Origin of the sequence: Fictibacillus macauensis ZFHKF-1 (assembly GCF_000269865.1) — a bacterium.
Taxonomy (GTDB): domain Bacteria; phylum Bacillota; class Bacilli; order Bacillales; family Fictibacillaceae; genus Fictibacillus_C; species Fictibacillus_C macauensis.
Window position 1 is genome coordinate 57672 of the sequence record NZ_AKKV01000019.1, and the last position, 57671, is coordinate 115342.

Below are 57671 nucleotides of genomic sequence, written 5' to 3' on the forward strand. Positions count from 1 at the left end.
CTAACTCTGCATATACGAGCCCGATTAATAAAATAATGACTGCGCCTAACAGCCAAGAAATCCAAGCATAAGGACCGGCATACTTTGCACCGGTTGCTGCGGCGTATAACCATCCAGAGCCTATGATGGATCCAAGTCCGAGAAATGTTAAGTCTAACGTACTTAAACGACGTTTAAATGAACCATTGCTTTGATCAGCCACAAGGAGACCTCCTTTAGTAGTAACAGAGAAGAAAATTCCCTAAAAAAGACAGAAATAAACCTTCACAACGTACACACGCTTCTTCATAAGATAATGAATCTTTTTTGTTTGTGGAACGTATGAAGAGAAAGGCGTTCTTCTGCGTGTTCTCAGGAAATGGGATGCATGCTACACTAGTAGTAGAAAAATACGTAAAAAAAGTAAATGTTAGGATTGATCCTATGGCTATACACCTTATTTCATAGGAACAAGACATGCTGACAGAACGAAGGAGTTTTATAGAATGGCTGAAAAAACAAAACAAGGAACATCACTTGGTATTCTCGGTGTCATTGGCCTTTTTCTTTTAGGCAAAGCGAAGTGGCTGTTTGCTTTATTGAAAATTGGCAAGCTTACAACCTTGATCTCGATGTTTGTAACGGTGGGTGCGTATGCACTTGTCTATGGTTGGAAATTTGCCGTTGTGCTCGTCTACTTACTATTTATTCATGAAATGGGTCATCTCGTTGCCATGAAATATAAAAAGATTCCTGCTTCGCCGGCCATTTTTATCCCATTTTTAGGGGCAGCAATCTCCATGAAAAAACCACCAAAAAATGCCCGGGATGAAGCTTTTATTGCCTATGGGGGACCGTTGTTTGGGTTGCTTTCCTTTTTGCCGGCTGTGTATTTGTATCACGTCAATGGTGATCCATTTTGGGGCATGGTTATTTTTATCGGTGCGTTTTTAAATCTATTTAACTTGTTTCCCATTTCGCCACTTGATGGGGGAAGAATTGTAGGCCTGCTTTCACCAAAATTATGGTTGCTCGGTTTAGCGGGATTATTGGCCTATGTGGTTATCTCTCCATCACCGATTTTAATTCTTATTTTGCTATTCGGGTTTTTCAATTGGTGGGAGCGATTTCGTGAAGAATTTCATTTGCAAAAAACCGAACAGCAGCATGCCCTTTTCGCTATAGAGCAAGAAGAAGCGCAAATGTGGATGAGAGAACTGCAGGAGTATCGTGGACAAACAAACTTTATATATATACTCGATCAATATATTGATCAAGCTTCAAGGGAGCAAGAAACGCTACAGCGACAGATGGCTAATAAAGGATGGCTCCCGTTTGTAAATGATCATCATAAGCTGCAAGATGCAGAACGCAAGCAAAAAATAGATTTACTGCAAATGAGGAAGCAATACTTACTTGTACCACTGAAACTTTATGTTGAACGAGGCGAAGAAGAGGGTGACCTATTTCACCACTATGAATCAGTGTTAGAAGAGAAGAAGCAAGAACTAGCAGAAACACTATCTCATCGTAAACACTATTACGTCGCTTCCAAAAAAACAAAACTCATCGTTCTTGTGCTTTATGTAGCACTAGCAGCAGTGCTTTCTTATTTTACGCTGTACGGACACGATCTTATGGAGCAGCATAAAGATTCTATTTCTTCAATCCGATCACAATAAGCGCAAGACCAGCGATAACCCAAAGTAGGCTTCCCATATTCAGACGTGAGGAAATGCCTAATAAACCAATGGCCATCGTTGAAAAGAAAATAATTGGACCGACAATCGATAAACCGGCATTGATCATTAAGGCTTTCTCTGGACTATTGAAATGCAGCATAAGAAGGGCGGCGGTGATTTCAATAAATCCTGATGCAAGGCGAATGACCGCCATGCCTAATACGACTTTTTCAAAGATTGCAAACATACGTGTCACTCCCATTGTTTTTTGAACCTGTCCTCCTTTCACTATATGAAGCAGAAGAAAAAGTAGAAGTCACGAAGAGAAGACTTTTATTCCATATTATGTGAAAAAATAGGGAGATACTGTAAGTCTAAAAGAGGAGTCGCGTTTCTTCGACAAAACTTCTTACTATTCGCTAAATGATGCGTTTGACTTTAATTTTTCTGGTATGTAATACTATAAATGTATAGAAATTCTATACAGATTGTCATGATGAAGGGATTGTGAACGTAGATGCAAGGTAAAGTAAAATGGTTTAACGCAGAAAAAGGATTTGGATTTATCGAAAGAGAAGATGGAGACGATGTATTCGTACATTTCTCAGCAATCAATGTAGATGGCTATAAGTCTTTAGACGAAGGCCAAGAAGTAGAATTTGAGATCGTTGACGGAGCTCGCGGTCCTCAAGCAGCTAACGTTACAAAACGATAAGCAATTATCCAGTAACCTATCAGCTCATAACCTAGCATCCTACGTGATGCTAGGTTATTTCGTGTTATTAATAAAATGAACTTTTTCCGTAGCCACCTCATACAATGTGAACGAACAGCATTTGTAAAGGAGCTGCGCGTATGTTGATAGCAACATGGATCACGGTGCTTCTGTTATCCATTTCTTCAAGTATTGACAATTTTGGTGTAGGTATTTCATATGGCATTCGCAAAATAAAAGTGGGCTTTGTAGCGAATGGCATCATTTCAGCGATTGCGTTCGTTTTTAGTATGGTTGGCATTTACTCCGGTCGCTTTTTAGCCGATCTATTTCCAGGCACTACCGCTGAAATAATTGCTACTGCCTTTTTATTTGTAATTGGCATTCGTATTATTATGCTTACCTTCCCACCGAAAAAAGAGAAACAACAAACAGATGAATCGGTTACAGGTGTTATTACTGGGTATTTGCACTCGCCGGAAAAGGCAGATCTCGATCAATCTGGCGAAATTGGTTTTTATGAAGCGATTGTTCTTGGGATTGCCATCTCGATGAATGCGTTAACAAATGGACTTGGAGCAGGATTAATGAATGTTTCACCGCTCGCTTTATCGCTCATTTCGGCTCTCTTTAGCTTTGGTTCCATTTGGCTTGGGGTTGCGTTAGGCAGTAAAATTGCCAACATTACCATTGGCAAGTGGAGCATTGGCCAATTTAGTACCGCGCTAAGCGGTGTAATTCTTTTAGGCATTGCGCTTCATAATTTATTATAAGATCCTTTACGGGCGCGCCATCCATAAGCACATAGAATAAGGAATGCGAAGCCGATTGCTATGAAAAAGCCAATGCGCTGATGGCTATGAATAAGCGATCCCGCAATCGTAAAGACGATAAGGGCAATGCCTAGAAAGGAAGGTAGTGGAGTCGAATGCTCTAGCTCCCTTCCTTTTTTAATATGAGAGGAGAGAATGATCACCCAATTTAAAAGCAGCATAATGCCGGCAGCAGCTGTTAAATATTCATACACCGTATTTGGTAGGACATAGGAGGCGACAACGGTCACCGCAAGTCCGATCCCGCTTAAGAAGAGCGCGCGCCACGCCACACCATGTTGATTTGGCTTGTGAAGAGAGGCGGGGGCGTCTCCATCTAACGAAAGAGAAATCATTATACTGGTGATGGAAAAAAGGGCGCCAACCATCGTCGAAAATGCGGCTGAAATCAAGATTACATTAAAGAGACTATCAAGGTAAGGAATAGAAAAGTGGGATAGTACATACACGAACGGGCTTTGATCTGAAGAAATGGATTCAAAGGATACAAGCTTTAAAATAAAGAAAATACTAACCGCATATAAACTAGTTAATACGACGACAAGAAACGTTCCTGCCTTTGTAATATCTGTTTTTCGTTTAAGTTCGTTCGCTAAGACACCGACAACTTCAATTCCACCATATGAAAATAATACGAAAATTAATGATGACCAAAAGCCGAGAAAACCGTTCGCAAAAAAGGGTGCTGAAAAAGAGGAGAGCATTTCCTTAGGAGCAGTAGGCGTAACAACACCTGTAAGCGCTAATGTACCAAAGCCAACAAATGCTAGTAAGGTAGCAATCTTGATAACAGCAAAAAACGATTCAATGCTCCCAAAGTTTTTAACGCCAAGCATATTAATCAATAAAGCAAGTGCAGAATAAAGAATAGCAAATACCCAAAGAGGAATATGGGGAAACCATAATTGAGAAAAGATAGCTAACGCTGTGACTTCGCTCGACATAATTAAGACGCCTGCAATCCAATAAATCCATCCACTCATAAAGCCGAGAGAATGACCGAATGCTTGGCGTGCATACGTTCGAAAAGAGCCAGGCTGTGGATCGTGAACCGTCATTTTACCAAGTGCTTGAAAAACAAAGAAGGCGATTAGACCTGAGAGGATATAGCCAACTAAAACGGAAGGTCCCGCAGCGTGAATGGCGAGCCCTGATCCTAAAAAGAAACCAGCACCAATAACGGAGCCAATGCCAATCAGTGAAAGTTGCCACCAGAAAAGCTTCGGTGTTTGGCCTTTTGCTACTTTTTTGCTTTGTACATTTTTTACTTGTTCGGTGACAGACTTATGCATACAAACAACCCCTCATATCCAATTTGTAGTAGCTTACACTATCTTAACCAGATTTTTAGTAAAAATAAGTGATGAGACTCTCTTTTTAAATAGTACATTTGCTGGTGATTTATAAAGAGAAGGTATATTTTATGCGTTTTCTATTTGTTGTAGTATAAGGGATTGTTGTCTAGCCTCGTGAGATTTTTCCTAGATAAAGGTAAAAGAAGTGCGGAAAAGCGAGAAATTTGTCGACAATTTTATTTTTTTGTCACTTTTTTTTGTGTTTATGAAGGAATTGAGAAGGGTATGTAGAATATATACTCATCACGGAAGGAGGAGTTAAGATATGCAATACAACATTCGTGGAGAAAACATTGAGGTGACTCCTGCATTAAGGGAGTATGTAGAAAAGAAGGTAGCAAAACTTCAACGCTATTTTAACGAAACTCCAAACACTGACGCCCATGTCAATTTAAAGGTGTACAACAATGATCAATCAGTAGAGGTAACGATTCCGATGACAGGACTTCTGCTCCGTGCCGAAGAAAGTCACACTGACATGTATGCTGCAATTGATTTAGTCATCGAAAAGCTAGAGCGTCAAATCCGTAAACATAAAACAAAAGTGAATCGCCGTGCAAAACAAAATGGTGGCATTCATGAAATTATTGCAAACAGTGCTGATGCAACAGCAACAGCGGTTATTGAAGAAGAAGAAGATGAGGCATTCCAAATCGTTCGTGAAAAACGCTTCGATTTGAAACCAATGGACACAGAAGAAGCTATTTTACAAATGGATTTATTAGGTCATAGTTTCTTTGTTTACAATCATGCTGAAACAGGCACAACAAATGTCGTCTACAAACGAAAAGATGGAAGATATGGGCTGATTGGCCCTGAAAGAGAATAGAACAAAGAAAAACGCGGTCTGCAGAAATGCGGACCGCGTTTTTCTTTACATAGTAAACGGCCTTAGCTCCTGGATGGTGAGCTAAGGCCGTTTATTGTTTATTGAAAGAGTGCTTGACCAACGTATTCGCCTTTTTTAATTCCTCGTGGAATCGCAAACATGGCGCTACCAATATGTTGCGTATACTCATTCAATTTATCTGATTTTGCTAGAACTTTTAACATCGGAAGAAACTGTGTACTAGGATTCTTTTGATACGAAATAAACATGAGACCAGCATTTACATAGCCTGTTTTTTCATCCACGCCATCTGTATACGAATAGGCGCGACGGTAAATGGGTTTCCCGGTACTTTTTGCTAAAGCCGTATGGGAGGTTGCTGGCATATCAAATGAATTCACAGGATCATGCTCTTTTAATTTTCCATACGGTGCGCCACTATCTTTTTTTCGACCAAACGTATCTTCTTGGTCTTTTAACGATGAACGATCCCAAATTTCTAAGAACATTTTAATTTTACGAAAGGCCATGTAGGAACCGCCTTGCATCCAACTAGGTTCACCATCTAAGGCCCAAATAGAAGCATCATGTGCTTTCGAATCTTTTGGTGAAGCGTTGGCTGTACCATCTTTAAAGCCAAATAGGTTACGTGGTGTTTTCCCAGGGGCGCCGCTAATAAAGCCTGACTGCATCCACTTTAGTTCTGCTTTTCCGACAGACGTTCGGATAAAGTTACGAATAGCATGAAACGCAACCTGTTGATCTTCAGCACAAACTTGGATGACTACGTCACCACCAACAAATGGTTCTTGTAAGTGATCCTTTGGCATCGCCGGTATATCTTGTAGATGTTTCGGTGCTTTATTTTTAATACCGAATCGATCGACGCCTTTTTTACTAAAGAACGTAGGACCAAAGCCAAATGTCATCGTTAAACGAGCAGGTGGTAAATCTTCTGCTTCGCCTGTATCAACAGGAGGCAGTAAATCATTTGGTGCACGTGTTGCTGCTTTTCCTGTACTCATAGAGGCAGCAAGAGCTGTCCATTTCTTTAGAAGTTCGATCACTTCTTTTTTTGTCGATATCGTCAAATCAAATGCGCCAACATAGGCATACGTTTGCTGCGGGGTAATAATCCCAGCTTGATGAGCACCGTAAAAAGGAACGATTTCGTCTTCGCCTTCTGCTGAAGAGGTCGTTTTTGACGTGTCAGCAAATACATTTGTCATGCTAGCAACGGCACCTAGTCCACTGGCACCAATGGCAACACCAGCACCGGCTACTAATGACATTTTTAGCATATCGCGTCGTGAAACCGTACCTTGTTCTTCTTTGTTTTTGTTCTTGTTTTCAGTCACAGTTCTTCACCTGGCTTATTGAAAGATTTCAGCGGTTTGAGACATGGATTCTGAAAGAGTTTTCAGCTGATTACTCAATTCGCGTACTTCTTCTTTAGATAGTTTTTTATAGTCTTTAAACGCACCTTGCTTTTTATATTTAGCAAGTAGTTCTGTCATCTTATTAAACTCGGTATCAAGCTGTTTGGCAAGGTCTTTGTTTTTCGTTGTAAGAACAGGAAGCACAGCGTGATAGACGGCTTGTGAACCTTCAACGTTAGATGTGAGATCAACAAGGTCAATACGAGAATAGCGTTCTTCTTCACCCGTTACTTTCGTTAACGCGGCTTCATTTAAAAGTTCTTGTGAACCAGCGACAATCGTAGCAGGATCAAGCTTTACCTTTTTAATTTTCGCGTGTAAGTCTTTAACGTCTTGATCAAGTTGATTGGCAATAGGTGTCATACCTTTAAGTGTATGCTCTTTCCATAGCGCTTTTTCGATGCGATGGAATCCTGTCCATTTTCCTTCGACGTCATTTTCACGTGCATCAATCTTTGGATCTAAGTCACCAAGACTTTCGGCAATAGGTTCAATGCGCTCATAAAAGACACGTGCTTTTCCGTAGGCTTCTTTTGCTTGGTCCATGTTTGCTGAACGCACGGCATCCGTAAAAGTTTTCGTAGCACCTATAAAAGCGTTCACTTGTTCGTTTACATATTCTTTATAATTTTTTACGGCTTCTTTTAGTTCAGTAGATGTTTGATGCGCATTTTCTTTTGCATTTTTTAAATTGTCCAATGAACGGCTTAAGCTCGCACTTAAGTCTTGTACTTTACTCCAAGCAATGCTGTCTTTCGTTGTTTCACTGTAGAGAGGCAATAAGTATTTTTCCGTATCTGTATAAAGAAGTGGGTATTTTTCACGAATGTTATTTTCATAAGAAAGCCATTGTTTGTTTAATTTCTTACCATCTTCGCTCGTTAGTTTAGCATCTTTCTTTTCAAGGTTGCTTTGCAGCTGTTTTAGCGTTTTTTGTAATTCATTCACTTGCGCTTTCATTGAATTTGAACTAGAAGAACTATGTGTTACTTCTTTCTTTTCTTCTTTACCGCAAGCAGATAATAATGGAACAGAAACGATAGATAGTGATACGAGTGCATACGTAAGTGGTTTTTTAAAGTTCATAAGTTAACTTGCCTCCTGTTGACGATGTGCTTTAAGTTTTATTTTCTTTTTCTTTAGCTGTCCAATCATCACAATGGAAACAGCAATAAGTACGATGATGACTTGTGGGAAGAAACTATACCACGATGGATACACACCAAGTGCATCAATCGATGGAATGAGTTCATCCGTTACGGAAGGGACAAGGCCTGAAAGTTGAAGACTATGAATGCCGGACCCCATGAATTTCAAGCACATATAAAATACGATGGCACTTGAAATAATAAAAAATGGTTTTAGTGGTAAGCGAACGCTTAGTTTTAACATAATAAAGCCTAAAACAATAAGTAAGCCAAAGCCAATTAAAATTCCAGTAACGAGTGACGAAGTGCTCATTTGATTAGCCATCCCGATCAAGAAAATGACCGTTTCAATACCTTCACGTAAGACAGCAAGAAACGCAATCAAGCCGAGCGAAAAGAGCTTGCCACTCGTGAGGGCTTTTTTCGTTTTGTTAGCAACAAAGGCATTCCACCGAGAGACGTTAGAATTGCGGTGTAGCCAGTAGCTTACATATAATAACATGAGACTTGCGATGACGCCTGACCAACCGTTAATTAAAAAGTTATTTTGACCAAAGGCACTGGCGCTTAATGCAAAGCTTACGAGAAAGCCTGCCCCTAAACTTGCAAGGATACCGATGGTTGTTCCCGTCCATACCCAACGTCCACCAGAAGGCGCGCCATCGCGTTTCGTAAAGGTTAACAATGCACCGATAATCAACAACGCCTCCAGTCCTTCGCGAAGTGGAATTAGCGCTGCATCCCAAATACCGTATGTACTGTTGGCGAGTGGTTTTAAATCATTTTCCATATTGGTTAATAGGGTGAGTGATGCTTCTTTTTTGTCTGGCGTAGCAATAGAAGCTGTTAGCATAACAAGTCGCTTTTCAGAGTTGTTATACACCGTTTGCGACTTTCCAACAACATTTCCTTCAACACTTAACCATAAGCTATTTAATTCTTCGGCTTGTGCTTTTGCTTTTGCGAAGTCATTCTCATTTAAAGATTGTTTCGTAGCTGCTAGCTTTCCTAGGTAATCCGTAATGCTCATATGCTTTGAGGAAGAGGCTGCGGGATTGCTTTGGAGCGCGCCCTCCTCGTATTGCGTAAGTAAAATGTTTAAGTTTTGTAACGCTTCCTCTGCGCCTTTTTGATCTTTATTTAATAAGGAGAGAGAAACGGCAGCCATTTTCGATTTTATTTTACTATAGCCGGCCAAGTTCTCTTTGCGAACCTGAGCTTCAAGCGCTGTCCACGCTTGCTTAACGTTACGAAAAGCACTTTCTGCTTTAGGGAAGTTCTGTGCTTTGGTGGCAGCAATCGTTTCGGTAATCTTTTTTTCTAACGTTTTCACTTGTGCTGTATTGTCAGCGGCAAAGCTGATCGGCGCACTGGCCATTAGTAGGATTAACACAGCAACAACAACACTTAGTAGCTTTTTCATTCATCATCACCCTAGTTAATTGATAATAATTATCATTATTAATTATCTTTATATATGCACCATTTGTCAATAACCGTTTTTTGGTGATAAATGAAAGGAAATTACGAAGAGAAACAGGAATTAGTAGCAGATAACAAGAACACTAGTACTAGCACATGAAAAGTTGGAGGTTTAAATGGAAAATCAATGGAGTAAGGTAAGACAGCTACAAGACACATGCGAGGCAGCCGATTCTATTGTACTCAAGCTTAATTGGGACATGTTACGGGAACCACATCGATATAATCAGGACTTCTTTTATGAAGAAGAAGATGAACTTGTCGGTTTCGTTGGCTTATATGAATTTGGGAATAAAGTAGAGCTTTGCGGGATGGTCCATCCAGAGTGGCGGCGTAAAGGGATTTTTACGAGGTTAATGCAAAAAGCATTAGTAGAGGTAGAAAAGAAACAGTATAAAACGGTGCTGTTCAATGCCCCGGCATCTTCGTCTTCTGGTAAAGCGCTGTTAGCATCCATGCCATGTACGTACGAAATGACAGAATATCAAATGCGCTGTCTTCCTTCGAGTAATCTAAAGACGCTGCCCACAAATGAACAAATCTCATTAAGAGTCGCGAATGATCAAGATCGACCTTTTGAAATAACGCTTGATGTGACGTGCTTCGGCTACAGTGAGGAAGAGGCGCAACAGATGAATCAGCGCATTCATAAGGAGGTACACCAAAGCTTTTGGATTATTGAAAATCAGAACTGTCCTGTCGGAAAGGTGCGCCTCTCGAAAGCAGAAGGCGACCTTTGGATTTATGGCTTAGCGGTGGCGCCTGACAAACAAGGAAAAGGCATTGGACGGGCGACCCTTAGTGCATTAATTAACATGCACTCTAAAGAGCCATTGTTTCTTGATGTCGAGGCAAGCAATCGTCACGCTTTGAAATTATATGAAGCATGTGGTTTTGAAACATTTCAGGCACAAGATTACTATCGATGGAATGGAAAATGAGAAATACATACTCCTTATTCATGCAAAGGCATTGAGTTTTTAGTGCAGGATGCCTATAATCGACATGAACATAACAAAGGGGACATTTAAATGAGGAAAATTTTAAAGACATACCGATTTCCAATTCTTTTATTACTCGCCATCGTAATAGGAAGTATTATCGGTTTTTCATTTGGAAAAAAGGCGTTAGTGTTAAAGCCGTTTGGTGACGTATTTCTAAACGCGATGTTTATGATTGTCGTACCGCTCGTCTTTTTTTCAATCTCATCCGCAATTGCATCGATGGGTGGCGCAAAACGCTTCGGTAAAGTAATGGGATCGATGTTGTCGGTCTTTCTATTCACCGGAGTCATTGCTTCTGTCGTTACCATCGCAGCGGCAAAGCTTTATTCACCGTCAGAAGGGGTTAGCATTCATCTTACAAAACCGGCGGATGGTGGCGAAAAAACGTCAATTGGCGATCAAATTGTACACACGTTAACGGTTTCTGATTTTTCCGAGTTATTTTCACGTAACAACATGTTAGCTCTTATCTTATTTTCTGTGTTGCTCGGACTAGCCGTTTCAATGATCGGTGAAAAAGGAAAGCCATTTGCTGCCTTTTTGAAGTCAGGAAGTGAAGTGACCTTAAAGATGGTTACACTCGTTATGTATTATGCACCGATCGGTTTAGGTGCCTACTTTGCCGCCTTAATTGCACAATACGGACCGCAATTACTGGGCTCCTATGTACGCGCAGTGCTATTTTATTATCCGCTCGCCATTGTTTATTTCTTTGGCTTTTTTACACTTTACGCTTTTTTAGCGAGTGGAAAAATAGGCATTCGCCAATTTTGGGGTAACATGTTATCGCCGTCATTAACCGCGTTAGGAACGTGTAGTTCAGCGGCAGCGATTCCTGTCAATTTAGAAGCGTCTAAACGGATGGGTGTACCTGATGATATTCGCGAAACATCGATTCCGCTTGGCGCGACCTTGCATAAAGACGGTTCCGTTATGGGCGGCGTCTTAAAAATCACCTTTTTATTCGGGGTGTTCGGCCACTCATTTTCAGGAATCGGAACGTATTTACTCGTCATCGTCGTTTCCTTGCTTGTTGGTATGGTGATGGGTGCCATTCCCCAAGGTGGCATGATTGGAGAGATGCTGATTCTTTCGCTATTTGGTTTTCCAGTAGAAGCGCTACCTATTGCAGCCGCTATTAGTACGATTATTGATCCACCAGCCACGCTCATTAATGCAACCGGAGATAATGTGGCGAGTATGCTAACAGCTCGGCTCGTAGAAGGAAAAGACAAAATGATTGAATCGGTTACAAAGCTCCGAACACAAAAAGGCGCTTAAAGACCTAAACGTAAAAAGACATATTATTTTGTAAATTCTTTTACATTTCAAGATTACTAAGGGGTATTCGGTATACTGTGGGTAGATGGTTTGTGAAAGATCGTGATAAAAAAGACATTGACAGCATTAGCAGTTTCGGCTTTCTTGTTCTCAAATTCACAAACTGATAAAATAGGTAATAGCACTTATTTCCTGAACAGAGGAGCGTTTTATACATGAAAGGATTGCTTAAGAAAATATTTCCAAGTACAAATGAACGAAACCTGAATAGATATCAGAAGATTGCCGTTCAGGTCGAGGAGTTAGGTGGTCCTTTAAAAGGATTATCTGATGAACAACTTCAGCAAAAATCCGTAGAATTCAAAGAGCGAATTGCCAATGGTGAAACGTTAGACGCGTTATTACCAGAAGCATTTGCCGTTGTAAGAGAAGCGGCCGATCGTGTGCTCGGAATGCGTCCGTATCCTGTCCAAATTATGGGGGGAGCAGCTCTTCATGAAGGAAACATCGCAGAAATGAAAACAGGGGAAGGGAAAACCCTCGTTGCAACAATGCCTGTATACTTAAATGCGCTAGAAGGCAAAGGCGTTCATGTTGTAACGGTCAATGAATATCTTTCAGGACGTGACTCTGAAATTATGAAGCCTCTTTATAATTTCTTAGGACTAACGGTCGGATTGAATGTATCTGATTTATCTCGTGAAGAAAAGCAAGAAGCGTATGCATGTGATATTACGTACGGTACGAATAACGAATACGGCTTTGACTATCTTCGTGATAATATGGTCGTTTATAAAGAAGAAATGGTACAGCGTCCGTTAAACTTTGCCGTTGTCGATGAAGTCGATTCCATTTTAGTCGATGAAGCGCGTACACCGCTCATTATTTCCGGTGCCGCTCAAAAATCAACGGAAATGTACATGCTAGCGAATATGTTTGTACGTACGCTCAAAAAAGAAGAAGATTATACCGTTGATGTGAAAACGAAAAATGTTCAACTGACAGAAGACGGAATTACGAAAGCGGAAGCCTATTTTAACATTGAGAACTTGTACGATTATTCCAACGTTTCATTGAATCACCATGTGAATCAAGCGTTAAAAGCGAATATTATTATGGTTCGAGACGTTGATTATGTTGTTCAAGATGGAGAAGTGGTTATTGTCGATCCATTTACGGGTCGTCTAATGGCAGGTCGTCGTTACAGCGAAGGTCTTCACCAAGCGATAGAAGCGAAGGAAGGTCTTGAAATTCAACGTGAAAGTATGACGCTAGCAACGATTACGTTCCAGAACTACTTCCGTATGTACAATAAGCTATCAGGTATGACAGGGACAGCAAAGACGGAAGAAGAAGAGTTTCGTAACATTTACAACATGGATGTTGTGGCGATTCCAACGAACCGTCCAATTGCTCGTCAAGATAATTCCGACCTTGTATACAAATCCATGGCCGGTAAATTCCGGGCCATCGTTAAAGAGATTCAAGAGCGCCACGCTACAGGTCAACCAATTCTAGTCGGTACGGTAGCGGTTGAAACGTCTGAGCTTATTTCGCAAATGCTTCGTAAAAAAGGCATTCCACACAATGTCCTTAACGCGAAAAACCATGAGCGCGAAGCAGAAATTATTGAAAATGCGGGACAATCAGGCATGGTTACAATTGCAACGAACATGGCAGGTCGCGGAACGGATATTAAACTTGGCGAAGGTGTACGTGAAAGTGGTGGTTTACACATTTTAGGTACGGAGCGTCATGAATCTCGCCGTATTGATAACCAGCTTCGTGGTCGTGCAGGTCGTCAAGGAGATCCAGGGTCTTCACAATTTTATATCTCAATGGAAGACGAATTGATGCGTCGCTTCGGTTCTGACAACATGATGAATATGATGGAACGCCTTGGCATGGACGAGGATACGCCAATTGAAAGTAAACTTGTATCCAAAGCTGTAGAATCTGCTCAAAAACGTGTTGAAGGCTCGAACTTTGATGCGCGTAAACAACTTCTTCAATATGATGATGTGATGCGTCAACAACGTGAGATTATTTACAAGCAACGTCAAGAAGTGCTTGATGCAGATAAGCTAGAGTCTGTCGTAGCGCAAATGATGGATGCTGTTATTGAGCGCATTGTTAAAGCTCATACGCTTGATGAAATTGTTCAAGAAGAATGGGATCTTGCTGAAATCGTTAATTACGCTGGAGCAGTTTTCTTAGCAGAGGAAGACGAAGTAACGGTTGACGAGCTAAAAGGCCTTGATCAAGAAGAGATTATCGAGCTACTGAAAGAACGTTCACAAAAAGCGTATGCGAAAAAACAAGAAATGATTGATCCAGAGCATATGAAAGAATTTGAAAAAGCGGTTATTCTCCGTGCGGTTGATTCGAAGTGGATGGATCATATCGATCAGATGGAACAGCTTCGTGAAGGAATTCATTTACGTGCTTACGGTCAAAATGATCCGCTTCGTGAGTATCAATTTGAAGGCTTTGAAATGTTTGAAGCGATGATCGCTGCGATTGAAGAGGAAGTTACAACCTACATCATGAAGGCGCAAGTTGAAGAGAACATGCAACGCGAGCAAGTGGCGGAAGGAAAAGCCGTTGTGCCTAGTGACAAACAAGAGAGCAAGCGTAAGCCGGCGAAAAAGAAACAAGACATTGGCAGAAATGCACTTTGTCCGTGTGGTAGTGGAAAAAAATATAAACAATGTCACGGAGCCGAGCAATAAGTCGCTTCAAGTGATATACTATAATGCAAAGAGGTAAGAGAGTCTGTTTAGTGTGGGCTCTCTTTGCCTATGTTTACTGATAAAGAAAGTAAAGACTAATGAGGTGGCCTTGAATGGAACTAGTAGAAATCAAGCAAGAACTTAACATTATGGTTAAGCGATTAGCGGACTTTAGGGGGTCTCTTTGACCTCGATCACAAGAAAGAACGCATCGCGGAACTAGAAGAGCAAATGAGCAACCCAACGTTTTGGGATGACCAAAATGCAGCGCAAACGGTCATATCAGAAGCAAATGGGTTAAAAGATCAAGTGAATCAATTTGAAACATTAAGCAATCAATATGACGATCTTGAAGTGGCTCATGAAATGCTAAAAGAAGAGGCAGATCCTGATATGCAAAAGGAACTCGAACGAGATTTAAAGGCGCTTTCTGAAGCGCTCAATTCGTTTGAATTGTCCTTGCTACTTAATCAGCCCTACGATCAAAACAATGCGATTCTTGAGCTTCATCCTGGAGCAGGTGGTACAGAGTCCCAAGACTGGGCATCTATGCTGTTACGTATGTACACGCGCTATGCTGAGCGTAAAGGGTATAAAGTAGAAACGTTAGACTACTTACCGGGTGAAGAAGCGGGCGTAAAAAGTGTGACGCTAAGCATTAAAGGACACAATGCATACGGTTATTTAAAAGCAGAAAAAGGCGTGCATCGTCTCGTGCGTATTTCACCTTTTGATTCGTCGGGTCGCCGTCATACGTCATTCGTATCATGCGATGTTGTTCCAGAAATTAATGACGATACAGAGATTGACGTGCGTACAGAAGATTTAAAAGTAGATACGTACCGTGCAAGTGGAGCTGGCGGTCAGCACGTTAATACGACGGATTCAGCTGTGCGGATTACGCATATTCCGACGAACACCGTTGTATCGTGCCAAACGGAGCGCTCCCAAATCAAAAACCGTGATCGTGCGATGAAAATGTTAAAAGCAAAACTTCTACAACGTAAAATTGAAGAACAACAAGCTGAACTAGCTGAAATTCGCGGTGAGCAAAAAGAAATTGGCTGGGGTAGCCAAATTCGCTCCTACGTGTTCCATCCGTATAGCCTTGCTAAAGACCATCGTACAAACACAGAGATGGGAAATGTACAAGCGGTTATGGATGGCGATATTGAAAGCTTTATTGACGCCTACCTACGTTCTAAAATCTAACATTACTAACACCTTTACATCGTGCTTAGGCGCTTTTTGTGGAGGTGTTTTTTTGTGAGGATGTCATGATATACGGAGATAGCTTGGAATGGGCGTCTGACAAGCAAATATCCTATAACGTGGGTTAACGGTTGTTTATGTTGGAGGAGGTTGCTTGCGTCAAGCAGGAATGATGACGCATGTTTCCTTACTGTTGCAAAAGTATTACACATATAAGGAAGATAAGAAAATACAGAAAAGTGGCATTAATGCAGAGACCGACAGTTTCTATTGTAGAAGAACGAAAGGGTATTTAGGTGAAACAGCGTATGCAACCTATGCTGTTTTTTTGTGTGTATGAAAGAAAAAGAGCCAATGAAGAACGTAACCTTCTAAGCTGCCCAAGCACGTTGCAAATTTTGTCGAACCCTTTGGGAGATTTATATCGAAAATAGGGTAAAAGTCACTTGAAATTACATTTTTGTGTCGGAAGATGAAATGAAACTGTAATAAATTTTACAGCTTCCGATGTTATAATAGGAATTGCGAGAATTTGCAACGATATTTTTTGTCAGCGTGCTAGATTTGTCGAAAAAAGGCAGTTCGTAAATAGAAGAGTTTCAAAGCTAAGGAAGTGATGAGTGTTGATCGAAATGAAAGACGTGTGGAAAACCTATCCGAACGGTGTGATGGCGTTAAACGGTATTGATACCTACATAGAAAAAGGCGAGTTCGTTTATGTAGTCGGACCGAGCGGAGCAGGGAAATCTACGTTTATAAAATGTATGTATCGTGAAGAAAAGCCAACAAAAGGTTCGATTCTCATTCAAGGAACCGACCTTGCGAAATTAAGAGAGCGCAACATTCCGAAAGTGCGTCGGAAAATCGGTGTTGTGTTCCAAGACTTTAAGCTATTGCCAAAGCTAACAGTCTTTGAAAATGTTGCCTTTGCTCTTGAGGTAATTGAAGAATCACCACGAACGATTCGCAAGCGAGTGAATGAAGTACTTGATCTTGTGAAGTTAAGAGATAAAGCTAAATCTTTTCCAGATGAACTATCTGGGGGAGAGCAGCAGCGTGTATCCATCGCGCGCTCCATCGTCAATCGACCACCGGTAGTGATTGCCGATGAGCCAACAGGAAACCTTGATCCGGAAACGGCATGGGGAATCATGGATATTCTTCAAGAAATCAATGATCGTGGTGCGACAGTCGTTATGGCTACGCACAACAAAGATATTGTAAATACGAGGAAAAAACGTGTTATTGCCATTGAAGGTGGCCGCATCGTTAGAGATGAGCAGAAAGGGGAGTATGGCTATGAAGTCTAGAACCTTGAAGCGTCATTTCAGAGAATCGTTTAAAAGTCTAGGCCGTAATGGGTGGATGAGTTTTGCTTCCATTGCTGCTGTGACGGTTACCCTTCTACTTGTCGGTGTGTTTCTCGTCTTGCTTCTTAATGTGAATCATCTTGGCTCACAAATTGAAGGCGATGTTGAAATTAAAGCCTATATCGATCAAACGACAAAAACAGAGCAGTATAACCAGATTAAAGCGGACATTGAAAAGATTCCAAACGTTCAGTCTGTTACCTTCCAATCGAAGGAAGAAGGCTTAAAGGAATTAATTAAAAGCTTAGGTAAAGAAGGGGGAGCGTACCTTTCTAAGCAAAGTGAAAACCCATTGCCAGATCGCTACATTGTTAAAACGAAAACACCGCAAGATACAGGAAGCGTTGCTTCAGAAATTAAGAAAGTAACGCACATTAATAAAGTCAACTACGGTCAAGAAACCGTTGAGCGACTCTTTAAGTTTACAAGTGTTTCGCGAACAATTGGAATTGTCTTAATTATTGGCTTGCTCTTTACAGCTATGTTCCTCATCTCGAACACGATTAAACTTACAATTGTTTCACGACGTAAAGAGATTGAAATTATGAAGCTAGTAGGCGCAACAAATGGCTTTATTCGCTGGCCATTTTTCATCGAAGGAATTTTTATGGGAATCATTGGTTCCTTGATTCCTATTCTAGTTGTTATTTTCGGCTATGAATTAATACACGATCAGTTATCGAAGAAGCTTGATAGCGTGTTTATACAATTATTGCCGGTTTACCCGATGGTGCTTGAGCTGTCGTTATTGCTTGTGGTGCTAGGTGCGTTGATCGGAATTTGGGGAAGCATGACTTCTGTTCGTAAATTCTTAAAAGTGTAATATCTACTAAAAAATTGTGGGTAAAAGGGGAGACTACAGTTGAATAAAAAGGTAATTGGTCTATCACTATCATTAAGCCTTGCTCTCAGCGGGATCACAGCATACCAAACAGCCACGACAGCCAACGCAGAATCACTAAAGAGCATTAAAGAAAAGAAAGAAGCAAACAACAAAAAGAAAGCTGCTGCTAACTCCAAGGTCAAGAAAAACGAAAAGCAACAACATAAAGCACAAGCAGAAAAGAAAGCAGCCGATGATAAAATGAGTGCTGCTGAAAAGAAGCTTGATGCTAAGAAAAAGGCGATTAGTGACACTAAAACGGCCATTGATCAACTTAAACGAGACATTGAAGCTGTTCAAAAACGCATTGATAAGCGGGACAAGCTGATGAAAGAACGCTTGAAAGCTATCTATGAAAATGGCGGTAAAGTGCAATATCTTGATGTGTTACTAGGCGCAAGTAGCTTTGGTGATTTCATTGATCGCGTCGTTTCACTCGATGCGATTGCTGACTCCGATCGTCAGTTATTAGACGAGCAAAAAGCGGACAAAAAAGAGTTAGATACGAAAAAAGCCAAAGTCGAGACAAAGCTTGCAGAGCTAGAAAAAGATAAAAAAGAGCTTGAAGCCTTGCAAAAGGAACTGAAAGCAGCAGTGAAAGAAAAGAACAAGCTTCTTTCTTCTCTTAAGAAAAAGCATTCGGACTTAATGGATCAAGTTGGCAAGTACGAGCATGCAGCGGAACTTTTAAACAATCAAGAAGCGGCGATTAAAGCTGAAAAAGAACGTGCATCGCAAGCGAAAGCAGAAAGTTCATCATCGTCATCATCATCAAGTTCGTCGTCTTCTCACCATTCTGGTAATGAGAAAGCGTCTGATACAGGCTCTGGTATGATTATGAAGCCATCAGCAGGAGTTATTTCTTCTGAAAAAGGTCCGCGTGATGGACGACTACATGCTGGGGTGGATATTGCTGCAGGTGGTACAGTGCCAATTTACGCAGCGGCGGATGGAACCATTATTCGCTCAGATTATTCTTCCTCTTACGGAAACGTTATTTACATTACGCACACGATTAACGGACAAACATGGACAACTGTGTACGCGCATATGAGAGAACGTGTGGCACACGGTGGATCTGTAAAGCGTGGACAATTGATCGGTTACATGGGGAATACAGGTGATTCTAGAGGACAACATTTACACTTTGAGCTTCATAAAGGTCCTTGGAACTATGCAAAATCCAATGCCGTTGATCCGCGTCCGTACTTTTAAGTAAAAATTCGTGGACATAATTAAACAAGCTGTTCATACTATAAAGTAGAGGTTACAGGGACAGACTAGGTCCTTCTCTTACTTTTGAAAATCGGCATCGCATCCGGAAAGGTGTGGTGCCTTTTTCTGCCAAAATGAGGTGAGCTGTCATGAAGAAAAGAATTGTCGCACTACTTATGGTCGTAGCACTCGTTCTAGGCGCGGGTGGGATGTATGGTTACATGAAATGGTCAGGTACAACAGCTTCAGATGAAGTAAATGCTAGCGCAGAGTTTGCTAAAATTGAAAAAGCGTATCGACTCATTTCACAAAAGTATTATCAACAAACGGATTCCAATAAATTATTAGAAGGTGCTATAAATGGGATGGTGCAAACGTTAAAGGATCCATACACATCCTATATGGCGAAAGAAACAGCGAGTCAATTTAAGCAGTCGCTTGATTCTTCCTTTGAGGGAATTGGAACAGAAGTCAGTTTGGTAGACGGCAATATTACCGTCGTATCACCATTTAAAGACTCGCCAGCGGAAAAAGCTGGTGTGAAGCCGAACGATACGATTGTTACGGTCGATGGAAAAAGTGTAGAAGGTTTAAGTTTAAATGAAGCGGTTTTGAAAATTCGCGGTAAAAAAGGCTCGATTGTAAAGCTCGGTTTAAAGCGTAAAGGTGTTGAAGGCGTGTTAGCGATTGATGTGAAGCGCGATACGATTCCAGTAGAAACCGTTCTTTCCAAAACGAAAGAAGTTGCCGATAAAAAAGTCGGTGTCCTCACCATTACATCATTCTCCGAAAAAACGGGGCAAGATTTTAAAGATCAATTAAAGAAATTAGAGGATGAGAATATCAATGGATTGGTCATTGACGTTCGTGGGAACCCAGGCGGCTATTTAAATGCAGTGATGAGCATTATGAATGACCTTATTTCTTCCGATAAACCAGTCGTTCAAGTAGAAAGCCGTAGCGGTGAGAAAGAGCAATTTAAATCCTCTTTAAAATCGAAAAAGAACTATCCGATTGTCGGTTTAGTCGATGGCGGAAGTGCCTCTGCTTCAGAAATTTTAGCTGGTGCGCTAAAAGAAGCGGGTCATTATCCACTCGTTGGTGAAAAAACATTCGGTAAAGGAACGGTTCAAAATACGAATGATCTTGGTGATGGCAGCGATTTAAAATTAACCATTGCGAAATGGCTAACACCAGACAGCAATTGGATTCATAAAAAAGGAATTGTGCCAACGTACACCGTAAAACAGCCAGGTTATTTTTATGCGACACCACTTACAGGTAAAAAGACGTTGGAATACGATATGAATAGTCATGAAGTAGCAAGCTTACAAAAAATGCTTCGTGGTTTGAAGTTTGAACCGGGCCGTGTAGATGGCTATTTTGATGAAAAAACGCAAACAGCTGTGACCGCTTTCCAAAAAGCCAACAAATTAAAGGCGACTGGAAAAGTAGATGAAAAAACAGCTGCAGCGATTCAAACAAAAGTTATTACCGAAGTTCGCGATAGTAAAAACGACGTTCAATTGCAAACAGCACTTAAAATGGTTGCTCAATAACCTGTAGTCGAACTGCCCCTGTAGCACGTTGCTTATGGGGGTGGTTCGTTTTTTTATAAAGAAATTCGAAAAAATCACATATTGTTAACACACTATCTTCATTTCAAGGTATACTTAAGATTACTAGATTATTCACATGGTACATACTAGCCATAGGTGCCAAAAGACCTGTGGCTCTTCACATAAAACATAGAGTGCAAAAATAGTAGGAGAGGTTGGCGCGCATGATCGATATTTATGTAAAAGAACTGCTTCGAGGGACCGCAGCTCTTTTTTTACATCCCTTATCTTATTTGTTTATCGTTCTTGCTTTTGTTATTGGTGTTAAGCGAGTAAAGCGTGAGCGAAAAGAGTTTAAAGTAAAAGTCCATCCGGTGATTGATAACTTATTGCAGTCGTTTTTCCCGGGGCTACTCGTCGGTTTACTATTTTCCGTCGTCTTGTTCGCTGCCGGCGTTGTCGTCCCAATGGGCATGATTGCCCTTATTGGTGTTATGTATGCGCTCCTGGCGTTAACGATGAAAACGCGCTTCTTAAATCCAGCGTATGCCATCGGTTTAGCGACGGTCGCCGCCTTTATCGTCCCACAAGATGCTGCTACAGGCGTAACCTTGCTTGATGAGTGGATGCGTGATATTCGCAATACACCTATTGATACGTTAGCGATTTTAATGGCCTTGCTCGTATTACAAGAAGGTGTATTGATTGTTTGGAAAGGTGCTAGTCGTACATCACCACGCCTTTTTAAAGGCAAACGTGGCCAGTTTGTTGGCGCTCATGAAGCGACACGACTATGGCTCGTACCACAATTTTTACTCATACCAGGTGGGGAGTTACCTGTTGGTCATAGCTGGCCATATATTGGCTTACAAGCAGTAAGCTATTCCATTATGCTCGTACCATTTGCGATTGGCTTCCGTCAATTGAACACCCATTCATTGCCAAAAGAAGCTATCAAAGCAACAGGAAAACAAGTAATATCACTCGGTGTGCTCTTAGCGATTATCACTGCAGTAGGTTTTTTAACAAATCTACCATTGTTAGCCGTTGTCGCAATTATTGGCGGTACGGTTGGTAGAGAATTAATTACGATGATCAACAGCCAACGCGACGATAATGGTCGTCCCTTCTTTACACGAAGAAATAATGGACTCGTCGTCCTCGGTGTCGTTCCTAGTACACCTGCTAGTAAAATGGGCATTGCTGTTGGCGAAATCGTCATTAAAGCCAACGGTAAATCATTAAAAAATGAACGTGATTTTTATACAGCGCTACAAATTAATGCCGCTTACTGTAAGCTTGAAGTGCTTGATCATAAAGGTGAAGTGCGCTTTGTTCAGCGCTCTCTTTATGAAAATGAGCATCACGAACTCGGTTTACTGTTTGTGCATGAACTTGTTCAGAAAAGAAGTTCAGAAGTATCATAACAACGAGTCATCTCTAGTGCAGAGATGGCTTTTTTTGCTTTGATTGCCTTCGAATGAGCGCTTAGTCGGAAGCTAGGCCTGTTGGGGTGCGGGCTCGCGGTCGCGATCTCGAGCTCGAACAAAAATGTATGCAACCTCTATTGATGGTGAAAAGAAGCTAAAAAACATGCGAAATCTCTATTCGCGCGCAGGCCCCCTCCGTTCGCGCGCAGGAGCCCTTTGTTCGCGCGCAGGACCCTCTCGTTCGCGCGCAGAACTCCCTCGTTCGCGCGCAGGACCCCTTCGTTCGCGCGCAGAACCCCCTATTGCGTCAAAAATGATGCTTACATACATTGAAATCTCCTAAATTGAGTGTGAATCGGAACAAAAATGCAAACAAACTCTCTAATTACGCTAAAAAAAAGCTATAAAACATGCGAAATCTCTAATTTTTCCTAAAAGATACTAAATCGTACCCTCTACCAAGCTAGTACGCTCCCGTAATTTCTACCCTCCGCCTATCGTGCGCATCTCTACCAAGCTAGCGCACTCCCATAATTTCGCATCCTCCGCCAAGCGCACCCTCTACCAAGCTAGCGCACTCCCATAATTTCGCATCCTCCGCCAAGCGCGCGCATCTCCACCAAGCTAGCGCACTCCCGTAATTTCGCCCCTCCGCCAATCGCACATGCCCCCAAATTGCTCACCTTCCAATCCACTCTAATCGTCTCCTCCTTTTTGGCAGTTTTGTGACAAGAAAAGCTCTTCATGAGCATTCCCTCCCAAAAGGTGATTTTTATCACATAAGGGGATGGGCCTAGCGGTATAGCATAAGGGTGTGCTTACGTAGCCCGCTGAATCGGGCTTAATTGAAAGTAGGGGAGAGGATTGGCATGAACAAACGGAGGGTAGCGTGGTATTGGAAAATACTGCTGTTAACAACAGTTTCCTCCTTGTTTTTAAGTGGTTGTGATCGTCAATATTTAGTTTTTAACCCAGCAGGGCCTGTGGCGCAAAAAGAATATGATCTTATCGTTTTATCCGCAGTATTGTGTGCAATTGTTGTGATCCCGGTGCTTGCTTTGTTATTTTTCATTTTGTATCGATATCGCGATCGCCCAGGTAATAAGGCGAAGTATTCACCGAATTGGCATGATAGTAAGATTCTTGAAGTGGTGTGGTGGGGTATTCCCATCATTATTATTGGTATTTTAAGTATTTATACGGCGAAAACGACGTATACCTTGACGAAGCCACCGGTAAAGGATGTGAAGCCGATTACGATTCAAGTAACATCCATGGATTGGAAGTGGTTGTTTCAATATCCTGGTCAAAAAATTGCAACGGTTAATTACGCAGAAATCCCTGTCGGTGTTCCGGTTCAGTTTCATCTAACATCCAATCAGATGATGAACTCTTTTTGGGTACCAGAGTTAGGTGGGCAAGAATATACGATGCCGGGGATGGCGATGCGTCTTTGGCTCCAAGCGGATCGGCCGGGAACGTATTATGGATCTGGCGCTAACTTTACAGGCAAAGGCTTTACCCATATGAAGTTTAAAGTCATTGCTAAACCGCAAGCTGAATTTGATCAATGGGCACGTCAGATTAAACAAACAGAAAAGCCATTAACGATGACGGTGTATAAACAATTAGCGAAAAAAGGTTTGGCAGAAAAACAAGCGTTTTCTTCCTACCCTGCACAATTATTTACGAACACACTCAATGAAAATGGTGGAAAATATATGGATAAAGATATGAAGCATGGAAAAAGTGACATGCCAGCGATGAATCATAACGATCACGACATGTCTGGAATGGAACATAAGGGGGAATAACCGGTGGGTGAGAAAAGTAAAGGTTTTTTCGTAACAGGCGATCCACTCATTTATGGTGCAGATGTAGCGATTATCGTTACGCTGCTAGGCATTATCATCTTTTTAACCGTTTTTAAAAAATGGGGTTGGCTTTGGAAAGAGTGGTTTACGACCGTTGATCATAAACGCATTGGAATTATGTACTTAGTCAGTTCATTGCTGATGCTGTTTCGCGGTGGTGTCGATGCGTTACTCATGCGGTTACAGCTCGCGGCACCCAATACGCACTTTTTAACATCGCAACATTATAACGAAATATTTACAACGCACGGAACAATTATGATTTTATTTATGGCGATGCCGTTTATGTTTGCGCTCTTTAATATCGTCATTCCACTCCAAATTGGAGCGCGTGACGTCGCCTATCCGTTTCTCAATGCCCTTAGCTTCTGGCTCTTTTTCTTCGGAGCATTGTTGTTTAACTTATCTTTCGTAGTAGGGGGATCACCTGATGCAGGCTGGTTAAGTTATCCGCCATTATCCGAAATTGCTGGTAGCCCTGGACCTGGTCAGAACTTTTATATTTGGGGCATACAAATTTCGGGGATTGGTAGTTTAGCAACCGGTATTAACTTTCTAGTGACGATTTTAAAAATGCGTGCACCAGGCATGAAATTAATGAAAATGCCACTGTTTTCATGGTCCGTGCTTTCTAGCTGTATTACGATTATTTTCGCTTTTCCGGTACTAACTGTAACACTAGCACTCTTGTTCGTTGATCGTTATTTAGGCGCTCATATTTTCACGGCCGATAGTGGAAATCCGATGATGTATGTAAACTTAATTTGGATGTGGGGACATCCTGAAGTATACATTGTCGTGTTACCGGCGTTCGGTATTTATTCAGAAATTGTTAGTACGTTTAGTAAAAAGAAAATTTTCGGTTATAAATCCATGGTCTTTTCGATGATGATTATTTCCATTCTCGGTTATTTTACGTGGGTGCATCACTTCTTTACGATGGGTGCAGGAGCCGATGTAAATACGTTCTTTGCCATAACCACAATGGCGATCGGAATTCCGACCGGGGTAAAAATATTTAACTGGTTGTTTACGATGTTCCGAGGACGCATTACGATTTCACAGCCAATGCTGTGGACGATTGCTTTTATTCCGTGCTTTGTCGTCGGTGGGGCGACGGGCGTTATGCTCGCCATTGCGCCTGCCGATTATCAATACCATAACAGCTACTTCTTAATTGCTCATTTTCATCAAACATTAATTGGTGGTGTTGTGTTTGGTTATTTAGCAGGCTTGTACTATTGGTGGCCAAAAATGTTTGGCTTTAAGCTGAATGAACGACTCGGTAAATGGGCGTTTTGGACATGGAATATTGGATTCTACGTATGCTTTATGCCGCAATACGCGCTTGGTTTTATGGGTATGACACGTCGTGTGTATACGTACGGATGGGATATGGGCTGGGCCCCATTTAATATGGTATCTACTGTCGGTGCCTTCTTAATGGGAATTGGCTTCATCTTTCAGGCATGGCAAATCCTTTATAGCATTAAAAATGGGGAAAAAGATGTAACGGGCGATCCGTGGAACGGCCGTACACTAGAATGGTCCATCCCATCACCAGCACCACTTTATAATTTTGCGGTTATTCCTGAAGTTAAGCACGATGATGATTGGTGGGAAACGAAAAAAGCGATGGCAGACAGTCAGTATAAAAAAGAACCACCGCAGTATGAACCGATTCATATGCCAAAACAGTCAGGCATTCCATTTATCATGTCAGCGTGTTGGTTTGTCGTAGGCTTTGGCTTTACCTTTGGATGGAGTTATGTAGGATTAGCTGGCTTGCTTGGCGTCGGCCTTTGCTTATTAGCACGCTCTTTCCAACAAGAAACGGACTATTACATTCCGGTTGATGAAGTTCGGAAAACAGAAGCATCTTTAGGGAGGGTTGGCTAATGAATCAGGCCATTTCCAAACATACGCATGAACATGAGCATCATCACGATACGTTTAAGTTGTTAGGCTTTTGGATTTTTCTCGTCACTGACTGCATTATCTTCGCCTGTTTGTTTGCTGTCTATGCGGTGCTCCGCGGTCATACGGATGGTGATTTAACAGGAAAAGAACTGTTTGAAATAAAGGGCTTTACGGCTGAAACGTTTATTCTTTTGACGAGTAGCTTTACGAGCGGATTAGCGACGCTTGCGCTTCATAAAGGCAAAAAAGCGCAGCTCATCAATTGGCTGATCGTAACGGTAGTGCTCGGGCTAGCGTTCGTTGGTTTAGAAGTTTCAGAGTTTCGTACGATGGTGCATGAAGGAGCAAGTATTTCAACAAATGGCTTTCTTTCTGCTTTCTTTACGCTCGTTGGCACGCATGGCTTGCACGTTTCTTTCGGTCTCATTTGGATGACAGCGGTTATTCTACAAATACGTCGTCATGGCATCAATGAAAAGGTAAAAGAAAAAGTAACGATTGTCGGTTTGTACTGGCATTTTCTCGATGTTGTTTGGATCTTTATCTACACCGTCGTTTACTTAATGGGGGTGATGTAAGTGGAAGAGAATCATGGTTCTACAAAACTGTATGTAATGGGGTTTGTACTTTCGCTCATTTTAACAGTCATTCCTCTATGGCTTGTGGTGCAGCACGTTTTTGCAAAAGGAATGTTAACGATTGTCATTACAGCTATTGCCGTCGGTCAGCTGCTCATTCAATTGTTTTGCTTCATGCATATTAAAGATGGTGAGAAGCCACGGTACCATGCGATTGCCCTCGTTCTTGGCGCAGTAATTGTCTTTACGATTGTGGCTGGTTCTATCTGGATTATGACGTTTAATTCTCAAGTACACTAGCGAACAGCGTGGCGTGTATGTTAATCATTAATAGTTTAAAAAGAGGCTGAAACATAAAACAGCCTCTTTTTTATGCCGTAATTTAGTATAGCGGTGTATCTCTTTTTATAAAAAGATCAGAATTTTGTTTATTGTTGCGAAGATTAGCAGAAATATACGAAAGCCCTAGTTTATCGGAAAATCTATGAAATTAAATACAATAATTAGGGTAAGTTGGCGAGTTCTGTAATATTTTGAAATAGAGATGTAATGTTATTGCACAAAAACTCGAAAGAAGAAATGATATAATGGCAATTGTACTTACGAGAACGTGTTTATAAAGTAACTAGAGGGGGAACTGTTCGTGAAATATAAAGTGTTAACTGGTCTACTATCTGTATCCGTGGGAATGACTACGTTTACGCAGATGCCGGCAAATGCTCAATCTTTAAGTGACATACATAAGAAGCAAGCAGACAACAAAGCGAAACAACATAAGAAAAAAGCACAAATGGATCATGTAAAAGGTGAACATAATGCTGTATTACAAGAATTAAAAAGCATTGAAGCAAAGTATAAGCAAACAAAAAACGAGATTACGAGTAAGAAAACAGAAATTAGCACGACGAAACAAAAAATTGTGCAGTTGAAAAAAGAAATTATGGTTATCAATAAACGCATCCAAAAACGTGAAGCACTGCTAAAAGAACGTTTGCGTTCTATTTATGAAAATGGTGGAACGGTTAAATATTTAGAAGTGGTACTCGGTTCACAAAGTTTTGGTGATTTTTTAGATCGTGTATTTTCCATTAATACGATTGCCGATTCAGATAAGCAATTGTTAAAAGAACAAAAAGAAGATAAAGAAGCGGTTGAACAAGATAAGAAACATGTGGAAAATCAATTGGCGTCACTGACAACGAAGCTTGGCGAATTAAATGATCTGCAAGACAAGCTAAAAGGTCAGAAAGAAGCGAAAAGCCGTTTATCTGCTTCTCTTAAATCAAAAGAAGAGCATATTCATAAAGACTTATTAAGTATGAAAGAGCAAGATGAGATACTTGCTGATCAAGAAAAAGCTGCGAAAGCGGAAATTCTACGTGCGAAACGAGAAGCGGCCGAGCAACAACGAAAAGAAGCTGAACAAGCGAAACGTGAGGCAGCAGATCGTCATAAGGAAAAGGCTTCAAAGCCAGCTCTACAAGCACCGGCAGAGGAGCCATCGTCTCCAAATCCTGCACCAGCACCGAAACCAGCGCCAAGTCATGGTTCTGCTAGTTTTAGCTGGCCAGCATCTGGTTCGATTTCATCGCCATTTGGAAATCGTTCGTTCCAAGGACCAGAGTTCCATCCAGGAATTGATATAGCGAATGCGGGATCTAATGTACCAGTGTCGGCAGCGGCGTCTGGAACAGTGATTCGTTCCTACTTGTCATCATCCTACGGCAACTGTGTGTTCATTGCTTCTTACAAGAACGGTCAAATGTACACAACGGTCTATGCTCATATGAGTGCGCGTGCCGTCAGTGCTGGTCAAACCGTTTCCCAAGGCCAACGCATCGGGACAATGGGTAGCACAGGTAACTCGACTGGACAGCATTTGCATTTTGAAATTCATAAAGGTGAATGGAATTACGCGAAATCAAATGCGGTTAATCCTCTATCATACTTGCAATAGGTACAAAAAAATCCCCGTGAGCTTTACTGTCACGGGGATTTTTTTACGCCTGAGGCCAGGAACCAACATAGGCAGCGTCTGGTCGAAAAATCGTATTGTCCGCTGCTTGCTCTAGTACATGTGCGCTCCAGCCAACGACGCGACTTGCCGAAAAGGTAGGTGTAAATAAGGAAGGTGCTAAGCCAATTGCCTTCATAATGGCGGCAGCATAAAATTCGACATTCGTATAAAGCGAGCGCCCGGGCTTATAGGCTTGAAGAAGCTCGATGGCGGTTGTTTCTGTTTGTAAAGCAAGATCAAGCCACGGGTCATCCCCTGCTGTTTGGAGCAGCTGTGCTTTTAATGCTTGTGCGCGTGGATCTTTTGTTTTATACACACGATGTCCAAAGCCCATTAACCGTTCGCCTTGTTGAAGTTTTTTTGTTAAAACACGTGTACAATCGCCATCGCTTGCGGCGATTTCATCTAGTAAGGCAATTACTCCTGAAGGCGCGCCGCCATGAAGCGGTCCTTTCATCGTTCCGAGCGCTGAAGTGATACTAGAAACAAGATCAGATTCACTCGATACTGTTACGCGTGCGGCAAAGGTTGAGGCGTTCATGCCATGTTCCATTGTAAGAATCATATAGTTTTCAAGTGCTCGTACAGAAGCGTGGGAATGCGTTTCACCTGTTAGCATGTATAAATAGTTCTCAACATGATCAAGGTCACTGCGCGCCGGTAAATACGGCTGCCCCGCTTGGCGGCGATGCCACCACGCAATAATGGAGGGCATAATGCCCGTTAAGGTGATTGCTTCTTCAATCGTTGGCTTAAAAGAATAGGCTGGCAGTCCTAGTGCTGAAATGGCTGTTCGCACTACACTCATCTGATCGGTTTCTAGCGGCAACGCCTGTAATACGTTTTGAAGGTAAGGAGGAATGGAACGTGCTTGTTTTAAGGCACAAGTGAAGGTTTCTTTTTCTGTCGGAGATGGGAAATGCCCATACCATAAGAAAAAGGCCACTTCTTCAAAAGAATAGGTTCCTGTTAACGTTTCGACCGGTTGTCCCCGATACAGCAATAGACCTTGCTCTCCATCCACATGGCCAATTGTCGTTTCGACGGCAATGACCCCTTTTAATCCTTTTTGCATAATACACACTCCTTTCTTTTCTATCTTTAGTGTATCGACTATAATTGATAAAAGATATTGAATGATTTTAAAGCTTTTAATTAAGAATCATAATATAAGGAGAATCTATGGAGCTTTCTTGGCTTGTAACATTTATTGAAGCAGCACAATGTGGTAATTTCCGAAAAGCAGCGGAAAAGCTCTACATTTCGCAGCCTTCCGTTACGGTGCATATTCAACAGTTAGAAAAATCGATCGGCGTGCCGTTATTTGAGCGTCAAGGTAAACGGGTAAAATTAACCGAGGCTGGCAAGCGGTATGTAGAGCATGCCAAACAACTTTTAGCCGTTTATAAGGAAGGATTACAAGATCTGTCTTCCTTTTCACAGGGATATAGTGATAAACTAACATTGGCGATTTCGCCGTTGATTGCGGATACGGTTTTACCATTTGTTTTGAAGAAGTATACGAAAGAACATCCAGAGATGGAGATTTCTGTTGTTATAGTAGAATCACCACTGATTGAACAAAGTGTTGAAAGAGAAGAAGCTGATATCGGGCTATCCTGCTTACCAGCAAGCAATCCGCAATTAGTTACAGAATTACTATCTCAGGAAAAGGTTGTATTTGTTACTGGTCATGATGGGAAGGATAGTGAGTCAGCACCACCATTTGACGAAGAAGAACTTTTAACAACGCACTACTTGTTTACACATAATCATCCTAGCTATTGGGATGCGCTCACTCGACAATTAACAGCTCAATTTCCGGTCATCCGCATGATGAAAGTCTCTCAAGTCCATATTACGAAGAGATTTATCGCCGAAGGATTGGGTGTTTCCTTTTTACCAGCTTCCACGGTGCGTCGAGAATTGTTAGAAGGTCGATTGGTAGAAGTTCATTGTCAAAAAATCCAACTTCCGACCGTTGGTACTTATGCAATTACGAAATATAAGCATACTAAACATGAAGAATTTTTATCTTTTTTAGCACACTATCGAATGTAAGAAGGAGCGTTTTGTACATGAAAAAACGATTACTTATTGCGAGTCTAGCTCTCCTCACCCTAGGTGCATGCTCGAACGACGACCAAGCAACGAAGAACAAGCATAATAAGCAAAATACAGAGGCAGCTGATAGCTTATATAAACAAAATTGCGCACGCTGTCACGGGGTTGATTTACAAGGAAATATCGGACCATCACTACAAAAAATCGGCAGTAAATATTCAGCAAAAGAAATCAAAGGCATTATTGAAAACGGAAGAAACGGTATGCCAGGGGGAATTTTAACCGGTGGCGACGCCAAACTTCTAGGAGAATGGCTCCAAAAAAATTATAAATAAAAAAAATGAGCAAATGTGTGGTGCTAGAAGTAGCGCGTACATTTGCTCATTTTTTATTTTTTTTAAAAAAGAGGTTTCATCCTTATAAAATAGGGGAAAGCAATCTAGAGACTGATTCTCGAAAGCGGACAGAAGTTGGTCGTTGCAAATATTGTTCCCAAGTTAATTCTCGAGAAAGCTTTATATCTTCATGAAAGGCTCCATTTAATTGTTTCGCAATCTCTTTATTGTAGATGAAGGCATTAATTTCGAAATTTAGCTTTAAGCTACGAATGTCGAAATTGGCGGTTCCTACAGATGAAATCTCATCGTCTACAACCATCGTTTTTGCATGAATAAAGCCATTATCATAGATGTATACTTTCGCCCCCGCTTTAAGCAAGCCCCCAATATTGGATAAAGATGCCCAATACACAAAAAGGTGATCTGGCTTATTAGGAATCATAATTCTTACATCAACACCAGAGTGACAAGCGATGCGCAACGTATCAAGTAAGCTTGCATCAGGAATAAAATACGGTGTTTGGATCGTGATGCTTTTTTTAGCGAGTGAAATCATTTTAATGTAACCATCTTTGATTTGTGGCCACTCTGAATCTGGACCACTCGTAATAATTTGCATACCAATGTTGCCTGTTTGTTCAGGTTTAGGGAATAACAGAGGATGATAATCGATGTCATGACCATCGGATGCTTGATTCCAATCAAGGATAAAGCGCATTTGCATAGAGTGTACGGATGTACCGGTAATGCGTAAATGCGTATCACGCCAATAGCCGAACATGTCGTCTAGTCCTAGGTATTCATCACCAATATTAAAACCGCCAACATAGCCTATAACACCGTCAATAATGACAATTTTACGGTGATTTCGGTAATTTAACCGAAAGTTAATAAAGGCAAATTTAGAAGGGAAGAATACTTCTACTTCACCGCCATGCTGCCGCAATTCATGAAAAAATCGTTTGGAGATTGTTCGTGATCCTAACTCATCGTAAAGAACGCGAACTTTCACACCTTGCTTTGCTTTTTCAATGAGCAAGTCACGAACTTTTTTGCCTAGGTTATCTTTTTTAATGATGTAATATTGCAGGTGAATATGCTCAGTCGCATTGGTGATGTCTCGTAGTAAAGCATCAAATTTTTCATTGCCGTCTGTAAAAATATCGATGTAATTATCACGGGTAAAGGGTGCTTCATTGTTCAATAGTTGCATGTAAATTAAGTCTTGACTGGCGCGTTCTGGCTCATTTGTGAATTCAAATGATCCATCGCGAATATGCTCGATTTGGCTTTTGAGCGTTTTTTCAAGTCCTACTTTTTTACGATCGGCCCATACAAATAACCGATGGCGATTTAAATTGCGGCCGAAAAATAAATAAACAATAAAACCGGCGATGGGGATAAATACGAGTACAAGTAGCCAAGCCCACGTGGAACTTGCGTCTCGCCTTTCACGGAAGACGATGACAGCGGCTAACAGAATGTTTAATGTGTTACCGAGAATAAATAAGGTAGTAAAAGTGGACATAAATAACTCCTCATCACAAATACGTGTTGATATCAAAAATGGTAATACGTGTTGAATGCTATTCCTTATTCTACTTGTCTTTTCCCATTTCTGCAAAAACCAGCATACGCTGAAAATAGGCGGAGGACTTAGGAATCTAGACAAAAAAGACTTAATTGGTTATATTTACTAGAAAATCTTTTCCAATTGAGAGGATTGCTTAGTATTTTAGAGGATATGTAAGTATATAATCGCTATTTGGTGTCATTCTAAATAGGTACTAACACAGCGTACTATATACTTATATACTTCAGTTTGTGAAATAGAAAACTTTCTATACAATTGAACGGTTGTGAGATGTCCGTCTTAACGATCAAAAACAGAGGTGAGGATATGGAAGCAAGAAATGTAAAGGTAGCTGTCAAAAACGTAACAAAAGTTTTCGGTAAATCACCGAAAGCAGCGGTTCAGCTCCTGAAAAAAGGTTACTCGAAACGTGACATTTTAAAAGAAACTGGTAGCACGGTCGGAGTGAATAGTGCTTCATTCGACATCTATGAAGGTGAAATTTTTGTAGTTATGGGGTTATCAGGCAGCGGAAAGTCAACGCTTATTCGAATGCTTAATCGATTAATTGACCCATCAAGTGGTGAAATTTTAATTGATCAAGAGGACATTGTTAAAATGTCTCCAGCAAAATTGCGTGACGTTCGTCGCAAGAAAATTAGCATGGTTTTTCAAAACTTTGCGTTATTTCCGCATCGTACCGTTTTGGAAAATACTGAGTTTGGATTAGAAATTCAAGACGTAGATCCTACAAAACGTCGTGAATCAGCGATGCGCTCATTAGAATTAGTCGGCCTAAAAGGCTATGAAAATCAATTGCCCTCACAACTGAGCGGTGGAATGCAGCAACGTGTCGGTCTTGCTCGTGCGCTAGCAAGTGATACAGATATTCTATTAATGGATGAAGCATTTAGTGCGCTTGACCCACTTATTCGTAAAGATATGCAGGATGAATTGTTGGAAATTCAAGATTCCATGCATAAAACGATTATTTTTATTACGCATGATTTAGATGAAGCGCTACGAATCGGTGATCGCATCGCGCTTATGAAAGACGGAAGCGTTATTCAGCTTGGAACGCCAGAAGAGATTATGATGCATCCAGCTGATGAGTATGTAGAACGTTTCGTAGAGGATGTGGATATTTCACGCGTCATTACAGCTGGACACGTTATGAAACGCGCGGAAAAAGTATATCCAGACCGCGGACCGCGTGTTGCATTGCAAATTATGAAAGATCAAGGCTACTCATCGATTTTCGTTGTCGATCGTAAACAAAAGTTGCTTGGTGCAATTACGGCCGATGCAGCATCGCTTGCGATAAAAGAAAATAAAAGTATTGAAGACGTTATGTACAAGGAAATTGTAACGGTCCCACAAGATACATTGCTGGCTGATGTATTAGAACCGATGGCGAATACGAATTTCCCAATCGGTGTAACCGATGAAGGGAATCGTTTGAAAGGCGTCATTATTCGTGGAGCGGTCATTGGTGCGCTAGCAGGAAACCGTGATCACTTAAATGGAACGGAGGATGACGAATGAATTTACCAAAACTTCCACTAGCACAGTGGATTGATCATCTTGTTGATTGGATTACAACTACGTTGGATCCATTCTTTGGAGCGATCTCAACAGGTATTGAATGGCTATTAAAAAATCTCGTGGCTTTATTAAGCACCGGGCCATCGATCGTATTAATTATACTGATTACGCTCATTGCTTTGTATACAAGCAGGTGGGGAATCGCCATCTTTACATTTATCGGCCTATTGCTGATTGATAATCTCGGATATTGGGATGCAACGGTCAATACGATTGCGCTCGTATTATCGTCCGTCCTCTTAACGATTTTAATAGGGATTCCACTTGGAATTTGGATGTCTCAAAATGAAACAGCGAAAAAAATTATTACCCCTATTCTAGACTTTATGCAAACAATGCCTGCCTTTGTATACTTAATTCCAGCGATTCTTTTCTTCGGAAGTGGTGTCGTACCAGGTATTATTGCATCTGTTATTTTTGCAGTCGCACCGACTATTCGTTTAACGAACCTCGGAATTCGCGAAGTACCAAATGATTTAATTGAAGCCTCACAAGCGTTCGGTTCAACGACGCGCCAAAAGCTCTTTAAGGTACAGCTTCCTTTAGCGGCACCGACCATTTTAGCGGGTGTGAACCAAAGTATTATGCTTGCTCTTTCCATGGTGGTTATTGCTTCCCTCGTTGGAGCGCCAGGTCTTGGAGCTGAAGTGTATCGTGCGGTCAGTCAAATTAAAGTCGGAGAAGGCTTTGAAGCTGGGATTTCCATCGTAATTATTGCGATTATTTTTGATCGCATTTCGCAAAATTTACGCAAACCGCTATTTGGTAAAGTGGTTAGTAAGAAAATGGTTTATACTATTTTAGCGATTGTTTTACTACTAGGCTATATTGCGACAGCAATTCATGAATATAAGCCGTCAGCAAATGGTTCAGGCAATGTAGGCGATCAAGTGAACTATAAGATTACCGGTATCGATCCTGGTGCAGGTCTTATGAAAGCTACGAAAAAAGCGATGAAAGAATATGGTTTAACGGACAAGTGGACGTTAAATGAAGGATCATCTGCTGCGATGACTGCAGAGCTGAAAAAAGCATATGAGAAAAAAGAGCCAATCATCGTAACGGGCTGGACACCACATTGGATGTTTAAAAAGTATAAACTGAAATATTTAGAAGATCCAAAAGGCTCTTATGGAAAAGGTGAATCCATTCATACGTTAACGCGTAAAGGGTTCTCTTCTGAAAATCCAGGCGCTACGAAAGTGCTTGATCAATTCAACTGGAAACCTTCTAACATGGAAGAAGTTATGGTTGATATTCATGATGGCACGAAACCTGCCGATGCTGCTGAAAAATGGGTGAAAGCTCATAAAAAAGAAGTAGCTCAGTGGACAAAAGGAGCACCACGTGGAGGCGGTAAGCAAGTGAAGCTCGCTTACGTGGCATGGGAATCTGAGATTGCAAGTACGAATGTCATCGCAAAAGCGTTAGAGCAACAGGGCTATGATGTGAAGCTTACACAGCTTGAAGCAGGTCCGATGTTTGCAAGTATCGCCGATGGCAGTTCTGATGCAATGGTAGCAGCTTGGTTACCAACAACACATAAAGATTACTATGATAAGTTTAAAGGTAAGTTCGATGATCTTGGTCCAAATATGAAAGGAACGAAGCTTGGTTTAACTGTTCCAAAATATATGAAAGTCAACTCGATCAACGATTTAAAAAAATAACGACTGTACTAAAAAGGTTCACAAGTTCTTCTGCACAACGTAGAATTTGTGAACCTTTTTTTCTGTTGTAAGAGGCGAGAAACTTGGGTAAAACTGGACATTTGTTTTGTAACTATGACATACTTAACAAGAATGGAAACATTCCCCTATGGGCAAGAATAGCGAGTGACAGGTTATAGAAAAGAAAGGAGGAACGTTGCCAACGAAAGCATTGGTAACGGTAAAAATATGAAGCCTATTTCAAAAGCCATTATTCCTGCTGCAGGTTTAGGTACGCGTTTTTTGCCTGCGACGAAAGCGATGCCAAAGGAAATGCTACCGATTGTAGATAAGCCTACGATTCAATATATTGTTGAAGAAGCGATTGCTTCTGGTATTGAGGACATCATTATCGTGACCGGCAAAGGAAAGCGATCAATTGAAGATCATTTTGATCATTCTTTTGAGTTGGAACAAAATTTATATAACAAAGGAAAAGTAAAATTGCTAGAGGAGGTGCAACGCTCATCCGAAATGGCTGACATTCACTATATTCGGCAAAAGCAACCGAAAGGCCTCGGCCATGCGGTATGGAGTGCACGGAAATTCATCGGTAATGAGCCGTTTGCTGTTCTGCTTGGAGACGATATTATGCAAGCGGATGTTCCGTGCACGAAACAATTAATGAATCAATATGAAGCTACAGGCTGTTCAATCGTTGGTGTCAAAACAGTGCCTGCTCATGAAACGAATCGCTATGGCATTATTGATACGAGAGAGCGTGATAATCGCCTCGTAGAAGTGAATGGTTTTGTTGAAAAACCGCCACTCGGTAGGGCGCCGTCAAATTTAGCCATCATTGGACGTTACATACTAACACCTGATATTTTTGATATTCTTGAACAACAAGAAGCGGGAGCGGGCGGAGAAATTCAATTAACAGATGCATTACACACGTTAAATGAACGCTCTTCTGTGTATGCCTATGAATTTGAAGGTGAACGCTTTGATGTGGGCGAGAAACTTGGTTTTATTCAAACGACTATCGAGTTTGCGCTTCGTAATGAAGATTTAGCACAACCGATTTTAACGTATATGAAAGACATAGTTGAAAAGCAATTCATTAAATAATGAGTGTAGGATGGACGTAAGAAAATGATACAAATGTTACGTAACGTAAGACGATACAGAGATGTTCTCATGTTAAGCGGTGCTTGGCTCATCCTGATTATCTATTTAGCACCAATGTTTATTTTAGGCGAGAATGCACACATTCGTGTGCATGATAATCTTGATTCAAACATCGCATGGTATAAAGTGATGAAAGATAGCGGTCAACTGTTTGGACCGACCAATGCTACAGTTGAACAAATTATTAACGGATTGCCTCGCAATGCGTACGGTACCGAATTTAGTTTACTTCAATGGTTGCATGAATGGTTTTCACCGATGATGGCGTATGCGCTTAGTCAGAGCATTACCCGCATTTTTGCTTTTATTGGTATGTTGCTTTTATTAAAGCGCCATTGGCTTGTAAAAAAAGAAGCTTATCCAATCGTCGTGGCTGTTTCTTTAGCGTTTGCGCTGACGCCTTTTTGGCCGTCGGGCATGCTAAGTACGTTAGGAATGCCGCTTGCGTTATGGGCATTTCTTAGCATCCGAAAAGGCGCGGGAACGTGGAAGCATTGGCTCACGTTAGGGCTGTTGCCGTTTTATGCAAGCTTTGTTTTAGGTTTTTTCTTCTTTCTCGTAGCGATGGGACTCGTATGGCTTTGGGATGTATGGAGGACGCGAAAATGGAACGCACCCTTTTTCTTCTCCATTGTCGGAATGACATTACTATTCCTGTTGATTGAATACCGACTCGTCTATTCGCTGCTTGTACCTGAAGCACCGACAAGTCGCAATGAATTTATTATTTCAGATTTAACGTTTATGGAATCGTTTTGGCTTATTTTTATGGCCATACTCATGTTATAACGCTCCATACGACGCTAATTCTTCCATTAACGTTTTTTGCTTGTTTGTTTGCGATTCGAAAAAGCGATCGCTCACCAACGACGCGCTTGTTTTGGTTGCTCTTTATTTTAAATTTTGTGCTATCTGTTTGGTACGCGCTCTGGTTTTACGAAGGGTGGAATCCACTAAAAGAAAAGATTTCTTTTTTAGCAACCTTTAACTTTTCACGTTTTCACTTTATGCGGCCGTTTATTATTTATAGCTTGTTTGCAGTAGGATGCTGGCTTATTTGGCAAAAAGGGAAGCTTGGTAAAGTACTTGTCTCCCTTGTGCTCATTGGTCAACTGTATATTGGCATTGGAGCCAATGAAGAAATACGCTACCGCTCTTATCACTCGCCATCCTTTAAAGAGTTTTATGCACAACAACAGTTTAAAGAAATCGCCAATTACATTGGGAAACCGAAAGCTAGTTATCGCGTTGCGAGTATTGGGATTCACCCAGCAATCGCACAATTCAATGGGTTTTACACGTTAGATACGTATAACAATTACTATTCCTTAACGTACAAGCATGCGTTTCGGAAGATTATTGCGAAAGAGCTTAATAAAAGTCCTGAACTGAAAAATTATTATGACACATGGGGCAATCGCTGCTATTTATTTTCTGCTGAGCTCGGCAAAAATTATGAGTTCCGTAAAGATTCTACTACGGTTATTCAGCATTTAGAGTTAAATATCAATGCATTTAAGAAACTAGGGGGCACGTATATCTTATCAGCCGTGCCAATTGCCAATGCAAAAGATGACGGTCTAAAGCTAGAAAAAACATTTGATCATAAAGATTCTGCTTGGAGAATTTATTTATACCGTGCGCTCTAGGCGCACAAAGGAGGTATGAGATGAAAGCACCCATGCTCTCGATCGTTGTCCCTTGTTACAATGAAGAAGAAGTATTTGCTACAACAGCCCATGAATTGAGTGCTGTGCTACAAAAACTTATGAAGCGTCAATTGATTGATTCCGCTAGTTCGCTCCTTTTTGTTGATGATGGTAGTCGCGACCGTACGTGGTCACTCATTGCACAAGAAAGTAGCAACAATCCACTCGTAACTGGCGTGAAACTTGCGCGCAACGTAGGACATCAAAATGCGCTGCTTGCAGGTTTGGAAACGGCTTATAAGACAGCTGATTGTGTGATTTCCATCGATGCTGATTTGCAAGATGATACTACAGTTATAGAAACGTTTGTTGAACGGTATCATGAAGGCTATGACGTCGTCTATGGTGTGCGTAATCGTCGGGATACCGATACAGTTTTTAAGCGACGAACAGCACTTGGTTACTATTGGTTTATGAATAAGCTAGGCATTAAGCTCGTTCCCAATCATGCGGATTTTCGTTTACTTAGTAAGGCGGCGCTTGGTGAACTATTAAAGTATAAAGAATCGAATCTCTTTTTTCGCGGACTCGTACCTCTCGTTGGCTACGCACAAACCGAAGTGTATTATGATCGCAAAGAACGCTTAGCGGGAGAGTCGAAGTATCCTCTAAAGAAAATGCTTTCGTTTGCCTTTGACGGTTTAACCTCTTTTAGTGTGACGCCGATTCGCTTCGTTACGTTGATTGGTTTTCTTGCATTCTTATTTAGTATTGTCGCTGGTAGCTATGCGCTCATCCAAAAGCTTACCGGTCATCCAGCCTCAGGATGGACGTCGCTCATCATCTCTATTTGGTTATTAGGCGGCTTACAATTGATGGGGATTGGTCTCATTGGAGAGTATGTCGGAAAAATCTTTAAAGAGGTAAAGGCTCGTCCGAAATATGCGATTGAGCAGCACATAGCATCTGAACCGAAGCTACAAGATCATAAGCGACGGGAGGTATCGGTCACCGCGACCCAACCGTAATGATGAATCATTCGTTTGTTCGTTTTCTTGTCGTCGGTGTTCTGAATACACTCGTCGGCTTAAGTGCCATCTACGTGTTCATGCATGCTTTTTCAGTACCTTATTGGGGAGCGACCTTTTTGGGGAATGCGATTGGCGCATGTGTCAGTTACGTGTTAAATCGCACCTTTACGTTTCAAAGTAAAGCAACGTATGGAAAAAGTATAGTGCGCTTTGCGCTCGTTATTTTCATTTGTTATGTAGTAGCGTACTTTCTTGGGAGCAAGCTAGCAACATGGGCGTTTGCACTCTGGCTGCCACGCTTTGATGCACGTGATGTTGCTGTTTTGCTTGGGACAGGCTTCTACACAATTTTAAATTATATCGGTCAGCGTTGGTTCGTTTTTTCGCAAGCATCAGAAGAAAAAATGCGCGCTTAGACGGGAGAAAGACGGCAATCAAGTGTCCTTGATTGCCGTCTTTTTTTTGACCATATGGTACGATGGAAGAAAAAGAGAAAAGAGGAAAAGAGATGCGCATACCAACGTATGTGATTAGTGGCTTTCTTGGTGCTGGCAAAACAACTGTGCTTCTGCAGCTTCTTTCATATTGTAAAGAGCAAGGGCTCAAGCCTGGAATCGTCTTAAATGAACTTGGCGAAATCAATGTTGAAGGTCATTTATTTAAGGGAGAAACACTCGTAGAATTGTTGGACGGTTGCATCTGCTGTACGATTCAAGACGATCTGCGCGAAGAACTGCGTTTCTTTTTAGAACCAGCAAATGCCGTTGACGTGTTATTAATTGAAGGAACGGGCATAGCAAATCCAAAAGAAATTGTAGAAACGTTGGATGACCCGCGGCTTCAAAATGGTTTTGAAGTAAAAAGTGTCATTAGCTTGCTCGATGCTAGTAACTATTTAAAACAGCAACGGTATTTATTAAATAAGCATGTGCGTACGTTGTTAGAAGAACAGCTAACGAGCGCTACCATTGTACTCTTAAATAAAATAGATTTAATTGATCAGAAGGTAAAAGACAAGATTTATAAAAAACTAGAAAAGATTCTACATTCGTCTGTGCCAATTATAGAAACGTCGTATGGCAAGTGTGAGTGCGCTGTTCTTCTTCAAGAACGAGTCAGTCATGTTGTTGTGCATCAAGAAGGGGCAACGACTTATCATGCTGCACCGCGCCATGCTTTTCAAGCGTTTAAAATCGAAGGCTTTCATACCGTTGAGCGCATTGCCTTTCAACGATGGCTTAAATCATTGCCACCTGCTGTTCTGCGTGGCAAAGGAATTTTAACTCTCGCGGCGCCGCAAGGAATGTATCAATTTCAATGGGCGTCAGATGAACTGGAGTTACAACGGATCAGAGAAGATTTGCCAGAAACGTCGTGTGTAATTTTAATTGGTTATGAGCTCCCCATCGAGCAGATCGTTGCCTCTTTTCATTCTGAAGTGTTACAGCGCGATTACGTTAAGTAGTCGTGATTCTTTCGCAATTCTACGAATCATGCTACAGTGTACAATAGATTAAACCATGAGAAGGGATGGACACTAAAGTGATACGTTTTGGAGTAATCGGTACGAATTGGATTACAGACGCGTTTTTAAAAGCAGCACAGGCATTAGATTCATTTCAATTAACGGCGGTTTATTCTCGAACCGAAGAAAAAGGTCGAGAGTTTGCCCAAAAGCATGGAGCTCCGCTCGTTTTTACAGATGTAGCAGCGCTTGCACAAAGCGAAGAGGTCGATGCGGTATACATAGCGAGCCCGAACTCGTTTCATGCCCGTCATGCCATTGCGTTAATGAACCAAGGTAAGCATGTATTATGTGAAAAGCCGCTCGCTTCCAATGCGGTAGAAGTGAAGGCAATGATCGAAGCAGCACAGCGAAATCGTGTCGTATTAATGGAGGCAATGAAGTCTACATTGCTGCCAGGCTTTCAACACATTCAAGAAAATTTGTCTAAGCTTGGGACGATCAGACGCTATGTAGGAAGCTACTGTCAATATTCATCCCGCTATGATGCGTATAAAGAAGGAACCATTATGAACGCCTTCTTACCAGCGTTTTCAAACGGTGCACTTATGGACTTAGGCATTTATTGCTTATATCCGCTGATCGTTTTATTTGGACGTCCGATAAAGGTGAAAGCTTCAGGTATGATGCTAGAATCAGGAGTTGACGGACAAGGCAGTGTGATTTTAGAGTATGAAAACATGCAGGCAGTCGTGATGTATTCTAAAATTAATGATTCCTTCGTACCTTCAGAAATTCAAGGTGAAAAAGGTACGATGATTATTGATCGCATCGATGTTCCCGAACGAATTTCTATTGCATATCGGCAAAAAGAAAACGAAGACATTTCTGCGCCGTTACTTGAAGAAGCGATGTATTATGAAACGAAAGAATTTGTGCGTGTCATTGAAGAAGGCTGGTTGCAATCACCAGTTAATAGTCATGAGCATTCCTTAATTGTAATGGAAGTAATGGATGCGATACGCGCTGACCTAGGAGTTGTGTTTCCAGCAGACAATGCCTAACGTTTTTTTTACAAGTGATAGGTATGGAACGAAGCAAACCCGCAGACACTAGCATAATAGGGTGCGGGGAATTTAATAGGTCAGCGGTCATAGGATTCATTGCTTTTTTGCTGGAAACACGCTATCATTAGTACTGATATGTAAAGTTGTTCCACAAAAAAGGATGATGGATAATGAACGTTCCCATTACTAAAAAAATATACAAACCCTAGGCCGGATTCGGCTTAGGGTTTTTTTTTCCTATGGGAAACATTATTTAAGGAGGCGAACATGGAAATCGTACAGGATCGAGAACGGGTTGGAAAAAAGGTTGCATGGATTGCCCTTATTGCGAACTGCCTATTAACGATTGGAAAAGTACTTGTTGGCGTAGTAGCAGACAGTGAATCGGTATTTGCTGATGGTATTCACTCCGCTGCCGATATTGTAGCATCTGTCGCTGTTCTTGCTGTTGTTGGCATTGCGAATAAGCCGCCGGATGAAGATCATCCTTTTGGTCATGGCAAAGCCGAAGTGTTAAGTGAAGGTCTTGTTGGTATTATTTTATTTTTAGTATCGATTTATATCGTCGTAGAAGGTGTGATGGGCTTTTTAGGTACGCCTTCTGCACCAGGTTATGCAGCCTTAGCGGCAGCGCTCATTTCCTATGGCGCTAAGCATTATTTGTATCGCAGCTCGCTACGCATTGGCGAACGCTATAAAAGCAAAGCCATTATGGCGATCGCCTTTGATCATAAAGCGGATATCGTAGCATCATTAGCCGCTTTTTGCGGGGTTATTGTTTCAATTATCGGGCATCACTACGAGCTTCCTTATTTGCTATATGGTGATAGCGTCGCGAGTTTAATTGTCGCTGTGCTTATTATGAAAATCGCCTTTAAATTATTAGTCTCTTCGATTGATGTATTAATGGATAAAAATATTGAAAAACCGCTGTTAACGCAGTACAAACAGACGGTTTTAAAGTTTCAAGCAGTAAAGCGCATCGATCGCATTCGTGCGCGCACCCACGGTCATTATATTTTAATCGATTTACGAATATCGTTGAACTATGATTTAAGTATAAAAGAAGGTCATGATATTGCCCGCAGCATTCGCGATGCCCTTCAAGAATCGTTTGTTGATGTATCAGAAGTGTTTATTCACGTGAATCCTTATTTTCCGGATGATGTGTAAAAAGAGGGATGACAATGTTTTTGTCGAATAAGTGTGGATAAAGGAACGGTACAGATGTGAGCCTTTCCTTACTCTCTCTTTGAAAAGTGGTGATTCGCTTGCATACACATCATGTCATTATTGAAATTAAAACGGAACAAGACATTTCAATTGCACGTCATGAAGGAAAAGCGATCGCTGAAAAAATGGGCTTTCACCTTTTTGATCAAGTACGATTAAAAACGGTGATTTCAGAGCTTGCTCGTAACATTTACGTATACGGTACAGAAGGACATATTATTATAGAAGCAATACAACAACACAACCGCGTAGGTATTCGAGTTTTTGCGATTGACCACGGGGTTGTAAATGATGCAAGGCAACAAGGACTCGGCTGTCTGCTTCCAGGTGTTCACCGTTTAGTAGATAGCATGAATATGGTTACAGCAGAGGAAATTGGAACAGAAGTCGTTGTTGTTAAGTGGAGAAAAGAACGATTATAAGCAAAAGCCGCGATCATCTTACGTAAAGATGATCGCGGCTTTTCTTTACTTTTTAGGAGAAATCAATTTCTTTACCGTTAAAAATGAGAGTTTTCGTTTGTTTCCTTTATAGTGAATCATTTCTAGTATCTCATTTAACGCCTTAACTTGATCGTGCTCTTTCATTAAAACCCCTCCTCTATGAGTTATAGATATGCATATGGAAGGCGATCTATACGCTTCTTTTCTTATTCCCTTACAAGCACAACACAAAACATTGGGAGATAAAGAGGTTTTATTTCAATTATAACGGGGAACAACATCTTTGAAAGATCTCACCCCCCCTTTTTAGCTAGAGTCATGTGGCTCTAGCTTTTTTTAATAGAAGAACGTGAACAAATTAAGCAGATTGCCTTGTTTTTTTTCGGAAATGACGAACGGTATCTTTTAAAAAGAGACAAAGTAGGAAAAGGATATATAGTGAGACCACATATAAACCAATGGTTCCGATGCCAAACAGCTGAAAGGTAACCGATAAAAGGGTAACACCATAAATTCCGCCTAAATACATTTCAATTTTTTGATTGTTGTAAAGAGCGGTCAAACGGGCGCCTGCTTGTGCACCGAACAGGGCACCGATAATGAGAAACAACCCTAAGTGATAATTTAAAGAAACGGTTTGTGCGTATGTAATGAAGCCGGCACTAACGATCGCAAATACGCTAACAAGACTTGTTCCTACCGCTTTTCGTGGCTCGATTTTTAAAATTGAAATCATGAGTGGAACCATGACAAATCCACCACCAACGCCAAGTGTGGAGGATAGAAAGCCGCTCACAAAGCCAATGAGAAGGGTTTTAGGTAATGAAAATGCGTGACGCGTAGCACCACGATCTTGTTCTTTTTTACGCCGTTTTACTAGAAGCTGTACGCAGAAGTAGCCCATGAGCACAATGTAAAGCACTGGGATGACAATTTTGTCCCAATGGTGGTTGCTCATATAGACGACGAGCGGATTCGCTGCTTGCGTAGCAAGAACGCCAGAAATACCAAGGGTGATTGCGGTTTTCCAATAAATGTTCTTTAAGCGTAAATGGGCAACGACTCCGGAAATACTCGTTCCTATTGAGTATAGAAGGCTCGTAGCAATGGCGACAATGGGGGGATAGCCGAATAACATCAGCACGGGGGTAAGTATAAAGCCACCGCCAAGTCCGAAAAATCCTGAAATAATGCCAATGGCTAACCCAATCGCAATATAAAGTAAGTCCATATGTGCTATTCTCCTCTCTTGCAAACCTCTTAAAGTGTACCATTAAAGGAGTGGGAATGGGAAAGGACAAACGGTAAAATAAGGAGATTTGACCAAAGATCATATAGCGAATATCTGTTCGCAAAAATTAGGTTTTTGAATTTCTCTATGCTATAATCAGGTTACATATATTAGGAACGGAGGGTCTTGTACGTGATGAGTAAGCCTTTTGAACTTGTTTCTTCTTATCAACCACAAGGAGATCAACCACGAGCGATACAACAGCTTGTAGAAGGATTGCAGGGAAATAAAAAGAAACAAACATTACTTGGCGCAACGGGTACGGGGAAAACATTTACCGTATCCAACGTTATTAAAGAAGTGAATAAGCCGACGCTTGTTATTGCGCATAACAAAACGTTAGCTGGACAGCTGTATAGTGAATTGAAAGAATTTTTTCCGAATAATGCTGTTGAGTATTTTGTCAGCTATTACGATTATTATCAGCCGGAAGCGTATATTCCACAATCAGACACATTTATAGAAAAAGACGCTAGCATAAATGATGAGATTGATAAATTGCGCCATAGTGCAACATCGTCACTTTTTGAGCGGGATGATGTTATTATCGTTTCGAGTGTATCGTGTATTTACGGTCTCGGTTCACCAGAAGAGTATAAAAGTCTTGTCATCTCATTGCGTGCAGGGATGGAACGCGATCGTGACCAATTGCTTCGCGACCTTGTTGATATACAATACAATCGAAACGATATTAATTTTACGCGCGGAACGTTTCGGGTGCGTGGAGATGTTGTAGAAATTTTTCCAGCGTCTCGCGATGAACGTTGTTTGCGTGTTGAGTTTTTTGGTGATGAAATCGATCGAATCACAGAAGTAGATGCGTTAACAGGTGAAATTGTTGGCGAGCGCAAGCACGTTGCTATCTTTCCAGCTTCTCACTTCGTTACACGAGAAGAAAAGATGAAGCTTGCGATTGAGCGCATTGAAGCAGAGTTAAGCGAGCGCTTAAAGGTATTGAATGATGCTGGCAAATTATTAGAAGCACAGCGCCTTGAACAACGAACGCGCTATGACCTTGAGATGATGAGCGAAATGGGATTTTGCTCTGGCATCGAAAACTACTCTCTGCATTTAACGTTGCGCCCAATTGGCTCAACGCCGTATACGTTGCTTGATTATTTCCCAGATGATTCTATGATTGTAATCGATGAATCCCACGTTACATTACCGCAAATTCGCGGCATGTACAATGGCGACCAAGCGCGCAAAAATGTGCTCGTTGAACATGGCTTTCGTCTGCCCTCGGCAAAAGACAATCGTCCATTAACGTTTGATGAATTTGAAGCGTACGATAAGTTTCAGCACATTTATGTTTCAGCAACGCCAGGTCCTTATGAGGAAGAGCATACGTCTGAGCCTATTCAACAAATTATTCGACCAACTGGTTTGCTTGATCCGACGATTGAAATTCGTCCAAGCAAAGGACAAATTGATGATTTACTAGGTGAAATACACGATCGTATTGCGAAAAAAGAGCGTGTGCTCGTGACGACATTAACAAAGAAAATGTCAGAGGACTTAACCGATTATTTGCAAGAAATGGGCATTAAAGTGCGCTATTTACACTCAGAAATTAAAACGTTAGAACGCATTCAAATTATTCGGGATTTACGTCTTGGCGTTTTTGATGTGCTCGTTGGTATTAACTTACTAAGAGAAGGTTTAGATATTCCGGAAGTGTCTTTAATTACAATTTTAGATGCGGACAAAGAAGGCTTCCTGCGCTCGGAACGTTCTCTCATTCAAACGATTGGTCGTGCTGCCCGCAATAGTAACGGTCATGTTATTATGTATGGCGATAAAGTAACACGTTCCATGGAAATCGCTATTCGTGAGACGGAACGACGCCGCAAAATTCAAATGGCGTATAACGAAAAGCATGGCATACAGCCGCAAACCATTAATAAGCCGGTTCATGACGTAATTTCGGCGACGCAAGCAGCTGAGGGAACTGAGCTGTATGGCGCAGCACCGAAACAAAAATTAAGCAAAAAAGAACGCGAAGCCTTTATTGAACGCCTTGAAAAGGAAATGAAAGATGCGGCTAGAAATTTGCAATTTGAACGTGCCGCAGAGCTTCGTGATACCATTCTTGAGCTTAAGGCAGAAGGGTAAGGTGATTGAGACGTGTCTTTAAATCAAAACATTATCGTGAAGGGCGCCCGCGCCCATAACTTAAAAAATATAGATATTACCATTCCTCGCGATAAGCTTGTTGTGTTAACCGGCTTATCGGGATCTGGAAAATCATCGCTTGCTTTTGACACGATTTATGCAGAAGGACAGCGTCGCTATGTAGAGTCGTTGTCAGCGTATGCTCGTCAATTTTTAGGACAAATGGATAAGCCCGATGTGGATTCGATTGAAGGCTTATCACCAGCTATTTCAATTGATCAAAAAACGACGAGCCGCAATCCTCGCTCTACCGTTGGAACGGTGACGGAAGTGTACGATTATTTGCGTTTGTTGTTTGCGCGCATCGGTCGTCCTGTCTGCCCAAATCATGGGATTGAAATTACATCGCAAACGATTGAACAAATGGTCGATCGCCTCGTACAATACCCAGAACGAACAAAAATGCAAATTCTTGCACCAGTCGTTTCTGGGCGAAAAGGTGAACATGTTAAAGTATTAGAAGATATTAAAAAGCAAGGATATGTTCGCATTCGCGTGGATGGCGAATTAAAGGATGTAACAGAAGACATCACGCTCGAAAAAAACAAAAAACACTCTATTGACGTTGTCGTAGACCGCATTGTCATGAAAGAAGGCATTGCTACACGCTTGGCAGATTCACTTGAAACCGCCTTGAATTTAGCAGACGGTACAGTAACGGTTGATATTATAGGAGAAGAAGAATTGCTTTTCTCTCAAAATCACGCCTGTCCGTATTGTGGCTTTTCAATTGGAGAACTAGAGCCACGCCTATTTTCTTTTAATAGTCCGTTTGGAGCGTGCAGCAAATGTGATGGCTTAGGATTGAAATTAGAGGTAGATCCAGAACTTGTCATTCCTGATCCTAGTTTAACGCTCAATGAAAATGCCATCGCGCCATGGACACCGGTAAGTTCACAATACTATCCACAGCTCCTGAAAAGTGTTTGTCATCATTTTGGAATTGATATGGATGTTCCTGTTAAAGATTTGCCGAAAGAACATATGGAGCATATTTTAAAAGGAAGTTCGACCGAACGTATTACCTTTCAATACAAAAATGATTTTGGCCAAGTGAAAAAGAATGAAATTTACTTTGAAGGCGTCTTAGCGAATGTTGAACGACGCTACAAAGAAACAGGTTCCGATTATATTCGTGAACAAATGGAAGAGTATATGGGACAAAAAGCGTGTCCATCTTGTAAAGGCTATCGTTTGAAAAAAGAAGCACGCGCTGTTTTAATTAATAATCGTCATATTGGTGAAGCGACAGCGTTATCTGTTACCGAAGCACAAACGTTTTTTGAAGAGCTAAATTTAACAGAAAAAGAGCAGGCGATTGCGCGGCTCATCCTGCGCGAAATTGTTGCGCGTCTAGGCTTCCTTAATAACGTCGGTTTGGACTATTTAACACTTAATCGTGCCGCAGGGACATTATCGGGAGGCGAGGCTCAACGCATTCGCTTAGCAACACAAGTAGGCTCGCGCCTTATGGGCGTGCTGTACATTTTAGATGAGCCGTCAATTGGGTTGCATCAGCGTGATAATGATCGCTTAATTGCCACGCTAGAGGAGATGCGCTCATTAGGAAATACGTTAATTGTTGTGGAACATGATGAAGATACGATGTTAGCAGCAGATTGCATTATTGATATTGGGCCCGGAGCGGGAGCACATGGTGGAACCATTACGGCACAAGGCACACCGCAAGAAATCATGGAGAATCCTGCATCTCTTACAGGGCAATATTTATCAGGTAAGAAGTTTATTCCGTTGCCGAACGAACGAAGAAAGCCGGATGGACGCTATATTGAAGTGATTGGCGCCACAGAAAACAACTTAAAAAATGTTAAAACAAAAGTGCCGCTTGGGCTATTTACCGGTGTTACCGGTGTATCGGGTTCTGGGAAAAGTACGCTCGTTAATGAAATTATCCATAAAGCGTTGGCTCAAAAGCTTCATCGAGCAAAAACAAAACCAGGCGCCCATAAAGAAATACGCGGACTAGAATTTGTCGATAAAGTCATTGATATTGATCAATCGCCAATTGGACGGACACCACGCTCGAATCCCGCGACGTATACAGGTGTGTTTGATGACGTTCGTGACGTATTTGCTTCAACGAACGAAGCTAAGGTTCGAGGCTATAAGAAAGGCCGTTTTAGCTTTAACGTAAAAGGCGGACGTTGTGAAGCATGCCGTGGTGATGGAATTATTAAAATCGAAATGCATTTCTTGCCAGACGTTTACGTTCCATGTGAAGTTTGTCACGGGAAACGCTACAATCGAGAAACGTTAGAAGTAAAGTATAAAGGAAAAAGCATCGCTGATATTTTAGATATGACCGTTGAAGAAGGCGTGGACTTTTTTGCAAATATCCCGAAAATTAGCCGTAAGCTTTCAACAATTCTAGATGTGGGGCTTGGTTATATTAAGCTCGGTCAATCCGCTACCACGTTATCTGGTGGGGAAGCACAGCGTGTAAAGCTTGCTTCTCAACTTCATAAACGATCTACAGGTAAAACGATTTATATACTCGATGAACCAACAACAGGTTTACACGTAGATGACATTGCGCGCTTGCTTAAAGTGTTACAACGACTTGTTGAGAACGGAGATTCTGTTCTTGTCATCGAACATAATTTAGACGTGATTAAGCAATGTGACTATCTTATTGATCTTGGTCCAGAAGGTGGAGATCAAGGTGGCATGATTGTTGGTGAAGGTACACCAGAAGAGATTGCAGCCATCGAGAAATCGTATACTGGCCGTTACTTAGCGCCTATTTTAAAGCGCGATCGTAAACGGATGGAATCGCGGTTACACACCCTTTCTGCTACTTCTGATGAAAAAGAAGAGCCTGCGATGAAATAATCGCAAGCTCTTCTATTTTTTTAAGAAAAGTAATAGCTTATAGATAAGATAATTAATAACCAAAACGAACAAACTCCCAACAAGGGCTGCTAGCACTTGTTCCCATGGCGCATAGCCTTTTGCTGTGAAGACACCACCAAGGATGGCAACGAGCATAAGCGCTGTTAGAAAGAATGAAATCGTTTTGATGGCCTTTTTTGAACTAAGCATAAGGTCCTCCCGTATAGTTGAATACAAGGTGTAGTGTAGACAGATTGACAAAATAAAAGTATCCTTCTATAAGATAGCTTATAATAAGGGAAAAAAACAATGTGCAGGAACTATTTTTAGAGAAATCTATGTTGTTTTCTATGCACCGTTCTTTTCGTTTTAGGAGGAAAGTTAGTGACTACAGCAAAAACAAACAAACTATTATCTGCATTAAGTTATTTTAGCATTCTCTTTATTCCTTTTTTATTTCCTGTTGTTGTTCATCTAGCAACAAAAGATGAACAAAGCAAAGCACACTCGATGCGTGCGATGCTCTCACACCTGATCCCCATTGTTGGTATTCCGCTTGGCATTACCATTACAGCAGAAGATGATTTCTCTAAAGGCTCTATTTTCTATTGCTCGCTCATTTTTGGGGGCATTACGGTTTTAGTCGTGTTATGGAATGTGTATCAAGGCATTCGAGTGGCTGTGCGTAAAGGGTAATGTAATTTAAGGGGGCGTTGTAGTGATGGAAGAGCAAAAAATGATTTTGACGATGCTAAATGAGGGGAAAATCTCCGCTGAAGAAGCTGAAAAGCTACTAAAGGCAATTCATCAGAAAAAAACATTTGCATTGCCATCAACTTCGCTTATTAAAAAAGAAAAACCACCTAAAAAAGGACCGACTGTTGGTCAGCGAGCCGGTCGGTTGATTGGGCGTGTTGTCAATCGTATTAAAACGGCGGACTTTGATTTGAATTTTGGTGAAAGTGAGCCTGTTCACTACGTCTTTGATGATGAAAATGTTTTATTTGAGAACATTGAAATTGATATTTCCAACGGTGCTGTTAAGCTAATTCCTTGGCAAGAACATGATGTGAAAATTGAATGTGATGCCGATGTTTATAAAATTCCTGAAGGTACGACCGCAAAGACGAAGTTTCGTAATGAAACGTTTTATGATTGTGATGCTTCACATCTCCGTTTTTATTCAAAAAACAAGCACCAAAAAGTACATGCAACGATTTATATTCCACAAAAAAACTATCAACAAATAAAAGTAACGACCTTTAATGGTGCAATTACACTAGAAAATATCTCTTGTGACGAATTGCACATGAAGGCAACAATTGGCGCATTAGCTCTTTACCAATGTCGAGGCCATAAGCTTCACGTAGAAACAGCAAGTGGTGGCATTACGTTAGAAGAGATCGTGGGACACGAAGTAATTGCTGAAACGATGAATGGACTTGTGCGTATGAAGGGGGACGTTCGTCATACGCGCTTAGAAACCATTCATGGCTCCATTCAATTTCGTTTAGAGACACTAGAGTCCGGGTATGCATCATTAAAAACAGTTACGGGGAAGATAGAAGCAGAATTGCCAAGTGCGCTTCGGCTTCATGCTGATTTGAAAACCGTTGTTGGGTCACTTGTTCATGACTTTCCTCTAGCTAAAATACTTGAGGAAAAGAAGGAAGTGACAAGAAAAACGTTGAAGTTTAGTACGAATCAAGAAAATGATTGGGAGTATGAGCTAGAAGCAGAAACGAAAACAGGCTCGGTGATTGTTAAGAAAGCGCAAGAGGGGTGAGCAAGATGAAACGACTTGTTCGTCCCGTGGATCGAAAAATTGCCGGTGTTTGCGCTGGAATTGCTCGCTATTTTGCGTTGGATCCGACCGTCGTTCGAGTCGGCGTTGTTGCTTTGATGATTGTTACCGCTTTTGGACCAATCGTAATAAGCTACTTACTAGCTGCCTTGCTTATTCCTGAAGAAAGTGATGTGCCATAAATGCTATTAAATTGGATTTTAACTTTGCTCGTCAATGCCATCTCCTTGATGGTTGTTGCGGGATATTTTCCAGCTTTTCATTTAGAAAATGTCGGTGCGGCATTTTTAGCTAGTTTTATTTTATCGATTTTTGACGTGTTTATGAAACCTATTCTTGTTTTTTTATCGTTACCTGTTATTCTAGTTTCATTTGGATTATTTTCAATTGTCATCAACGCGGTTCTATTACTGCTAACAGCAGAAGTAATGGGATCTAGTTTCGAAATAAATGGGTTTGGAACTGCATTAATTGCGGCCATTATTGTATCAGTCATGAACATCCTTATTAAAAAAGGAGTTATTGAACCTATGCAAAAGAAGAAACGTTCCTAAATGGAGCGTTTTTTTCTTTACAACGTAAGGAGGAAAAGAGATGGAAAGTGAACGCTTATCGTTTCGACCTTATACAGAGCACGATCTTTCTTTTTACACTTCATTATGGAGAGATGAAGAGGTCGTTCGCTATATTGGAAGGGGACAAACAAAAACGGCAGAAGAAGCGAAAAGAAGCTTTTTACAGTGGCTGCTTCCTGCTTATAAAAATGGTTATGGTTTATTTGTCATACTAGAGAAAAAAACAGGGGAGCTCATTGGACATGCCGGTCTCGTACCACAAGTAGTAGATCATAAAAAAGAGTTAGAGCTCGGCTACTGGCTCGCAAAAGACTACTGGAAACAAGGCTATGCACGGGAAGCAGCTCGTTATTTCGTTGCCCATGCACAGCAAACGTTGCAACAAAACAGGTTAATCTCCCTAATACACCCTTATAATACTGCTTCCATTGCGGTTGCCAAAGCCGTGGGCATGCTGTATGAAAAAACAGTGTTTTTTAACGGTAATGTCACGCGAGTATACAGTTTGAAATAGTAAGAAACAATGAAATAAGAGGGAATATGTGTTTTTTTTTATAATGTGAGTGGTTCCGTCAATTATGAAAAGTGTTACAATAAATAGGATGAAATGTAGGAGGGTACCATGGCAAAAGTACATACGAAAGAATTAATTGATAAATTTCAACTAGAGCTTGTCAGTGGTGAAGAGGGAATTCATCGTACGATAACAACGAGTGATATTTCCCGTCCTGGATTAGAGGTAGCAGGCTACTTTACGTACTATCCTGCCGAGCGCATTCAATTGCTCGGTAAAACAGAGCTTACGTTCATTAGTGAGATGTCGGCAGAGTTACGAAAAGAACGTCTTGCCCAGTTATGTACGGATGAAACGCCTGGCATTATTATTTCTCGTGATCTAGAGGTGCCGAATGAGCTTTTACTTGCGTCGCAAGCAAGTGGCGTACCGATTATGCGTACGAAAATGACGACAACGAGATTGTCTAGTCGCTTAACGAACTATTTAGAAAGCAGACTTGCGCCGATGACGGCTGTTCATGGGGTGCTGGTTGATATTTATGGAATTGGCGTTTTAATTAAAGGGGACAGCGGTGTAGGAAAAAGTGAAACGGCACTAGAGCTTGTTAAACGTGGACACCGTTTGGTTGCCGATGATTCGGTAGAAATTCGACAGCAAGATGAAGAAACACTTGTCGGAAGTCCGCCTGAACTCATTCAGCATTTATTAGAAATTCGAGGCTTAGGTATTATTAATGTTATGACGCTGTTTGGTGCAGGCGCAATCCGTAACTATAAGAAAATCTCGCTTATTATTCATCTAGAAACGTGGGATTCCAAAAAAGTATACGATCGTCTTGGTCTCGATGAAGAAACGATGCGCATTCTAGAAACCGATGTCCCCATTTTAACATTACCTGTTCGTCCGGGGCGTAACTTAGCGGTTATTATTGAAGTGGCAGCCATGAACTTCCGCTTAAAGCGCATGGGAATGAATGCCGCGCAACAATTTAACGATCGCTTAACCGATGCTATTTCGGCAAGTGATGAAGAAGTTTTTTAAGAATAAGTAGGTCCCCTCCACAATTAATAGGAAAAAAAGACGATAAAAGGACGTGTGGAAGTGAATTCAAACATTGAACCAATTAGTCGCGTAGCATTTGAACTTGGCCCGCTTACCGTGTATTGGTATGGCATTATTATTGGTGTCGGTGCGCTACTTGGCTTATTGCTTGCTATAAGAGAATCAGAGCGCAGAGGTCTTGGGAAAGATACGTTTATTGATGTTGTCATGTGGGCTGTACCCATTGCGATTATTTGTGCCCGTATTTATTATGTGGCATTTGAATGGGAAACGTATAGCAAAAACCCAGCGAAAATTATCGCTATTTGGGAAGGCGGCATCGCCATTCATGGTGCATTAATTGGCTCATTTTTAACGGCCTATGTTTTTTCAAGAAAACGTGGTATTTCTTTTTGGAAGTTAGCCGATGTTGCTGCTCCAAGCATTATTCTCGGTCAAGCAATTGGTCGGTGGGGAAACTTTATGAACCAAGAAGCACATGGTCGTGAAGTGACGCGCAACTTTTTAGAAAACACGCTTCATCTGCCGGACTTTATTACGAACCAAATGTATATTAACGGCACTTACTATCACCCGACTTTTTTGTATGAATCACTTTGGGATTTAGTTGGGTTTATTCTTTTACTTTTATTACGAAAAGCCAATTTAAGACGAGGCGAAATGTTCTTCTCGTATTTAATTTGGTACTCCATCGGACGTTTCGTCGTAGAAGGCATGCGTACAGATAGCTTAATGATTGGTTCGACACTTCGCGTTGCGCAATTTGTGTCCCTTGCTTTAATTGTCGGTTCAATTATTGTGGTATTGTATCGCCGCAAAACAGGGCTTGCGAATAAGCGATATTTAGATGAGTAATAAAGGAAAAGAGGTGGCTGATTATGTTCAGTCACCTTTTTACTGACTGGGAAAGGATGAGGTGTATAATGGCGCATTTGTTTCCGTTTGATGTAGATGATGTAAAGTGTACCATGCTTGAGACTCTTCTGGTTGATTGCGTCCTAGCTAATAGGACAGATGGCGATTGGCCGTATTTCAAACCGTGCTCATCTGAGGGTTTATTGAAAGAAATGACGACGCTACGGTCTGTCAATACGGGTACTCGCTTATGAGAAATACAGAGCGTTATCCGGTTACAGGTAAGAATTCACTCTATCAAATTTATGATACCGTGCCTTTTTGGAAAGTCATGCGTAACTTTATTACGATTCAGATGGCTCGCTATACGCCGTTTTTACCACTGAAAAACTGGCTCTATCGAACCTTTTTAAAGATGAAAATCGGTGATGATACGGCGGTTGCATTAATGGTTATGATGGACGTTATGTTTCCAGAGCGCATCTCCATTGGAAGAAATTCAATTATTGGTTATAATACGACCATCCTTGCACATGAGTATTTAATTCATGAATATCGTCTTGGTGATGTCATCATTGGAGATGAAGTGCTCATTGGGGCAAATAGTACACTACTACCAGGCGTGACGATTGGTGACGGTGCGATTGTATCAGCAGGAACACTTGTACATAAAGACGTGCCAGCAGGGGCGTTCGTCGGGGGCAACCCGATGCGCCTCATTTATACGAAAGAAGAAATGGACAAGCGTAAGCACACTACATAAGAGAAATGGAGAATTTTGTCGGACGTTCATCTCTTGGGTTTCATGGCAAGAAAGAGTATACTAGTATCGTATGAAATCAGAAAGCGGGAGGGACGATTCGTGAATAGAAGATCCTTTTCTATTTTTTTCGTAAGTGATGCATTTAAGGTCGGACATTTAGTAGATGAAGCTCATGTAGTCGCTCATAAAGCTCGATATGGAGAATTGGATTCTTCGGCAACAGCGTACGTCAATTCTTTTCGTAGAGCAGTCGCCCGCTTAAAAGGAAGCAGCTATATTAAGCATTATGAACTGCACAATCATAGTGCCAGTCTTTATTTTTATAGCAGCTATACGTCTTTTCAGAAATGGAACACCTCCAACACCTCTGTAGAATCGTTTGAGAAGCTATTTGGTACAAAGCAAGCGATTTGCAAACTGTTATTTGAAGCAACCGTTTTTATGTTTAAAGAGCTTGATTTTCTAGAGCAGATTTCAATTGAAATTCCTAGCAACGGCAGGCTCTATACGGCGAGTGTTACACGAAATGAGCTGTATGAGCATTTAGATTGTACGCTATCTCATGTGAAAGATGATCAGTCGGCACATTTTTACTTGTTTTGCCGAGAAGCAGACGTGAAACGATTTGCGGAACAATTCGTTAAAATGAAGCGGCTTCGTCGCAAGCGATAAAATAAAAGAGGCTGGGACATAAACAGCTTTAACGCATAAAAAATGGCTTCATCATCCGTTTCGGTGATCAAGCCATTTTTTTTTATGTCGCTCGTTCGTTTGATTTTAGGTTGTCTTGCGTATGTAAGCACCTATGCAAGCTCTTCTGTAATCGCGCGCAGACCAGATGTGTCTGCGCGCAGAAGCCTTCGAATCGCGCGCAGGCCAGGTCCGTTCGCGCGCAGAAGCCTTCGATCGCGCGCAGACCAGATCCGTTCGCACGCAGAAGCCTTCAATTCGCGCGCAGACCTGGTTCGTTCGCGCGCAGGAACCTTCGATTCGCGCGCAGAAGCTCCCGAATCGCGCGCAGGCCATATAAATCGCCTCCAACGATGTCTGTAAGAGATGAAAAATAGAGCAAATGAAGAGATAGTCTCGTAAATGCGCTCAAAAATGAGTAGAAATAGCGTAAAAGTCATTCAATAATTGCGAAAAGAGTGAAGCGCACAAGAGATTTTGGTTTGCACGCAGCAGATCGAATCCTCACGCAACAGAAGTCCATTCCCCGGCTTGCGCCACAAAACAGTGGAAGGATTGAGTTACAAGTCTTCTTTTTCTTATTTACTGCACATAGTGATTCATTAGTTTAGGGGTTAATGGACCGATGTGACGTTGAATAATCGTTCCTTGTGCTGACACGATATACGTAGTTGGAAGCGTCATAATTTGATACGTTTTCGTAATCTCCCCCGTTGGATCGAGAACAATGGGATACGACAGCTTATGTGCTGTAACGAAGGCCCGTGCAGCTGCTGGCGCATCTTCTCTCGTCACATGTACGGCAATCACTTCAACTTGTTTGTGATGTTGTTTGTAATAGCGCTCAATGGCAGGAAGCTCTTCTTGGCAAGGAGGGCACCAGCTCGTCCAAAATGTAAAAAAAACGGTTTTTCCTTTTAGTGAAGCAAGCGATATGGAGCGTCCCGTCAGCGTTTTTAGGGATAGAGCTGGTGGTTGTTGTCCCACTTGAATACCGGTTGATGCCTGGGCGGTAACTGCTTGTTGATCGTTCGTACGCTGCTCTGAAACCGTTAACGGGCTAACGAAAAGCAACAGTACGAACGCAAGACCAAGAATTAGTTTTTTCATCGTACAACTCCAAGTGAAATTTCCCCTCTACAATAAGTAAAAACCAACCCCCATAATTACATAGGCTGCTAATAAAGTAAGTCCTTCAAACCAGTTTGTATCACCGTCATTGGTTAATGAAATCGTTAAAA

Annotated in this window: 54 protein-coding genes and 1 pseudogene (2 of these 55 cut by a window edge); 42 read left to right on the forward strand and 13 right to left on the reverse strand. The window is 41.3% G+C overall.

Annotation, left to right across the window (positions count from 1 at the left end):
• Window positions 1–202, reverse strand: partial view of an APC family permease gene (locus tag A374_RS01840; RefSeq protein ID WP_007200469.1) — the start only. The gene continues 1388 nt to the left of window position 1, outside the view; only the first 202 of its 1590 coding nucleotides appear in the window; the start codon lies at window positions 200–202; its stop codon lies off the left edge, out of view.
• Between the two features lie 283 nt (window positions 203–485).
• On the opposite strand from A374_RS01840, the gene A374_RS01845 reads away from it, so the two are divergent.
• The gene (locus A374_RS01845) at window positions 486–1661 is read left to right on the forward strand and encodes a site-2 protease family protein (RefSeq protein ID WP_007200470.1); all 1176 of its coding nucleotides are present in this window, start codon (window positions 486–488) and stop codon (window positions 1659–1661) included.
• On the opposite strand, the gene A374_RS01850 is transcribed toward A374_RS01845, so the two are convergent.
• Window positions 1636–1908, reverse strand: coding sequence for a YqhV family protein (locus tag A374_RS01850; protein ID WP_040340264.1), 273 nt, complete (start codon window positions 1906–1908; stop codon window positions 1636–1638). The genes A374_RS01845 and A374_RS01850 overlap by 26 nt on opposite strands.
• A 270-nt stretch (window positions 1909–2178) precedes the next feature.
• On the opposite strand from A374_RS01850, the gene cspD reads away from it, so the two are divergent.
• Window positions 2179–2376: a cold-shock protein CspD gene (cspD, locus tag A374_RS01855; RefSeq protein WP_007200472.1), complete on the forward strand. Its 198-nt coding sequence runs from the start codon at window positions 2179–2181 to the stop codon at window positions 2374–2376.
• Between the two features lie 140 nt (window positions 2377–2516).
• Window positions 2517–3149, forward strand: coding sequence for a sporulation membrane protein YtaF (gene ytaF / locus A374_RS01860; protein ID WP_007200473.1), 633 nt, complete (start codon window positions 2517–2519; stop codon window positions 3147–3149).
• Here ytaF and A374_RS01865 read toward each other — a convergent pair.
• On the reverse strand, window positions 3134–4501 hold the full coding sequence (locus A374_RS01865) for an amino acid permease (protein WP_007200474.1): 1368 nt from the start codon (window positions 4499–4501) through the stop codon (window positions 3134–3136). The genes ytaF and A374_RS01865 overlap by 16 nt on opposite strands.
• Window positions 4502–4829: 328 nt before the next feature.
• Here A374_RS01865 and hpf point away from each other — a divergent pair, with 328 nt between their 5' ends.
• A complete protein-coding gene (gene hpf, locus A374_RS01870; protein WP_007200475.1) occupies window positions 4830–5393 on the forward strand; it encodes a ribosome hibernation-promoting factor, HPF/YfiA family in 564 nt (187 codons plus the stop codon).
• Window positions 5394–5491: 98 nt separating this feature from the next.
• On the opposite strand, the gene efeB is transcribed toward hpf, so the two are convergent.
• The 3 genes from efeB to A374_RS01885 are packed head-to-tail and all read right to left on the reverse strand — an operon-like array spanning window position 5492 to window position 9403.
• Window positions 5492–6751, reverse strand: coding sequence for an iron uptake transporter deferrochelatase/peroxidase subunit (gene efeB / locus A374_RS01875; protein WP_007200476.1), 1260 nt, complete (start codon window positions 6749–6751; stop codon window positions 5492–5494).
• A 15-nt stretch (window positions 6752–6766) separates the two neighbouring features.
• Window positions 6767–7918 carry an iron uptake system protein EfeO gene (gene efeO / locus A374_RS01880; RefSeq protein ID WP_007200477.1) on the reverse strand — a complete coding sequence of 384 codons (1152 nt, stop codon included), beginning with the start codon at window positions 7916–7918 and terminating at the stop codon, window positions 6767–6769.
• Between the two features lie 3 nt (window positions 7919–7921).
• Window positions 7922–9403 carry an FTR1 family iron permease gene (locus A374_RS01885; protein WP_007200478.1) on the reverse strand — a complete coding sequence of 494 codons (1482 nt, stop codon included), beginning with the start codon at window positions 9401–9403 and terminating at the stop codon, window positions 7922–7924.
• 175 nt (window positions 9404–9578) lie between these two features.
• On the opposite strand from A374_RS01885, the gene A374_RS01890 reads away from it, so the two are divergent.
• From A374_RS01890 to A374_RS21230, 15 genes are all read left to right on the forward strand, one after another.
• Window positions 9579–10403: a GNAT family N-acetyltransferase gene (locus A374_RS01890; RefSeq protein ID WP_007200479.1), complete on the forward strand. Its 825-nt coding sequence runs from the start codon at window positions 9579–9581 to the stop codon at window positions 10401–10403.
• 90 nt (window positions 10404–10493) lie between these two features.
• Window positions 10494–11747 (forward strand): dicarboxylate/amino acid:cation symporter, encoded by a 1254-nt coding sequence (locus tag A374_RS01895; protein WP_007200480.1) that lies wholly within the window; start codon window positions 10494–10496, stop codon window positions 11745–11747.
• A 215-nt stretch (window positions 11748–11962) separates the two neighbouring features.
• On the forward strand, window positions 11963–14479 hold the full coding sequence (gene secA / locus A374_RS01900) for a preprotein translocase subunit SecA (protein ID WP_007200481.1): 2517 nt from the start codon (window positions 11963–11965) through the stop codon (window positions 14477–14479).
• Window positions 14480–14592: 113 nt separating this feature from the next.
• Window positions 14593–15691 (forward strand): peptide chain release factor 2 gene (gene prfB, locus A374_RS01905; protein WP_238535142.1). Its coding sequence is split into 2 segments (ribosomal slippage): window positions 14593–14655 and window positions 14657–15691, totalling 1098 coding nucleotides; the frame shifts between segments, so codons are not numbered across the junction.
• A 154-nt stretch (window positions 15692–15845) separates the two neighbouring features.
• Entirely contained in the window at window positions 15846–16031 is a 186-nt protein-coding gene (locus A374_RS01910; protein WP_007200483.1) for a hypothetical protein, read from the forward strand.
• A gap of 283 nt (window positions 16032–16314) precedes the next feature.
• A complete protein-coding gene (gene ftsE, locus A374_RS01915) occupies window positions 16315–17001 on the forward strand; it encodes a cell division ATP-binding protein FtsE (RefSeq protein ID WP_007200484.1) in 687 nt (228 codons plus the stop codon).
• Window positions 16991–17884 carry a permease-like cell division protein FtsX gene (ftsX, locus tag A374_RS01920; protein ID WP_007200485.1) on the forward strand — a complete coding sequence of 298 codons (894 nt, stop codon included), beginning with the start codon at window positions 16991–16993 and terminating at the stop codon, window positions 17882–17884. The genes ftsE and ftsX overlap by 11 nt, the downstream gene beginning before the upstream one ends.
• A 39-nt stretch (window positions 17885–17923) precedes the next feature.
• Window positions 17924–19159 carry a murein hydrolase activator EnvC family protein gene (locus tag A374_RS01925; RefSeq protein ID WP_007200486.1) on the forward strand — a complete coding sequence of 412 codons (1236 nt, stop codon included), beginning with the start codon at window positions 17924–17926 and terminating at the stop codon, window positions 19157–19159.
• A 149-nt stretch (window positions 19160–19308) separates the two neighbouring features.
• Window positions 19309–20718, forward strand: a complete 1410-nt coding sequence (locus A374_RS01930) for a S41 family peptidase (protein ID WP_007200487.1) — start codon at window positions 19309–19311, stop codon at window positions 20716–20718.
• A gap of 224 nt (window positions 20719–20942) precedes the next feature.
• Window positions 20943–22145 carry a PDZ domain-containing protein gene (locus A374_RS01935; protein WP_007200488.1) on the forward strand — a complete coding sequence of 401 codons (1203 nt, stop codon included), beginning with the start codon at window positions 20943–20945 and terminating at the stop codon, window positions 22143–22145.
• 872 nt (window positions 22146–23017) lie between these two features.
• A complete protein-coding gene (locus A374_RS01940; protein WP_007200489.1) occupies window positions 23018–23962 on the forward strand; it encodes a cytochrome c oxidase subunit II in 945 nt (314 codons plus the stop codon).
• 3 nt (window positions 23963–23965) lie between these two features.
• Window positions 23966–25921: a cbb3-type cytochrome c oxidase subunit I gene (locus tag A374_RS01945; RefSeq protein ID WP_007200490.1), complete on the forward strand. Its 1956-nt coding sequence runs from the start codon at window positions 23966–23968 to the stop codon at window positions 25919–25921.
• A complete protein-coding gene (cyoC, locus tag A374_RS01950) occupies window positions 25921–26520 on the forward strand; it encodes a cytochrome o ubiquinol oxidase subunit III (RefSeq protein ID WP_007200491.1) in 600 nt (199 codons plus the stop codon). Before A374_RS01945 ends, cyoC begins: the two co-directional genes overlap by 1 nt.
• Window positions 26521–26820: a cytochrome o ubiquinol oxidase subunit IV gene (gene cyoD, locus A374_RS01955; RefSeq protein WP_007200492.1), complete on the forward strand. Its 300-nt coding sequence runs from the start codon at window positions 26521–26523 to the stop codon at window positions 26818–26820.
• Between the two features lie 343 nt (window positions 26821–27163).
• A complete protein-coding gene (locus A374_RS21230) occupies window positions 27164–28477 on the forward strand; it encodes a murein hydrolase activator EnvC family protein (RefSeq protein WP_007200493.1) in 1314 nt (437 codons plus the stop codon).
• 43 nt (window positions 28478–28520) lie between these two features.
• Here A374_RS21230 and A374_RS01965 read toward each other — a convergent pair whose 3' ends face one another.
• A complete protein-coding gene (locus A374_RS01965) occupies window positions 28521–29615 on the reverse strand; it encodes a citrate synthase/methylcitrate synthase (protein ID WP_040340266.1) in 1095 nt (364 codons plus the stop codon).
• A gap of 104 nt (window positions 29616–29719) precedes the next feature.
• On the opposite strand from A374_RS01965, the gene A374_RS01970 reads away from it, so the two are divergent.
• Window positions 29720–30598: a LysR family transcriptional regulator gene (locus tag A374_RS01970; RefSeq protein ID WP_007200495.1), complete on the forward strand. Its 879-nt coding sequence runs from the start codon at window positions 29720–29722 to the stop codon at window positions 30596–30598.
• Between the two features lie 17 nt (window positions 30599–30615).
• Window positions 30616–30936, forward strand: coding sequence for a cytochrome c551 (cccB, locus tag A374_RS01975; protein WP_007200496.1), 321 nt, complete (start codon window positions 30616–30618; stop codon window positions 30934–30936).
• Window positions 30937–31018: 82 nt separating this feature from the next.
• Here cccB and cls read toward each other — a convergent pair whose 3' ends face one another.
• Entirely contained in the window at window positions 31019–32467 is a 1449-nt protein-coding gene (gene cls, locus A374_RS01980; RefSeq protein ID WP_007200497.1) for a cardiolipin synthase, read from the reverse strand.
• Window positions 32468–32839: 372 nt separating this feature from the next.
• Here cls and A374_RS01985 point away from each other — a divergent pair, with 372 nt between their 5' ends.
• From A374_RS01985 to A374_RS02030, 10 genes and pseudogenes are all read left to right on the forward strand, one after another.
• Window positions 32840–34057, forward strand: a complete 1218-nt coding sequence (locus A374_RS01985; RefSeq protein WP_007200498.1) for a quaternary amine ABC transporter ATP-binding protein — start codon at window positions 32840–32842, stop codon at window positions 34055–34057.
• Window positions 34054–35787: a glycine betaine ABC transporter substrate-binding protein gene (locus A374_RS21235; protein WP_007200499.1), complete on the forward strand. Its 1734-nt coding sequence runs from the start codon at window positions 34054–34056 to the stop codon at window positions 35785–35787. The genes A374_RS01985 and A374_RS21235 overlap by 4 nt, the downstream gene beginning before the upstream one ends.
• A 228-nt stretch (window positions 35788–36015) precedes the next feature.
• On the forward strand, window positions 36016–36897 hold the full coding sequence (gene galU / locus A374_RS01995) for a UTP--glucose-1-phosphate uridylyltransferase GalU (RefSeq protein WP_007200500.1): 882 nt from the start codon (window positions 36016–36018) through the stop codon (window positions 36895–36897).
• Window positions 36898–36930: 33 nt separating this feature from the next.
• Window positions 36931–38606: pseudogene (locus A374_RS02000) on the forward strand (DUF6044 family protein).
• A gap of 20 nt (window positions 38607–38626) precedes the next feature.
• Window positions 38627–39634: a glycosyltransferase family 2 protein gene (locus A374_RS02005; protein WP_007200501.1), complete on the forward strand. Its 1008-nt coding sequence runs from the start codon at window positions 38627–38629 to the stop codon at window positions 39632–39634.
• On the forward strand, window positions 39634–40053 hold the full coding sequence (locus A374_RS02010) for a GtrA family protein (RefSeq protein ID WP_007200502.1): 420 nt from the start codon (window positions 39634–39636) through the stop codon (window positions 40051–40053). Before A374_RS02005 ends, A374_RS02010 begins: the two co-directional genes overlap by 1 nt.
• 92 nt (window positions 40054–40145) lie before the next feature.
• Window positions 40146–41102, forward strand: a complete 957-nt coding sequence (locus tag A374_RS02015; RefSeq protein ID WP_007200503.1) for a CobW family GTP-binding protein — start codon at window positions 40146–40148, stop codon at window positions 41100–41102.
• Window positions 41103–41179: 77 nt separating this feature from the next.
• Window positions 41180–42166, forward strand: coding sequence for a Gfo/Idh/MocA family protein (locus A374_RS02020; RefSeq protein ID WP_007200504.1), 987 nt, complete (start codon window positions 41180–41182; stop codon window positions 42164–42166).
• Window positions 42167–42442: 276 nt separating this feature from the next.
• A complete protein-coding gene (locus A374_RS02025; RefSeq protein ID WP_156793114.1) occupies window positions 42443–43342 on the forward strand; it encodes a cation diffusion facilitator family transporter in 900 nt (299 codons plus the stop codon).
• A gap of 98 nt (window positions 43343–43440) precedes the next feature.
• Window positions 43441–43824 (forward strand): ATP-binding protein, encoded by a 384-nt coding sequence (locus A374_RS02030; RefSeq protein ID WP_007200506.1) that lies wholly within the window; start codon window positions 43441–43443, stop codon window positions 43822–43824.
• A 379-nt stretch (window positions 43825–44203) separates the two neighbouring features.
• Here A374_RS02030 and A374_RS02035 read toward each other — a convergent pair whose 3' ends face one another.
• Window positions 44204–45076, reverse strand: a complete 873-nt coding sequence (locus tag A374_RS02035; protein WP_007200507.1) for a sulfite exporter TauE/SafE family protein — start codon at window positions 45074–45076, stop codon at window positions 44204–44206.
• Window positions 45077–45271: 195 nt separating this feature from the next.
• On the opposite strand from A374_RS02035, the gene uvrB reads away from it, so the two are divergent.
• Window positions 45272–47251 carry an excinuclease ABC subunit UvrB gene (gene uvrB, locus A374_RS02040; protein ID WP_007200508.1) on the forward strand — a complete coding sequence of 660 codons (1980 nt, stop codon included), beginning with the start codon at window positions 45272–45274 and terminating at the stop codon, window positions 47249–47251.
• 12 nt (window positions 47252–47263) lie between these two features.
• Window positions 47264–50164, forward strand: coding sequence for an excinuclease ABC subunit UvrA (uvrA, locus tag A374_RS02045; protein ID WP_007200509.1), 2901 nt, complete (start codon window positions 47264–47266; stop codon window positions 50162–50164).
• 12 nt (window positions 50165–50176) lie between these two features.
• Here the strand turns inward: uvrA and A374_RS02050 are convergent, their stop codons facing one another.
• Window positions 50177–50374 carry a hypothetical protein gene (locus A374_RS02050; RefSeq protein ID WP_007200510.1) on the reverse strand — a complete coding sequence of 66 codons (198 nt, stop codon included), beginning with the start codon at window positions 50372–50374 and terminating at the stop codon, window positions 50177–50179.
• Window positions 50375–50548: 174 nt separating this feature from the next.
• On the opposite strand from A374_RS02050, the gene A374_RS02055 reads away from it, so the two are divergent.
• The 9 genes from A374_RS02055 to A374_RS02100 all read left to right on the forward strand — a co-directional run bounded on the left by A374_RS02055 (window position 50549) and on the right by A374_RS02100 (window position 56412).
• A complete protein-coding gene (locus tag A374_RS02055; protein WP_007200511.1) occupies window positions 50549–50860 on the forward strand; it encodes a hypothetical protein in 312 nt (103 codons plus the stop codon).
• A 25-nt stretch (window positions 50861–50885) separates the two neighbouring features.
• Window positions 50886–51950: a DUF4097 family beta strand repeat-containing protein gene (locus tag A374_RS02060; protein ID WP_007200512.1), complete on the forward strand. Its 1065-nt coding sequence runs from the start codon at window positions 50886–50888 to the stop codon at window positions 51948–51950.
• A 5-nt stretch (window positions 51951–51955) separates the two neighbouring features.
• Window positions 51956–52150, forward strand: coding sequence for a PspC domain-containing protein (locus A374_RS02065; RefSeq protein WP_007200513.1), 195 nt, complete (start codon window positions 51956–51958; stop codon window positions 52148–52150).
• Window positions 52151–52522, forward strand: a complete 372-nt coding sequence (locus A374_RS02070; RefSeq protein ID WP_007200514.1) for a phage holin family protein — start codon at window positions 52151–52153, stop codon at window positions 52520–52522. It begins immediately after the preceding gene.
• 40 nt (window positions 52523–52562) lie between these two features.
• Window positions 52563–53057, forward strand: coding sequence for a GNAT family N-acetyltransferase (locus A374_RS02075; RefSeq protein ID WP_007200515.1), 495 nt, complete (start codon window positions 52563–52565; stop codon window positions 53055–53057).
• A gap of 108 nt (window positions 53058–53165) precedes the next feature.
• A complete protein-coding gene (gene hprK / locus A374_RS02080) occupies window positions 53166–54101 on the forward strand; it encodes an HPr(Ser) kinase/phosphatase (RefSeq protein ID WP_007200516.1) in 936 nt (311 codons plus the stop codon).
• Between the two features lie 60 nt (window positions 54102–54161).
• Window positions 54162–54977 carry a prolipoprotein diacylglyceryl transferase gene (gene lgt / locus A374_RS02085; RefSeq protein ID WP_007200517.1) on the forward strand — a complete coding sequence of 272 codons (816 nt, stop codon included), beginning with the start codon at window positions 54162–54164 and terminating at the stop codon, window positions 54975–54977.
• Window positions 54978–55227: 250 nt separating this feature from the next.
• Window positions 55228–55740, forward strand: coding sequence for an acyltransferase (locus tag A374_RS02095; RefSeq protein WP_007200519.1), 513 nt, complete (start codon window positions 55228–55230; stop codon window positions 55738–55740).
• Between the two features lie 99 nt (window positions 55741–55839).
• The gene (locus tag A374_RS02100; RefSeq protein ID WP_007200520.1) at window positions 55840–56412 is read left to right on the forward strand and encodes a hypothetical protein; all 573 of its coding nucleotides are present in this window, start codon (window positions 55840–55842) and stop codon (window positions 56410–56412) included.
• Between the two features lie 131 nt (window positions 56413–56543).
• On the opposite strand, the gene A374_RS20435 is transcribed toward A374_RS02100, so the two are convergent.
• From A374_RS20435 to cax, 3 genes are all read right to left on the reverse strand, one after another.
• On the reverse strand, window positions 56544–56687 hold the full coding sequence (locus A374_RS20435) for a hypothetical protein (RefSeq protein ID WP_156793102.1): 144 nt from the start codon (window positions 56685–56687) through the stop codon (window positions 56544–56546).
• A 325-nt stretch (window positions 56688–57012) separates the two neighbouring features.
• On the reverse strand, window positions 57013–57540 hold the full coding sequence (locus tag A374_RS02105; RefSeq protein WP_007200521.1) for a TlpA disulfide reductase family protein: 528 nt from the start codon (window positions 57538–57540) through the stop codon (window positions 57013–57015).
• Window positions 57541–57567: 27 nt separating this feature from the next.
• Window positions 57568–57671, reverse strand: the 3' end of a protein-coding gene (cax, locus tag A374_RS02110) for a calcium/proton exchanger (RefSeq protein ID WP_040340246.1). The gene runs 961 nt beyond the window's last position; the window shows 104 of its 1065 coding nt (coding positions 962–1065); its start codon lies beyond the right edge, outside the window; its stop codon occupies window positions 57568–57570.

What these genes read in the sequence shown, in the direction of transcription:
- A374_RS02105 (WP_007200521.1), bottom strand. Translation starts at nt 57,540, where the DNA reads ATGAAAAAACTAATTCTTGGTCTTGCGTTCGTACTGTTGCTTTTCGTT.
- uvrB (WP_007200508.1), top strand. Translation starts at nt 45,272, where the DNA reads ATGAGTAAGCCTTTTGAACTTGTTTCTTCTTATCAACCACAAGGAGAT.
- A374_RS01985 (WP_007200498.1), top strand. Translation starts at nt 32,840, where the DNA reads ATGGAAGCAAGAAATGTAAAGGTAGCTGTCAAAAACGTAACAAAAGTT.
- A374_RS01930 (WP_007200487.1), top strand. Translation starts at nt 19,309, where the DNA reads ATGAAGAAAAGAATTGTCGCACTACTTATGGTCGTAGCACTCGTTCTA.
- A374_RS02095 (WP_007200519.1), top strand. Translation starts at nt 55,228, where the DNA reads ATGAGAAATACAGAGCGTTATCCGGTTACAGGTAAGAATTCACTCTAT.
- A374_RS02070 (WP_007200514.1), top strand. Translation starts at nt 52,151, where the DNA reads ATGCTATTAAATTGGATTTTAACTTTGCTCGTCAATGCCATCTCCTTG.
- ytaF (WP_007200473.1), top strand. Translation starts at nt 2,517, where the DNA reads ATGTTGATAGCAACATGGATCACGGTGCTTCTGTTATCCATTTCTTCA.
- A374_RS01895 (WP_007200480.1), top strand. Translation starts at nt 10,494, where the DNA reads ATGAGGAAAATTTTAAAGACATACCGATTTCCAATTCTTTTATTACTC.
- cyoC (WP_007200491.1), top strand. Translation starts at nt 25,921, where the DNA reads ATGAATCAGGCCATTTCCAAACATACGCATGAACATGAGCATCATCAC.
- A374_RS02035 (WP_007200507.1), bottom strand. Translation starts at nt 45,076, where the DNA reads ATGGACTTACTTTATATTGCGATTGGGTTAGCCATTGGCATTATTTCA.
- A374_RS02075 (WP_007200515.1), top strand. Translation starts at nt 52,563, where the DNA reads ATGGAAAGTGAACGCTTATCGTTTCGACCTTATACAGAGCACGATCTT.
- A374_RS01845 (WP_007200470.1), top strand. Translation starts at nt 486, where the DNA reads ATGGCTGAAAAAACAAAACAAGGAACATCACTTGGTATTCTCGGTGTC.
- A374_RS01850 (WP_040340264.1), bottom strand. Translation starts at nt 1,908, where the DNA reads ATGTTTGCAATCTTTGAAAAAGTCGTATTAGGCATGGCGGTCATTCGC.
- A374_RS02010 (WP_007200502.1), top strand. Translation starts at nt 39,634, where the DNA reads ATGATGAATCATTCGTTTGTTCGTTTTCTTGTCGTCGGTGTTCTGAAT.
- galU (WP_007200500.1), top strand. Translation starts at nt 36,016, where the DNA reads ATGAAGCCTATTTCAAAAGCCATTATTCCTGCTGCAGGTTTAGGTACG.
- A374_RS01885 (WP_007200478.1), bottom strand. Translation starts at nt 9,403, where the DNA reads ATGAAAAAGCTACTAAGTGTTGTTGTTGCTGTGTTAATCCTACTAATG.
- efeO (WP_007200477.1), bottom strand. Translation starts at nt 7,918, where the DNA reads ATGAACTTTAAAAAACCACTTACGTATGCACTCGTATCACTATCTATC.
- A374_RS02050 (WP_007200510.1), bottom strand. Translation starts at nt 50,374, where the DNA reads ATGCTTAGTTCAAAAAAGGCCATCAAAACGATTTCATTCTTTCTAACA.
- A374_RS02015 (WP_007200503.1), top strand. Translation starts at nt 40,146, where the DNA reads ATGCGCATACCAACGTATGTGATTAGTGGCTTTCTTGGTGCTGGCAAA.
- hpf (WP_007200475.1), top strand. Translation starts at nt 4,830, where the DNA reads ATGCAATACAACATTCGTGGAGAAAACATTGAGGTGACTCCTGCATTA.
- A374_RS21235 (WP_007200499.1), top strand. Translation starts at nt 34,054, where the DNA reads ATGAATTTACCAAAACTTCCACTAGCACAGTGGATTGATCATCTTGTT.
- A374_RS01890 (WP_007200479.1), top strand. Translation starts at nt 9,579, where the DNA reads ATGGAAAATCAATGGAGTAAGGTAAGACAGCTACAAGACACATGCGAG.
- A374_RS02005 (WP_007200501.1), top strand. Translation starts at nt 38,627, where the DNA reads ATGAAAGCACCCATGCTCTCGATCGTTGTCCCTTGTTACAATGAAGAA.
- ftsX (WP_007200485.1), top strand. Translation starts at nt 16,991, where the DNA reads ATGAAGTCTAGAACCTTGAAGCGTCATTTCAGAGAATCGTTTAAAAGT.
- A374_RS02060 (WP_007200512.1), top strand. Translation starts at nt 50,886, where the DNA reads ATGGAAGAGCAAAAAATGATTTTGACGATGCTAAATGAGGGGAAAATC.
- A374_RS01935 (WP_007200488.1), top strand. Translation starts at nt 20,943, where the DNA reads ATGATCGATATTTATGTAAAAGAACTGCTTCGAGGGACCGCAGCTCTT.
- secA (WP_007200481.1), top strand. Translation starts at nt 11,963, where the DNA reads ATGAAAGGATTGCTTAAGAAAATATTTCCAAGTACAAATGAACGAAAC.
- A374_RS01865 (WP_007200474.1), bottom strand. Translation starts at nt 4,501, where the DNA reads ATGCATAAGTCTGTCACCGAACAAGTAAAAAATGTACAAAGCAAAAAA.
- A374_RS01940 (WP_007200489.1), top strand. Translation starts at nt 23,018, where the DNA reads ATGAACAAACGGAGGGTAGCGTGGTATTGGAAAATACTGCTGTTAACA.
- cls (WP_007200497.1), bottom strand. Translation starts at nt 32,467, where the DNA reads ATGTCCACTTTTACTACCTTATTTATTCTCGGTAACACATTAAACATT.
- hprK (WP_007200516.1), top strand. Translation starts at nt 53,166, where the DNA reads ATGGCAAAAGTACATACGAAAGAATTAATTGATAAATTTCAACTAGAG.
- A374_RS01970 (WP_007200495.1), top strand. Translation starts at nt 29,720, where the DNA reads ATGGAGCTTTCTTGGCTTGTAACATTTATTGAAGCAGCACAATGTGGT.
- cccB (WP_007200496.1), top strand. Translation starts at nt 30,616, where the DNA reads ATGAAAAAACGATTACTTATTGCGAGTCTAGCTCTCCTCACCCTAGGT.
- cspD (WP_007200472.1), top strand. Translation starts at nt 2,179, where the DNA reads ATGCAAGGTAAAGTAAAATGGTTTAACGCAGAAAAAGGATTTGGATTT.
- A374_RS02065 (WP_007200513.1), top strand. Translation starts at nt 51,956, where the DNA reads ATGAAACGACTTGTTCGTCCCGTGGATCGAAAAATTGCCGGTGTTTGC.